Raw genomic sequence first — 56490 nt, forward strand, 5'->3', positions numbered from 1 at the left:
ATTTGCGAAAGCAGATGGGGTTTTGTTTTGGGCGGTCGAAAAGTGCGAAGAGGGCCATTGCAATGGCCTTCAATGCTAAAGTCCACGCCTCGATTTTGCTTTTCCCAAGGAAGCCGTTATGCCGGATGCGACGTCTCTCAGTGCTGGATTCATGGTGGTTCATGGCAACCGCCTGGATGAACTGCGTAGCCTGGTCGTCAGCTGGATGCGTCGCTATCCCCTGGCGCCGCTTGAAAACGAGATCGCCTTGGTACAAAGCAACGGTATCGCCCAATGGCTCAAATTGGCCTTGGCCGAAGACCCGGAAGATGACGACATGGGCGGTTGTGGTATTGCCGCAGCAATTGACGTGCAACTCCCCGGCAGTTTCATGTGGCAGCTCTACCGCATGGTCCTCGGCCGTGACGAAATCCCGCTCAAGTCTCTGCTCGACAAAGCCCCACTGACCTGGCGTCTCATGCGTCTGCTCCCGGAACTCATCGATCAACCCTACTTCGAGCCGCTGCAACGCTTCCTCACCCACGACACCGACCTACGCAAACGCTACCAACTCGCCGAGCGCCTGGCCGACCTGTTCGACCAATATCAGGTTTACCGCGCCGACTGGCTTGAGGACTGGGCCGCAGGCAGCCACCAATTACGCAACGGCCGAGGCGAGTCAAAACCCCTCGACCCTGCCAACTGCTGGCAAGCCGAACTATGGCGTGCGCTATTGCTGGATGTCGGCGCAGAGGGCATGGCCGAAAGCCGTGCCGGCGTTCACCAGCGTTTCATCGAGCGCATCAATACCCTTGAAACGTCCCCCCCAGGCCTACCTTCGCGGGTGATCGTGTTTGGGATTTCATCGCTGCCCGCCCAAGCACTGGAAGCACTCGCCGGCCTCGCGCGTTTCAGCCAAGTCTTGCTCTGTGTGCACAACCCTTGCCGTCACCACTGGTCCGACATCGTTGCCGACAAAGACTTGCTGCGTAACGAATACAAGCGCCAAGCACGCAAAGCCGGCATGCCGCTCACCATCGACCCGCAAACCCTGCACCAGCACGCCCACCCGCTGCTCGCCGCTTGGGGCAAGCAAGGCCGCGACTACATCAGCCTGCTCGACAGCTACGACGATCCCAACAGCTACCGCGCCGCATTCCGCGACGGTCGCATCGACCTGTTCAGCGACAGCGAACCCACCACGCTGCTCAACCAGCTCCAGGACGACATCCTCGAACTGCGCCCACTCAACGAAACCCGCGAACGCTGGCCCGCTGTCGACCTGGAGCGTGACACCTCAATCCGCTTCCACGTCGCCCACAGTGCCCAGCGCGAAGTGGAGATCCTCCACGACCAACTGCTCCAACGCTTCAGCGCCGACCCCGCATTGCGCCCGCGAGACATCATCGTCATGGTCCCCGACGTCGACAGCTATGCGCCGCACATCCGCGCCGTGTTCGGCCAGCTGGAACGCAACGACCCACGCTTCATCCCCTTCACCCTGACAGACCAGGGCCAACGCGGCCGCGATCCCTTGCTGATCGCCGTCGAACACCTGCTCAAACTCCCCGACAGCCGCTTCCCGGTCAGCGAAATCCTCGACCTGCTCGATGTGCCCGCCCTGCGCGAACGCTTCGCCATCAAGGAGCGCGACCTACCCACGCTGCACCGCTGGATCGAAGGCGCCGGAATTCGTTGGGGGCTTGATGCGCAGCAACGCGCAGGGCTGGGGCTGCCACAAGAACTGGAACAAAACAGCTGGCGATTCGGCCTACGTCGGATGTTGCTTGGTTACGCCGTAGGCAGCGGCGCGTCCTGCGAAGGCATCGAACCCTACGACGAAATCGGCGGCCTGGATGCCGCCCTCATCGGCCCATTGGTCGCCTTGCTCGACGCCCTCAATGACGCGCATAAAACCCTGTCCGAGTCGGCAACTCCCCAGGTCTGGGGCGAGCGCCTGCAACGCCTGATGCAACTGTTCTTCCTGCCTAGCAGCGAGCACGACGACTACTTACTGGGCCAACTCGAACAGCTGCGCGAAACCTGGCTGGAAACCTGCGAGTCCGTAGGCCTACAGGACGAGTTACCGCTCACCGTAGTCCGTGAGGCTTGGCTGGCTGGCTTGGACCAAGGCCGCCTGTCCCAACGCTTCCTCGCTGGAGCTGTCAATTTTTGTACACTGATGCCCATGCGAGCGATCCCATTCAAACTTGTCTGCCTGCTCGGCATGAACGATGGCGACTACCCGCGCGCCCAGCCGCCGCTGGACTTTGACCTGATGGGCAGCGACTACCGTCCCGGCGATCGTTCACGCCGCGAAGACGACCGTTACCTGCTGCTCGAAGCCCTGCTCTCGGCGCGCGACCAGCTTTACATCAGTTGGGTCGGCCGCAGCATCCGCGACAACAGCGAGCGCCCGGCCTCGGTGCTGATCGGCCAGTTGCGCGACCACCTCGCCAGCGGCTGGCACCACGCCCACAGCGCCGAACCGCTGCTTGAGGCAATGACCCAGGAACACCCGCTGCAACCCTTCAGCGCCCGCTACTTCCACGAAGGCGATGCGCTGTTCAGCTACGCTCGCGAATGGCAGCTGCTGCACGAAGCATCTGATGTCGAAGCCAAAGCAGAGCAATTGCCGGAGCATCACCAGGAAGAACCCCTGAGCCTCGGCCAGTTACAAGACTTCCTGCGCAACCCGGTCAAACATTTCTTCAGCCAGCGTCTGAAAGTGTTCTTCGAGGCCGCTGAAGTGCCTCTGGCCGATGAAGAACCCTTCGTTCTCGACGCCCTGCAACGCTACAGCCTCAGCGACAGTTTGTTAAACGCGGCACTGGCCGAGCCCGATCATCCTGACCAGGCTCTCAACGCCCAAGCCCTGCGCCTGCAAGGGAGTGGCCTGCTGCCCATGGTCGGTTTTGGCGAATGCCTGCGCAATGAATTGATCGAGCCGTTGCCCGACCTGCTGCAACGTTACCAACAACTGCTGGCTCTCTGGCCCACGCCACACACCGGTGCTGAACCGATCAGTTTTGAGCATCAAGGCATTCAGCTGGAAGGCTGGATCAGCGGCCTGCACCGGCGCAGTGATGGCGGATTGCTTAGCGTGACCACTATTCCCAACAGCATCGGTTCGATCAAGACTCGCAAGTGGCATCGGCTGATCCGCCCCTGGGTCAACCACGTGGTCGCGTGCGCCTGTGGCCTGTCGTTAAGTACCGGCCTGGTCGCCAGCGACGACACCCTGCTGCTGGCCCCTCTGGAGAAATCCACCGCCCAGGACATCCTGCGCAAGCTGCTCCAGGCCTGGCATCGCGGGATGCAACAGCCGCTCCCCGTGGCCGTCAAGACCGCCTTCGCCTGGCTCGGCCAAACCGACCCGGCCAAAGCCGACGCCGCAGCCAGCAAAGCCTACGAAGGTGACGGCGTGAACACCGACGGCGAGCGCCGCGAAAGCCCTGCGCTTACCCGCCAATTCCCCGACTACGCGACACTCATCGCCAGCGCCGAATTCGAAGGCTGCTGCGAAACCCTGTATCGCCCGCTGATGAACGCAGCATGGCGATCACTGACCAGCGAGGAGGCCAGCGCATGAGCAGCAAACCCTTGGCCCTGGCCTTTCCGCTCAAAGGCAGCCAACTGATCGAGGCCAGCGCCGGCACCGGCAAGACCTTCACCATTTCTGCCTTATACCTGCGTCTTGTACTGGGGCACGGTGGCGAAGAGTCCGGGTTTGGCCGCGAACTGCTGCCACCGCAAATCCTCGTCGTAACCTTTACCGACGCCGCCACCAAGGAGCTGCGCGAGCGTATCCGCATCCGCCTGGCCGAAGCCGCGCGCTACTTTCGCAACGAAATCCAGCAACCCGATGCGCTGATCGCCGACCTGCGCAACCAATACTTGCCCGAACAGTGGCCCGCCTGCGCCAACCGCCTGGACATCGCCGCGCAATGGATGGACGAAGCCGCAGTTTCGACGATCCACAGTTGGTGCCAGCGCATGCTGCGCGAGCACGCGTTCGACAGCGGCAGCCTGTTCACTCAAACCCTGGAAACCGACCACAGCGACTTGCTTGGCGAAGTCCTGCGCGATTACTGGCGACTGTTCTGCTACCCGATGCACGACGATGCGCTCAACTGGGTCCGCACCCACTGGGGTGGCCCCGCCGCGCTGATGCCGCGGGTGCGCGCATTGTTTGGCAGCGAACGCCCCAGCGGTGAAAGCCGCGACCCTGCCGAACTGATCAACGCCTGCCTGCAGGAACGCCGCGAAGCACTGATCGAGCTCAAGGCACCGTGGCAGCAATGGGCCATCGAACTGCGTGACATCTGCCTGCAAGCCGTGGCCGCCAAAGCCGTCGACGGCCGCAAGATGCAGGCGCGGTACTTCGAGCCCTGGTTCGAAAAGATCAGCGCCTGGGCCGCTGACGAAACCCTCGAACAACTCGACATCGGCACCGGCTTCACGCGCCTGAGCCCCGACGGCATGGCCGAAGCCTGGAAGGGCGAGCCGCCGCAGCACCCTGGCATCGAGGCCATGGCCGACCTCAAGGCCGCCCTCGACGCGCTGCCCACCCCCGATGCCGCGGTGCTGCAACATGCCGCCGGTTGGGTTGGCAAACGCTTCGAAGAAGAAAAGCGTCGCCGCGCCGAAATGGGCTTCGACGACATGCTCACGCGCCTCAACACCGCGCTCCAGGCCGACGGCGGCGAGCGCCTGGCCAGTGTGATCCGCGAGCAGTTCCCGGTCGCGCTGATCGACGAATTCCAGGACACCGACCCGGTGCAATACAGCATCTTCGACAGCATTTACCGCATCGAAGAAAACCACCTCGACAGCGGCCTGTTCCTGATCGGCGACCCCAAACAGGCGATCTACGCCTTCCGCGGCGCCGACATCTACACTTACCTGCGCGCACGCGAGGCCACTACCGGGCGCCATCACACCCTGGGCACTAACTTCCGCTCCAGCCACGCGATGGTCGAGGCGGTCAACCACGTGTTCCAACGTGCCGAAAGCGGCCGTGGCGCGTTTCTCTTCCGCAAGCCGGACGGTGAAAACCCGGTGCCGTTCCAGCCGGTCTTGTCCCAAGGCCGCAAGGAGCTGTTGCAGGTCAATGGCCAGACGCTGCCGGCGATGAACCTGTGGCACCTGCCCACCGACCAACCGATTTCCACTGTGGCCTATCGCCAGCAACTGGCAGGCGCCTGTGCCACGCAGATTGCTGAACTGCTCAACGGCGGGCAGCAGGGCACAGCAGGTTTCCTACAGCCAGATGGTAGTTTCAACGGGGTGCTGCCCTCAGACATCGCCATCCTCGTGCGTGATGGCAAGGAAGCCCAAGCCGTGCGCGCCGAACTGGCCGCCCGTGGCGTACGCAGCGTGTACCTGTCGGACAAGGACTCGGTCTTCGCCGCCCAGGAAGCCCATGACCTGCTGGCCTGGCTCAAGGCCTGCGCCGAGCCGGACGTCGAGCGCCCGCTGCGCGCTGCCCTGGCTTGCGTCACCTTGAACCTGTCACTGCCGGAACTGGAGCGTCTGAACCAGGACGAACTGGCGTGGGAAACCCGCGTCATGCAGTTCCGTGGCTACCGCGCGATCTGGCGTACCCAAGGCGTGCTGCCGATGCTGCGGCGCTTGCTGCATGACTTCAAATTGCCGCAAACCCTGATCGCCCGTAGCGACGGCGAACGTGTGCTGACCAATCTGCTGCACCTCAGTGAACTGCTGCAACAAGCCGCCTCGGAACTGGACGGCGAACAGGCGTTGATCCGCCACCTGGCCGAACACCTGGCATTGTCGGGGCAAGCCGGGGAAGAGCAGATCCTGCGCCTGGAAAGCGATGAGCAACTGGTCAAAGTGGTGACGATTCACAAGTCCAAGGGCCTGGAGTACGACCTGGTCTTCCTGCCGTTCATCTGCTCGGCCAAACCGGTGGACGGCACGCGCTTGCCGCTGCACTACCACGATGAAAAGGGTAAACCCCAAGTTAGCCTGCGCCCGACCGCCGAGCTCATCACCCAGGCCGACGATGAGCGCCTGGCCGAGGACCTGCGCCTGTTCTACGTAGCCCTGACTCGCGCCAAGCACGCCTGTTGGCTCGGTATCGCCGACCTCAAGCGCGGCAACAGCAGCAGCTCGGTGTTACATCTCTCGGCGCTGGGCTACTTGCTCGGCGCCGGTGCCGCGCTGGGTGAGTCCGCTGCCCTGGCGCGCTGGTTGCTGGACTTGCAGGAAGGCTGCCCCGCCGTACACTACGGCCACGTGCCCGACGCGCAAGACATCCTCTTCCACCCACCGCGCAACGAAGCCACCTTGCTTGCACCATTGCTGCCCAAACGCAAAGCGGCAGAGAACTGGTGGATCGCGTCCTACAGCGCCCTGCGCATTGGCGACAGCATGAGTGTGGCCACCCTTGAAGCCCCGGAAAGCCCGCAGGCGCAAAAGCTGTTCGATGACGAGCGCCTCGACCCGGATGCGCCGCGCGAAGTGGCGGCGTCCGGCGGTGACATTCACCGTTTCCCACGCGGTCCGAATCCGGGGACTTTTCTCCACGGCCTGTTGGAGTGGGCGGGCGAAGATGGTTTCAACGTCACCCCGCAGGCCATCGAACAAGCCGTTGGTGCGCGCTGCAACCGACGCAATTGGGAAGGCTGGATCACCACCCTCAGCGCCTGGCTGGGCCAGTTGCTGCACACCCCGCTGCCGGTGGATAACGATCAGGTCGCACTCAGCAACCTGCAGCAATACCAGATCGAAATGGAGTTCTGGTTCGCCAGCCACAAAGTCGACGTGCTCGCCCTCGACAAGCTGGTGTGCCAGGCCACCCACAACGGAGTGTCCCGGGTCGCCGCCGAACCGGTGCTGCTCAACGGCATGTTCAAGGGCTTTATCGACCTGACCTTTGAACACGACGGCCGCTATTACGTGGCCGACTACAAATCCAACTGGCTCGGCCCCGACGATTCGGCCTACACACTGGAAGCCATGGAGCAGTCGATCCTCGAGCATCGGTATGACCTGCAATACGTGCTTTACCTACTGGCCCTGCACCGCCAGCTCAAGGCACGCCTGCCCGATTATGACTACGACCGCCACGTCGGCGGTGCGCTCTACGTGTTCCTGCGCGGCGTTCAAGCCGCCAGCCGTGGCGCGTATTTCACCCGCCCGCCGCGCGAACTGATTGAAAGCCTGGACCTGTTGTTTCAGGGCAAGCCCATCCCACCCAAGGTTGAGCCCGCCTGGGAACAAGGAGTTCTGCTATGAGCCTGTCGCCATTGCCGTTGGAGGCGTTGGACCCCCTCAGCCGCGCCGCCGACCTCGTGCAACTGCTGGAGCGCTGGGTTGACCGCGGCTGGCTGCGCGCCCTGGACAAAGCCTTCGTCGGCTTCCTGCACGAACTCGATCCCCAGGCCGACCCGCTGGTGCTGCTGGCCGCTGCATTGACCAGCCACCAACTGGGCCACGGTCACGTCTGCCTGGACCTGTTCGAAACCCTCAAGGCGCCGGACTTCGCGCTGTCCTTACCGCCCGAAGGCGACCTGCAGACCGGTGCGATGTTGCTGCCGTCGCAACTGCTCGACGGCCTCGACGGTGGCCACTGGTGCCAGGCGCTGGCTGCCAGTCGCCTGGTGGCCCAGGCCGTCGACGCCAGTGAGGCCGCGCAAAGCCGCCCGCTGGTATTGGCCGGCACGCGCCTGTACCTGCGTCGTTACTGGACTTACGAGCGGCGTATCGACAGCGCCTTGCGTCGCCGCCTCGCCACCCAGGAAAGCGTCGCTGCCGACTTGCCCCAGCGTCTCAATGGCCTGTTCGACCAGCCGCCACCGGACGGCGTGATCGACTGGCAAAAACTCGCCTGTGCCTTGGCTACGCGCGGTGCATTCAGCATCGTCACCGGCGGCCCCGGCACCGGCAAGACCACCACCGTGGTGCGCCTGCTCGCACTGCTGCAAGCGCCGGCGGTAGAAGCCGGCAGCCCGTTGCGCATTCGCCTGGCCGCGCCCACCGGCAAAGCGGCGGCGCGTCTCACCGAATCCATCAGCCAGCAAGTCCAGTCGCTGACCGTGCCTGACGACGTGCGCGAAAAAATCCCGACCCAGGTCACCACGGTTCATCGCTTGCTGGGCAGCCGCCCGGGGACGCGCCATTTCCGTCATCACCTGGGCAACCCGTTGCCCCTGGATGTGCTGGTGGTGGACGAAGCCTCGATGATCGACCTGGAAATGATGGCCAACCTGCTGGACGCCTTGCCGCCCCATGCTCGGCTGGTGCTGCTGGGCGACAAGGACCAACTCGCCTCGGTGGAAGCGGGCGCCGTGCTTGGCGACTTGTGCCGCGACGCCGAAGCCGGCTGGTACAGCGCCGACACCCGCCAATGGCTGCAAGCGGTCAGCGGCGAAGACCTCAGCGCCAGCGGCCTGGAGGAAGACCGCGACGCCAGCCATCCCCTGGCCCAGCAAGTGGTGATGCTGCGCTACTCGCGGCGTTTCGGCGAAGGCAGCGGCATAGGTCAGCTCGCCCGCTGGGTCAACCAGCAAAACCCCGAGCAAGCCCGTGACCTGTTGAATGCCGGCAGCCACGCCGACCTGGCTTGCGTAAGGCTCAAAGGGGAACACGACCATGCCCTGGAACGCTTGATCCTGGACGGGCAGGGCAGTGACGGCGCCAGAGGTTATCGCTACTACCTCGACCTGCTGCGCAGTGCGCGTCCCGCCCTCGACACCCCGCGCGAAGACAATGCCTGGATCGACTGGGCACAACAGTTATTGCAGGCTTTCGACGCCTTCCAACTGCTCTGTGCCGTGCGCAAAGGCCCGTGGGGTGTAGAAGGGCTGAACCTGCGCATCACCGCCGCCTTGCGCAAAGCGCGGCTGATCGACGGCGACGAGCAATGGTACGAAGGCCGCCCGGTATTGATGACCCGCAACGATTACGGCCTGGGCCTGATGAACGGCGACATTGGCATCGCCCTCAAGCTGCCCGAAAGTGACGGCGGGCCCCAGGTGCTACGCGTCGCTTTCCCACGTAACGATGGCCAGGGTGGTGTACGGTTTGTTCTGCCCAGTCGTCTGAACGATGTGGAAACCGTGTACGCCATGACCGTGCACAAATCCCAGGGCTCGGAATTTACCCACACCGCGCTGATCCTGCCGGATGCGTTGAACCCGGTGCTGACCAAAGAACTGATCTACACCGGCATCACCCGGGCCAAGCGCTGGTTCAGCCTGATCGAACCCCGTGGCGGGGTATTTGAAGAGGCCGTGCGGCGTAAGGTCAAGCGCTTGAGCGGGCTGATGCTGGAGTTGGGGCATGTGGCGCAAAAACCTGACTGATAGGTCATTTATGGCGCTATATCGCGGGGGTTTCCGTCGCTGTGCTATCGTTGCGGCATCATTGTGACAAGTCCTGAGAGAAACGCTGCATGAACGTGGCTGTCTCGCCTACAGAGCGTCGTTTGAGCTGGAGACACATGCTGCTGACGGCGGTTCTGTGCATGCTCGCTCCCAGCGTGTTTGCCCAGGCGCCCAGCCCGGCGGATCATCGCGCCCAGGCCGTCACCCAGGTGGTACTCGGTATCCTCAGCTACGCCCGTTGGCCGGTGGAACCTGCGCAGCTGCGGCTGTGCATCGTCGGGCCCACCCAGTACACCGACGACCTGATCAAAGGCACCACCCAGGCCACCGGCCGTCCGGTGCTGGTCCAGCGCTTGCTGGCCGATCACCCCGACATCGTCAATACCTGTAACGCCGTATACATCGGCAAACTCAGCGCTGATGAACGCAGCAAGTTGTTTGCCTCGCTGATCGGCCACCCGGTGCTGAGCATCAGTGAAGGTGGTGACCAGTGCACCGTCGGCAGTCTGTTCTGCCTGCGGGTAGGGGATGAGCAGGTGTCGTTCGAAGTCAATCTCGACTCGGTGGCGCGCAGCGGCGTGCGCATTCACCCGAGTGTGCTGCAACTGTCCCGACGCAGGGCGCCAGAGCCATGACCGCGCTGAAAGAACGCCCGACCCTACGTTCGGTCATCGGCCGTGGGCACATGATCCTGGCGCTGGTGGCGGTGATTCTGGCGAGTGTGTCCTTGACCCTGCTCGGCGTGCTGGCGCTGCGTGTCTATGCCGAACACAACCTGCACCTGATCGCGCGTTCGATCAATTACACCGTGGAAGCGGCGGTGGTGTTCAACGACAGCGCGGCGGCCACCGAGGCCCTCAGTCTGATTGCCTCCACCGAAGAAGTGGCCCAGGCCGAAGTCTTCGATGCCAACGGCAAGTTGCTGGCGCAATGGGTGCGTCCGGACACCGGCATGCTTTCGCGGGTTGAGCTGGCGCTGGCGCATACCCTGCTTGAACAACCCATCAGCCAGCCGATCCTGCACCAAGGGCGCATCATCGGCAGCATCCACCTGACCGGCCACGGCGGCAGCCTGCTGCGCTTCTTGCTCAGCGGCCTGGCCGGGATTCTGATCTGCACCGCCCTCAGCGCCTGGGTCGCCCTGCACCTGGCCCAGCGCCTGTTGCGCGGCATCACCGGGCCGTTGCAAAGCCTCGCCGCCGTGGCCCACGCTGCCCGTAGCGAGCGGGATTTCGACCGCCGCGTGCCGCCGGCGCGGATTGCCGAGCTCGACAGCCTGGGCAGCGACTTCAACGCCTTGCTCGGTGAGATGCAAGCCTGGCAGAACCACCTGCAAAGCGAGAACGAAACCCTCGCGCACCTGGCCAACCACGACAGCCTGACCGGCCTGCCCAACCGCGCGTTCTTCGAAGGCCGCTTGATCCGCGCCCTGCGCAGTGCCGCCAAGGCCAAGGAACAACTGGCGGTGCTGTACCTCGACAGCGACCGCTTCAAGGAAATCAACGACAGCTTCGGCCACGCCGCCGGTGATGCGGTGCTGGTGGCCGTCGCCGACCGTGTGCGTGCGCAGCTGCGTGAGGATGACCTGGTGGCACGCCTGGGCGGTGACGAATTCGCGATCCTGCTGGCGCCCCTGCACAAACTGGAAGATGCCCAGCGCATCGCCGACAACATCATCGCCAGCATGGACCTGCCCATCTCTGTGCCGGGAGAGGCCCAGGTGTTTACCTCCCTCAGTATCGGCATCGCCCTCTACCCCGATCATGGTGCCACCCCCGGCACCCTGCTCAATGCCGCCGATGCGGCGATGTACCAGGCCAAACGCTCGTCTTCGGGCGGCCAGCAAACGGCGGAATCGGAAGCCTCCGTCGTCAACGTTCAACACAGGAGTTGACCCCTTGTTCTCGACCGCGCGCTTTATGTTTATCACCCTCCTGGTGGCGCTGCTCGCCCTCGGCGGCTGCCAGACGGCCCCACCCAAAGGCCTGACCCCGGCGCAGATTGCCGTGCTCAAGCAACAAGGCTTTGAACTCACCGACGACGGCTGGGCCTTTGGCCTGTCTGGCAAAGTGCTGTTTGGCAGCGATGTCGAAAGCCTGAACCCGCCCAGTACCGAAATCGTCGAACGCATTGGCAAGGCCCTGCTCGGCGTGGGTATCGAACGGGTGCGTGTCGACGGCCACACCGACGCCTCGGGGAAGGAAACCTACAACCAGCAACTGTCGCTGCGTCGCGCGAAAAGCGTGGCCAAGGTGCTGACCGGCGTGGGGATGAAGGAAGAGAACATCCAGTTGCGCGGGCTGGGCAGCAGCGAACCTGTAGCGCCGAATACCACGGTGGCAGGGCGTACGGAGAACCGGCGGGTATCGATCGTGGTGATCGCCGACTGAGTCGACTCACCTATTTTCAAATTGAAACACAATCAACTGTGGGAGCTGGCTTGCCTGCGATAGCGGTCTATCAGCCGTGAAGTGCCGACTGATCCACCGCAATCGCAGGCAAGCCAGCTCCCACACTCTATTTGGGGTGTGCTTTAAACCCCATCTCTCGTGTCTCCCCCATCAACAACCCCTGGTTCTGCTCCGTCACTTCCCGGATGTAGTCCCACAGCAACGTAATCCGCTTCAACTTCCTCAAGTCCTCGCGGCAATACATCCAGAACTGCCGCGTAATCGCGATCTCCTCTCCCAGCACCGGCAATAAGCGCGGGTCCTGCGCCGCCAGGAAACACGGCAGGATCGCCATCGACCGCCCCTGCTGCGCTGCCACGTACTGCGCAATCACGCTGGTGCTGCGCAAGCTGGCGCTGGCGCCGGGCACCACGTTTGCCAGGTACAACAATTCGGAGCTGAACGCCAAGTCATCCACGTAACTGATGAACGGATGCTCGGCCAGATCCGTCGGGCGTCGGATCGGCGGGTGTTGGTCGAGGTATTCCTGGGTCGCGTACAACTGCAGTTTGTAGTCGCACAGCTTGCAGCACACATAAGGCCCGTGTTCCGGGCGTTCCAGGGCGATGACGATGTCGGCTTCGCGCTTGGACAGGCTGATGAAGTGGGGCAGGGGCAGGATGTCCACCGAGATTGCCGGATACGTATCGACGAAGTGGCTCAATTGCGGCGTGACGAAAAAGCTGCCGAACCCTTCGGTACAGCCCATGCGCACATGCCCGGACAGCGCCACGCCAGAGCCGGAAACCTGCTCGCAGGCCATGTGCAGAGTGCTTTCGATCGATTCTGCATAGCCCAGCAAACGCTGGCCTTCGGGGGTGAGGACGAAGCCGTTGGTGCGGGACTTTTCGAACAGCAGGGTGCCGAGTGACACCTCCAGCGAACTGATGCGCCGCGACACCGTGGTGTAGTCCACCGCCAGGCGCTTGGCGGCGACGCTGGCCTTGCGGGTGCGGGCCACTTCGAGGAAAAACTTCAGGTCATCCCAGTTCAGGGCGCCCAGTGACGTGATGTTTTTTTGCATATTGGTCCGGCTTTTATGTGCGTTCTTATTAGAGATTTGCACATCTATACTCCAAAAACAGTCCGAACGCCTCATTCCCAAGGCGATTCACGCGCCTTGTCTCTGCATAACTACAAGATTGGAGACCCCATGAACGCTTCTGCCGATATCTCCGTACAACAGGTCAAATTGCTGATCAATGGTGAATGGGTCGAGTCCAAGACCACCCACTGGCAAGACATCGTCAACCCGGCCACCCAGCAAGTGCTGGCCAAAGTCCCGTTCGCCACGGCCGATGAAGTCAATGCCGCCATCGACGCCGCCCACCGCGCCTTCCAGACCTGGAAGCTGACGCCGATCGGCGCGCGCATGCGCATCATGCTCAAGCTGCAAGCCTTGATCCGCGAACATTCCAAGCGCATCGCCGTGGTCCTCAGCGCCGAGCAGGGCAAGACCATTGCCGATGCCGAAGGCGATATTTTCCGCGGCCTGGAAGTGGTGGAACACGCCTGTTCCATCGGCACCCTGCAGATGGGCGAATTCGCCGAGAACGTCGCCGGTGGCGTCGACACCTACACCCTGCGTCAACCGATCGGCGTGTGCGCCGGCATCACCCCGTTCAACTTCCCGGCGATGATTCCGCTGTGGATGTTCCCGATGGCAATTGCCTGCGGTAACACATTCGTCCTCAAACCGTCCGAGCAGGACCCGCTGTCGACGATGCTGCTGGTAGAACTGGCGCTGGAAGCCGGTGTGCCGGCGGGCGTGCTCAACGTGGTGCACGGCGGCAAGGACGTGGTGGATGCGCTGTGCACCCACAAAGACATCAAGGCCGTGTCCTTCGTCGGCTCGACCGCAGTCGGCACCCATGTGTACGACTTGGCGGGCAAGCACGGCAAACGCGTGCAGTCGATGATGGGCGCCAAGAACCACGCCGTGGTGCTGCCGGATGCCAACCGCGAGCACACCCTCAACGCCTTGGTCGGTGCCGGTTTCGGCGCGGCAGGCCAGCGCTGCATGGCCACCTCGGTGGTGGTGCTGGTGGGGGCGTCCAAGCAATGGCTGCCGGACCTCAAGGCGCTGGCGCAGCAACTCAAGGTCAACGCCGGCAGTGAAGCCGGCACCGACGTCGGCCCGGTGATTTCCAAGCGTGCCAAGGCGCGCATCCTGGAGCTGATCGAAAGCGGTGTGAAGGAAGGCGCCAAGCTGGAGCTGGACGGCCGTGACATCCAGGTGCCGGGCTACGAGCAAGGCAACTTTGTCGGCCCGACCCTGTTCTCCGGCGTGACCACCGACATGCAGATCTACACCCAGGAAATCTTCGGCCCGGTGCTGGTGGTGATCGAAGTTGCGACCCTCGATGAGGCCATCGCACTGGTCAACGCCAACCCGTTCGGCAATGGCACAGGCCTGTTCACTCAAAGTGGAGCGGCGGCGCGTAAGTTCCAGAGCGAAATCGATGTAGGCCAGGTCGGCATCAACATTCCGATCCCGGTGCCGGTGCCGTTCTTCAGCTTCACCGGTTCCCGTGGCTCCAAACTTGGCGACCTCGGCCCGTACGGCAAGCAAGTGGTGCAGTTCTACACCCAGACCAAGACCGTCACCAGCCGCTGGTTCGACGACGACACGGTCAACGATGGCGTCAACACCACCATCAACCTGCGCTGATTCCGGGAGACGAGCATGAAGATTGCATTTATCGGCCTGGGCAACATGGGCGCGCCCATGGCCCGCAACCTGATCAAGGCCGGCCACGCGCTGAACCTGTTCGACTTGAACCAGACGGTCCTCAAGGAGCTGGCCGAGCTGGGCGGCACTATCAGCGCCTCACCGCGTGACGCAGCCAACGGCGCCGAACTGGTGATCACCATGCTGCCGGCCGCGGCCCATGTGCGCAGCGTCTGGCTGAATGAAGACGGCGTACTCGCCGGCATCGGCAAAGGCGTACCGGCGGTGGATTGCAGCACCATCGACCCGCAAACCGCGCGTGACGTAGCCGCGGCTGCCGCCAAGCAAGGCGTGGTGATGGCGGATGCACCGGTGTCCGGCGGCACCGGCGGCGCCCAGGCCGGGACGTTGACCTTTATGGTCGGCGCCACCGCAGAACTGTTCGCCACCCTGCAACCGGTGCTGGCGCAGATGGGCCGCAACATCGTGCACTGCGGCGACGTGGGTACCGGGCAAATCGCCAAGATCTGCAACAACCTGCTGCTGGGCATCAGCATGGTCGGCGTCAGCGAAGCCATGGCGCTGGGGGATGCGCTGGGCATCGATACCCAGGTGCTGGCGGGAATCATCAACAGCTCGACCGGGCGCTGCTGGAGTTCCGATACCTACAACCCGTGGCCGGGGGTGATCGAAACGGCGCCGTCGTCCCGTGGCTATACCGGCGGGTTTGGTGCCGACCTGATGCTCAAGGATCTGGGGCTGGCGACTGAAGCGGCACGCCAGGCGCACCAACCTGTGATCCTCGGCGCGGTGGCGCAGCAGTTGTACCAATCGATGAGTCAGCGTGGGGAGGGGGGCAAGGACTTCTCGGCAATCATCAACAGCTACCGCAAACCCGAATAAGGTCAACCTGTCGTGAGCGGGGCAAGCCTGCTCACGACAGCGGTTTTGGCTTCAGCAGCAGGTCAGGCGAACACGAAGTACTTACGCACGGTCTCGACCACTTCCCAGGTGCCTTTCATCCCCGGTTCCACCACAAAGATGTCCCCGGCACGCAAGTGAATCGGCTCCAGGCCGTCTGGGGTGATGATGCAGTAGCCTTCCTGGAAGTGGCAGTATTCCCACTTCACGTATTTCACATACCACTTGCCCGGTGTGCAGATCCAGGTGCCCATGATCTTGCTGCCGTCTTCGCTGGTATAGGCGTTGAGGTTGACGGTGTGCGGGTCGCCTTCGAGCTTTTCCCATTTGCACGCGTCCAGGACCGGCAGGGGGTGAGTGTCGCGCAGTACGGTGATGGGCTTGGACATGATGTCTCCGAGGCAGGGAATTCAAAGATGAACCCTACGGCCTCGGGCGTTGCGCCAGTGGTCTGAACTCGACATCGGGATGCCCAGAAGCGCAGCAGAGTCCGATTCCTCTGACACGCTTCTGTTTACTGTGGGAGCGGGCTTGCTCGCGAATGCGGTGGGCCGGTCAACTCAGCCGTAACTGGCCGACTGCATTCGCGAGCAAGCCCGCTCCCACACGGATTACTGCGCCACAGCGACTTTCGTGTTTTTCATCCGCAAGCGATAGGCAATGTAGATCACCCCCACCCACACCGGCATTGCAAACACCGAATTGCGAATCCCCGGGATCGCCAGCATCACGCTGATGATCACCACCATGAATGCCAGGCACAGGTAGTTGGTGTACGGGAACCAGAAGGTCTTGAACGATGGGGTCACGCCTTGCTCGCCCATGGCCTTGCGGAACTTGATGTGGGTGAGGCTGATCAGCGCCCAGTTGATCATCAGCGAGGCAACCACCAGTGCAAACAGCAGCTCCAGCGCGCTGTGCGGTGCCACGTAGTTGACCACCACGCAGAGCATCGTCACCAACGCCGAGACCGCCAGGGCGCGTAGCGGCACGCCTTGCTTGTTCAGCTTCATCAGCGCTTTTGGCGCATCGCCTTGCTCGGCCAGGCCGAACAGCATACGGCTGTTGCAGTACACGCCGCTGTTGTAGACCGACAACGCTGCGGTCAGCACCACGAAGTTGAGGATGTGTGCCGCGGTGTCATTACCGATCAACGAGAAGATCTGCACAAACGGGCTGCCACTGTAGGCATCGCCCGACGCGCCGAGGGTTTGCAACAGTTGGTCCCACGGGTACAGCGACAGCAGCACGGTCAGGGCGCCGACGTAGAAAATCAGGATGCGGTACACCACCTGGTTGATCGCCTTGGGGATCACCTTGCGCGGCTCGCTGGCTTCGGCGGCGGTGATGCCCACCAGCTCCAGGCCACCGAACGAGAACATGATGAACGCCATCGACATCAACAGCCCCATGCCGCCATTCGGGAAGAACCCGCCGTGGTCCCACAGGTTGCTGATGGACGCTTGCGGGCCGCCAAGGCCGCTGAACAGCAGGTAGCAGCCGAGCAGGATCATGCCGATGATCGCCACCACCTTGATGATCGCAAACCAGAACTCGGCCTCACCGAAGAACTTCACGTTCAGGGTATTGATCAGGTTCACGGCCGCAAAGAACACCAGCGCGCTGACCCAGGTCGGAACCTCTGGCCACCAGAACTGGATGTACTTGCCCACCGCCGTCAGTTCGGCCATGCCGACCAGTACGTAGAGCACCCAGTAGTTCCAGCCCGCCAGAAAGCCCGCGTAGCCGCCCCAGTATTTGTGGGCGAAGTGGCTGAAGGAACCGGCCACCGGCTCTTCGACGATCATTTCGCCAAGCTGGCGCATCATCAGGAATGCGATGAAACCGGCGATCGCGTAACCCAGGATCATCGACGGCCCCGCTGACTTGAGCACGCCCGCCGAACCGAGGAACAGCCCCGTACCAATCGCCCCTCCCAAGGCGATCAGCTGAATATGCCGGTTCTTCAGGCCCCGCTTGAGGCCCACCGGGTTAACCATGTCATCCGCCATTCACGTTACCTTCTACTTTTTTCGCGAGGTGGTGCACATCGCACCTGCCCTTGGAACTGCTGAGGGGGCAGATATTACTCTGCGTGACCGCCGAGCGTTATCAACGCGGTCAAAAAATGTGTGAGGGGTTCAGGGCGTCGAACAAGGCTTTGGCGTAACCGGGTAGCTGTTCAAATGAGCGCGCGCTGAGCAGCAGCTGTCGGCAGGCCCATTCTTCGCGCAAGGGTTGAGCCTTGAAGCGGCGCTCCTTCGGCCAACGCTCCAGGGCCGCCTGGGGCACGATGGCGAGCCCGGCGCCGCCTGCGACCATGCGGATAACCCCATCAAAACCTTCCGCGCGGATCCGCGTTTGCAGGCGGAACCCGGCGTGCAACGCCTGTTCTTCCAGATACACCGCCAGCGCGCTGTTGGCGGCGAGGCCCACGTAGTCGTGTTGCAGGCTATCGATGAAGCTGACGTTCCGGCTGGCGAGCGGATGATCCAGCGGCATGATCAACACCAGCGGGTCGTCGCGAAACGCCAGGGTCTGTAAGCCGTGGGTGTCCACTGCGTCGGAAATGATCCCGAGGTCGGCCGTACCCTGGCGCAATGCCTGGGTGATGCGCAGGCTGGGCAATTCCTGAAGGTCGATGTCGAGGTTGGGGTGCTCACGCAGAAAGTCCGCCAGCAGTTCCGGCAGGTATTCGCTGAGGGCGGTGGTGTTGCACAGCAGGCGCACCTGGCCTTTGACGCCGTTGGCGTATTCCGCCAGGTCCTGTTGCAGGTGTTCGGCCTGTTGCAGCAACAGGCGCGCGTGACGGGCCAGAGCCTTGCCGGCGGGCGTGGGGGTGACGCCGCGGCGGCCGCGTTCGAGGAACTCGATGCCCAGTGACGCTTCCATCGCCCGGATGCGTGCACTGGCAGCGGCCAGGGATAAATGGCTGCGGGCGGCGCCGGCGGTGATATTGCCGGTGTCGAGGATGTGCAGGTAGAGGCGCAGGTCGATCAGGTCAAAGTGCATGGTGGGGGTTCTCGAGTGACTGGGCTGGCCTCTTCGCGGGCAAGCCCGCTCCCACACTTGACTGAGTTCCAGCATGAGAATGGGGTCGAATGTGGGAGCGGGCTTGCCCGCGAAAGCGTCATCAGCCTCACGCAAAACAAGAGGCTGTCTCAGTATATGGCGAATTTCCAACCCCGCCTCAACCCGCCACAATCCGGCCATGACTACTGTCCTCACGTTCTACCAAGACATCGGCCCCGCCCTGACCCTGCTGGTATTCGGCACCTTCCTGCTGGCCGGCGCCGTCAAGGGCGTGATCGGCCTGGGCCTGCCCACGGTCGCCATGGGCCTGCTCGGCCTGGCTATGCTCCCGGCGCAGGCTGCGGCGTTGCTGATCATTCCATCGACCGTTACCAACCTCTGGCAGTTGGCATTCGGCGGCCACCTGCGTGCGCTGCTCAAACGCCTGTGGCCGCTGTTGCTGCTGATCTTCCTCGGCACCGGGCTCGGCACGTTGTGGCTGGGCATGGACGGCGGCGGCTGGGTGGTGCACGCCTTGGGCGGCGCGCTGCTGGTGTATGCGTTGAGCGGATTGTGCCTGCCTACATTGAAGGTCAAGCCTGAAACTGAACGCTGGCTTGGCCCGGTGTGTGGCCTGGTCACCGGTATCATCACCTCGGCCACCGGCGTCTTCGTGATTCCGGCGGTGCCGTACCTGCAAGCCCTGGGCTTGAGCCGCGACCAACTGGTGCAGGCGCTGGGGCTGTCGTTCAGCGTATCAACCCTGGCGTTGGCCGCCGGCCTGGCCTGGCGCGGCAGCCTCGGCGGTGGCGAGATCAATGCCTCGCTGCTGGCGCTGGTGCCCGCGCTGCTGGGTATGGGGTTGGGCCAAGTGGTGCGTCAGCGCATCAGCGCGGTGCTGTTCAAGCGCGTGTTTCTTATCGGTATGGCACTGTTGGGCGGCCATCTGCTGATCAACGGTTAACAATCGCCAGGTATTCGTGCATTGCAGTCAAATGTATTTTGCCGCGCCACCGCTTATTCCGAGGGGCTGAGGTCGATAGTCTGCGTCCAGACATTTCAACTTCTGGAGACCCTCCCATGAAAAAAGTACTCCTGCTCAACGGCGGCAAAAAGTTCGCCCACTCCGATGGCCGCTACAACAACACCCTGCATGACGCCGCCGTGGCCGTGCTGGACCGTGGCGGTATCGACGTCAAGGTCACCCATATCGATGAAGGCTACGACGTGGCCGAAGAAGTCGCGAAATTCCTCTGGGCCGACGTAATCATCTACCAGATGCCCGGCTGGTGGATGGGCGCACCGTGGATCGTCAAGAAATACATCGACGAGGTCTTCACCGAAGGCCACGGCAGCCTGTACGCCAGCGATGGCCGCACCCGCTCCGACGCGTCGCAGAAATACGGCAGCGGCGGCCTGATCCAGGGCAAGCAATACATGCTGTCGCTGACCTGGAACGCACCGCAGCAAGCCTTCGACGACCCGAGCGACTTTTTCGAAGCCAAGGGCGTGGACGCGGTCTACTTCCCGTTCCACAAGGCCAACCAATTCCTTGGCATGACCGGCCTGCCGACCTTCCTCTGTGTGGACGTGATGAAACGCCCGGCCATCGACGCCGACGTGGCGCGCTACGAGCAGCATCTGGCGCAGGTGTTCAACCTCTCGGTGTAAGCTGCGGCTAACCGATTACGAGGACAGCCAGTGAAAGCCCGATCCGACGAGCTACAAATCTTCGTCAGCGTGATTGAGTGCGGCTCGATTTCCGCCGCGGCGGAGCAGGTCGGGCAGACGCCGTCGGCGGTCAGCCGCACCTTGTCGCGCCTGGAGGCCAAGCTCGACACCACGCTGATCAACCGCACCACGCGACGCATGGACCTGACCGAAGAGGGCAAGTACTTCTTCGAGCAGGCCAAGCTGATCCTGGCGCAGATGGATGAGCTGGAAGAACGCCTGTCGTCGCGCCAGAAGCACCCGGCCGGGCGCCTGCGTATCAATGCGGCCGTGCCGTTCATGCTGCACGGGATCGTGCCGTACATCGCCGAATTTCGCCGCCTGTACCCGCAGATCCAGCTGGAGCTGAACAGCGATGACTTGATCATCGACCTGCTGGAGCAAAGCACCGACATCGCGATCCGCATCGGTACGCTGGCCGACTCCACCCTGCATGCCCGCGCCTTGGGCTGCACGCCACTGCATATCCTCGCCAGCCCTGCCTATATCGAGCAGTTCGGCACGCCGACCACGGTAGCTGAGCTGGCCGACCACACCTTGCTTGGCTTCACCCAGACTGAAACCCTCAACCACTGGCCACTGCGCCATCTGGAAGGCGACCGCTGGCTGATCCAGCCGGGCATTGCCGCGTCCAGCGGTGAGACCCTGCGCCAGCTGGCGCTGGAAGGGCAGGGCATTTGCTGCCTGTCGAACTTCATGACCAGCGCCGACATCGACGCCGGGCGCCTGGTGCCGGTGCTGGAGGCGTTCAACAGCGGCTATCGCCAGCCGATTCATGCGGTGTTCTATCGCAACTCGCAGTTGGCGCTGCGCATCCAGTGTTTCCTCGACTTTATCCAGGCCAAGCTGGCGCGGTATGCCTGCTAGCGGTTGGCTTGGGACCGCGGTGCGGCCTTTCGCGGGCAAGCCCGCTCCCACACTTGACGGCATTCCAAGGTTCAAACGCGGTCAAGTGTGGGAGCTGGCTTGCCTGCGAAAGGCCCGACACGGTCCGCCAGACTAGCCCCACCCCCCGGCAATTGCGTACCATCGCCCGCCTTATTCCCGCCTTACCCTGGTACTTCATGAACCTCACCCGTCTGCGCGCCGATGCCCTGGCCGGCCTCACCACGTCTTTCGCGCTGCTGCCCGAATGCATCGCCTTTGCCCTGGTGGCCCATCTCAACCCGCTGATGGGGCTCTACGGCGCCTTTATCATCTGCACGCTCACGGCGCTGTTCGGCGGTCGTCCCGGCATGGTCTCGGGTGCGGCAGGGTCGATGGCGGTGGTGATCGTCGCGCTGGTGGTGCAACACGGCGTGGAGTACCTGCTGGCCACGGTGCTGCTGGGCGGGTTGATCATGATCGCCTTTGGCCTGTTGCGCCTGGGCAAGCTGGTGCGCATGGTGCCGCACCCGGTGATGCTGGGGTTCGTCAACGGCCTGGCGATCATCATTGCATTGGCGCAACTGGAGCATTTCAAGAGCGGTGAACACTGGCTCAACGGCACGCCGCTGTACGTGATGATCGGCCTGGTGCTGGTGACCATGGCCATCGTCTACCTGCTGCCGCGCATCACCCGCGCAGTGCCGCCGGCGCTGGTGGCGATCCTCGGCGTGGGCCTGGCGGTGTACCTGCTCGGCCTGCCGACCCGCACCCTGGGCGATATGGCCCACATCGCCGGCGGCCTGCCGACGTTTGCGCTGCCGCAGGTCCCCTGGACCCAGGAAACCCTCGGCATCATCGCGCCGTACGCGTTCCTGATGGCCATGGTCGGCCTGCTGGAAACCCTGCTCACCCTTAACCTCACCGACGAAATCACCGAGACCCGTGGCTACCCCGATCGCGAAAGCGTGGCTCTGGGCGCGGCGAATATGGTCTCGGGCGTGTTTGGCGGCATGGGGGGTTGCGCGATGATCGGGCAAACCGTGATCAACCTCAGCTCCGGCGGGCGCGGGCGTTTTTCCGGGGTGTTTGCCGGGGTGATGATCCTGTTGTTTATCCTGTTCCTGTCGCCGTTTATCGAGCGCATTCCGCTGGCGGCGCTGGTCGGGGTGATGTTCGTGGTGTCCCAGCAGACCTTCGCCTGGGCGTCCTTGCGGGTGATCAACAAGGTGCCGCTCAACGATGTGCTGGTGATCCTGGCAGTGACGGTGATCACCGTGTTCACCGACCTGGCCACCGCCGTGCTGTGCGGGATCGTGATTGCGGCGCTGAACTTCGCCTGGCAACAGGCCCGCGAGTTGTACGCCGATACGCATCTGGAGGCCGATGGCAGCAAGCTCTATCGGGTGCACGGCACCTTGTTCTTCGCCTCGACCACGCCGTTCTTGAACCAGTTCGACCCGGCGGGCGACCCCGCGCAGGTGACGCTGGATTGCCGGCACCTGAGCTTTGTCGATTATTCAGCGATTGCCGCGCTGATGACCTTGCGCGAGCGGTATGCCAAGGCCGGCAAGCACCTGCGGGTGCTGCATTTGTCGGAGCGCTGCAAGAAGCTGCTCAAGCGCGCCAAGGTGCATCACGACTGATGGTGGAACCTTGTGGCGAGGGAGCTTATTCCTACAGGGTCATGGTCCGACCAGGTTTTCCAGTTCCTGGGCGCGGGTCTGGGTCATGTCCAGTACGCAGCCGGAGCCGTTGACCTGATCGATGCTGCCTCCGGTGGCTGAGCCGGCGAAGGCGCAATTGGCATCGCGGTATTTTATCCACAGGCGCTGCACGTCTTGCAGTTGCTGTTTGCGTGCGCCTTCCTGGGCGGCGAGGGCGGTCTTGTAGGCCGCGTTCAGGCGCTTGTCCTGCACCTTGGTTTCCTTGGCGTTGCAATTGACCATGTCGGCGGTGGTGTTGGCGCCGTCCATGCATTTTTGCAACGCCGCGTTTTCGGCAGCCGAGGCCGCGCCGCACAGGACGAGGAGCAGGGCGCCGGTGGCTAGGGATGTACGAGTCATGGTCGTGTTTCCTGAGCGTGAGTGATTGCGCATTGTAGGACTCGACGACGACGCTTGAGTTTCCGACATCCTCTGATCTTCATGTAAGAACACCCCCCGAATTTTCATCCACAGCTGTCGGGCATATCCCCAGGCGACAGTGCTTGTCTGTGGGCGAAAATTACTTTCATAAAAATTGAAAACACTCATCGGTAATGATTTATGACTTTCACAACCTATTCGACGTGACCCTTTCCGAGGAGTACCGCATGGCCGCATTACCGGGCTTGGGGCTATTGGCATACGCTGCCATCGCCATCATCGCTTTGATCGTGCTGATTGCACGCTACCGACTCAACCCGTTTATCGTCATCACCCTGGTGTCAATCGGCCTGGCGCTGCTGGCCGGGATGCCGGCGGACACCATCATGGGGTCGTATGAAGCGGGCGTCGGCAAGACCCTGGGGCATATCGCCCTGGTCGTGGCGCTGGGCACCATGCTCGGCAAGATGATGGCCGAGTCCGGCGGCGCCGAGCAGGTGGCGCGTACCCTGATCAATCGGTTCGGCGAGCGCAACGCGCATTGGGCGATGGTCTGCATCGCGTTCCTGGTGGGGCTGCCGCTGTTTTTCGAGGTCGGTTTTGTGTTGCTGGTGCCGATCGCCTTTACCGTGGCGCGACGCGTGGGCGTGTCGATCCTGATGGTCGGTTTGCCGATGGTCGCCGGTTTGTCGGTGGTGCATGCCTTGGTGCCACCGCACCCGGCGGCGATGATGGCGGTGCTGGCGTATAACGCGTCGGTGGGGCAGACCGTGCTGTATGCGATTTTGATCGGTATTCCCACGGCGATCATCGCCGGCCCCGTGTACGCCAAATTCATCGTGCCGCGCATTCACCTGCCGGCGCAAAACCCGCTGGAACGCCAGTTCATCGACCGCGAGCCGCGTACCCGCCTGCCCAGTTTTGCGCTGACCATGGGCACGATCCTGTTGCCGGTGGTGCTGATGATGATCGGTGGTTGGGCCAACGTGATCTCTACGCCGGGCAGCGGTTTCAACCAGTTCCTGCTGTTTATCGGCAACTCGGTGATTGCGCTGCTGCTGGCGACCTTGGTGAGTTTCTGGACCTTGGGCATCGCCCAGGGGTTTAACCGCGAGTCGATCCTCAAGTTCACCAACGAATGCCTGGCGCCGACGGCGAGCATCACCTTGCTGGTGGGCGCGGGCGGCGGCTTGAACCGCATCCTGGTGGATGCGGGCGTGACCAATGAAATCCTGGGGCTGGCCCACGCGTTTCAGCTGTCGCCGCTGGTGATGGGCTGGCTGTTCGCGGCGTTGATGCGCATCGCCACCGGCTCGGCGACGGTCGCCATGACTACCGCTTCCGGCGTGGTGGCGCCGGTGGCCATGGGTCTGGGTTATCCACACCCGGAATTGCTGGTGTTGGCCACTGGTGCGGGTTCGGTGATCTTTTCCCACGTCAATGACGGCGGCTTCTGGCTGATCAAGGAATACTTCAATATGACGGTAATCCAGACCTTCAAGACCTGGACCGTGCTGGAGACCTTGATTTCAGTGGTCGCCTTCGGTCTCACCTATGGTCTGTCCTGCCTTCTGTAACCCGGAGATTCCATGGACATCCTCTACCAGATCCGTGCCCGCCAGGATTCCTTCAGCGCCGGTGAAGGGCGTATCGCCAGGCTGCTGCTCGACGACGTGGGGTTTGCCGCGTCGGCCAGCCTGGAAGCGTTGTCCCAGCGGGCCGAGGTCAGCACGGCCACACTGTCGCGGTTTGCGCGCAGCGTGGGCTGTCGCGATTTGCGTGACCTGCGCCTGCAATTGGCCCAGGCCAGTGGGGTGGGCAGCCGTTTTCTGGACCCGGCGGGCAAGCCTGAGCAGTCGGCGTTTCATCGGCAGATTCTTGGCGACATCGAGGCGACCTTGCGCCAGCACTTGTCGGGGTTCAACCAGGCAGGGTTTGCCGATGCGGTCAGCCTGCTGGGCAAGGCACGGATGGTCCACGCGTTTGGCATGGGCGGCCCGTCGAGCCTGTGCAGCGACGAATTGCAGGTGCGCCTGGTGCGCCTCGGCTATCCGATTGCCGCCTGCCATGACCCGGTGATGATGCGGGTCACGGCGGCAACCCTGGGCTCGGATCACGCGTTGATTGTGTGTTCCTTGACCGGCCGCACGCCTGAGCTGCTGGACGTGGTGGCACTGGCGCGCAATTACGATGCACGCGTCATCGCCATCACCTTGGCCGACTCACCCTTGGCGCAGTTGGCGGATGTCCTGCTGCCGCTGCAACCGGCCGAGACCAGTTTTATCTACAAACCGACGGCGGCGCGCTACGGCATGCTGCTGGCCATCGACCTGCTCGCCACCGAGCTGGCACTGGCCCAGCCGGACGACAACCGCGAGCGCCTGCGCCGCATCAAGCTGGCCCTCGACGAATACCGCGGCGGCCCCGACAGCCTGCCGCTTGGAGACTGATATGAAGTACGACACGCTGATTCGCCAGGCGCTGATCATCGATGGCAGCAACACCCCCGGGTACATCGCCGATGTGGGACTGTGGGAGGGGCGCATCGCGGCGATCGGTGATTTGTCGCAGGCAACGGCCACGGATCAGATCGACGCCACGGGGCGCGTGCTGGCGCCGGGGTTTATCGACGTGCACACCCACGACGACACCATGGTGATCCGCCAGCCGCAGATGCTGCCCAAGCTGAGCCAGGGGGTGACCACGGTAATTGTCGGCAACTGTGGCATCAGCGCCTCGCCAGTGAGTTTGCGCAGTGACCCACCGGACCCGATGAATTTGCTGGGCACGCGTGAGGCGTTCACTTATCCACGGTTTGCCGATTACCGTGCGGCCGTGGAAAGTGCCCATCCAGCGGTCAACGTCGCGGCGTTGATCGGCCACACGGCGTTGCGCAGCAACCATATGGACGATCTGTATCGCACCGCCACGCCGGACGAAATCACCGCCATGCGCGAGCAATTGCAAGACAGCCTCGCGGCCGGCGCCCTCGGTTTATCCACAGGCCTGGCCTACGCCAGTGCGTTTAGCGCCGAGACCGATGAAGTGCTGCAACTGAGTGAAGAACTGACGGCGTTCGGCGCGGTGTACACCACCCATTTGCGCAGTGAATTCGAGCCGGTACTGGAGGCCATGGACGAGGCGTTCCTGATCGGCCGGCACGCCAAGGTTCCGGTGATCATTTCTCACCTCAAATGTGCCGGAGCGGGTAATTGGGGGCGCAGTCCGCAGCTGTTGGCCGCGCTGGAGTCGGCGGCGAAAACCCACCCGGTGGGCTGTGATTGTTACCCCTATGCGGCGAGTTCTTCGACCCTGGATCTGAAGCAAGTCACCGACGCGTTTCGTATCACCATCACGTGGTCGACGCCGCACCCCGAGTTGGGCGGGCGTGATTTGCAGGACATCGCCGCCGAGTGGGACGTTTCGCTGATGGATGCTGCACGTCGCCTGCAACCGGCGGGGGCGGTGTACTACGGGATGGACGAGGCGGATGTGCGCCGCATCCTCGCGCATCCATTGTCCATGGTGGGCTCGGATGGGTTGCCGGAAGACCCGTTCCCCCACCCACGGTTGTGGGGCGCGTTTGCGCGGGTGCTCGGGCATTTCAGCCGGGATGTGGGGCTGTTCCCGCTGCACACGGCGGTGCACAAGATGACCGGCTTGTCGGCGGCGCGGTTTGGCTTGGCCGAGCGTGGCGAAATTCGCCAAGGGCACTGGGCCGACCTGGTGCTGTTCGACCCGTTGCGCGTGCGTGATGTGGCCGATTTCAAGGACCCGCAACGGGCGGCGCAGGGCATTGACGGGGTGTGGGTCAACGGCGTGTTGAGTTACTGCGAGGGGCAGGCGAATGGCCAACACGCCGGCCGGTTCCTGGCGCGCAATGGCGATTTGCGTTGTGGTTTTTCGTCTTTATAGTGGGGGCTTTTCATACACGGAGCGGTTGCCATGCACTTAGGAAAAGTCATCCCCATTTTGCGGATTTTCGACGAGGCCAAGGCGTTGGAGTTCTACGTCGAGTTCCTGGGGTTCAAGGTGGATTGGCAGCATCGTTTCGAGGCGAATTTTCCGCTGTATCTGCAAGTGTCACTGGGGGAATGTGTGTTGCACCTGACCGAGCATCATGGTGACGCCTCGCCGGGCGCAGCGGTGCGAATTCAGGCACAAGGCGTGGACGCCTATCAGCAGCAGTTGCAGGGCAAGGACTATCGCTATGCCAAGCCTGAGGTTGAGCCAACACCGTGGGGTTCGCGGGAGATGAGCATCAAGGACCCGTTTGGGAATCGGGTGGTGTTTGTTGAGGAAGGTGAGGGCTGAGGGGAAATCGCAGGCAATAAAAAACCGCCTTAGTAGGGCGGTTTTTTTGCAACCCCCGTTAGTGACCGGGGCTGCGGCTTCACTGGAAGCGCTGACCTGCAACGCGGATAGTAATGCCGGTTTTTGTATCACGCAAGGTTTGACGGTGGTCGGCAATATTTTTGCTAGTTGTCATATTTTTTTGTAAGCCTGACCGAAAAAAATTGCAATAAATCAGCTGCTTTTTATTGAGGGATTGTTGTGACCTGCCACACCTTTTACCAAAATGTTGGTTAGTATCACCTCCGTTCCAAGTATGTCGTTTTGTAGGTGGCTGGGTGTGCGCGCGGAATTATGGACCGCCCGCCACGGGCTAGTAATCCGTGCCGGATTCATGCGGGAGGAACCAAAGCCCGGCTGCCTCATTGGAAGCGCTGACCTGCTTCCGAAGGCTCACGTGTTCCGGTAAGTGCGCTGGAGGTAAGGCCCAACTCACGGAGGGCCGAGTATGTCTAAGTTCGCACGACGTACGTGGAACCTCGTAGTGAACTGCCTGCGTGCTTATCACGTCTGGAAGTTCCTGCGGGACAGCTTCGATGACCGTTAAGGTCTGAGAAGTGGAGCCGCCTCGGTTCAGGCCGAGGCGGCTTTTTGGTTTCCTACACCCGGAAATGGCTGACCATCTGCTGCAACTGGCTACCCAAACGCGCCAATTCAACACTCGATTTCGCCGTCTCGTCACTCGCCGTAGCCGTCTGTTCCGAGACATCACGCACGTTCACGATACTGCGGCTGATCTCTTCTGCCACGGCACTCTGCTGCTCGGCGGCGGCGGCAATCTGTTGGTTCATCGACTGGATGTTCGACACCGTGCGGGTGATGTTTTCCAGGGACACACCGGCCTTGCGCGTCAGCTCGACGCTGCTGTCGGTGAGGCTGCGGCTGTTGTTCATCACATTGGCCACTTGCTGGGTGCCGTTCTGCAAACCGGCGACCAGGCCTTCGATTTCCTCGGTGGATTTCTGTGTGCGCTGGGCCAGGCCCCGCACTTCATCGGCGACCACGGCAAACCCACGACCGGCTTCACCGGCACGCGCGGCTTCAATCGCGGCGTTGAGTGCCAGCAGGTTGGTCTGCTCGGCCACGGCCTTGATCACGTCCATCACGCTGCCGATCTTGTTGCTCTCTTGTTGCAGGTGCGCCATGGCGTCGGTGGAACGTGCCACTTCGGCGGCCAGGCGCTCGATCTGGGCGATCGCTTCACCCACCACCTTGTCGCCTTCGCGGGCTTGGCCGTCGGCGTCGGAGGCAGCTTGGGAGGCTTGTTCAGCGTTGCGCGCGACTTCCTGCACGGTGGCGGTCATTTCATGCATTGCGGTGGCAACCTGATCGGTCTCGATCTTCTGGCTGTTCACCCCGGCGCTGGTTTGTTCGGTCACGGCCGACAGTTCTTCGGCGGCGCTGGCGATTTGTGTCACACCGTCGCGGATACCGCTGATCAGCTCGCGCAGGGTCGTGCCCATGCGCTGGATGCCTTGTTGCAGCACGCCCAGTTCGTCGCGGCGGGTGACCTGGATGTTGTGGCTCAAGTCGCCGGAAGCGATGCGCTCGACCACGGCCAGGGTTTCCTGCAGTGGGCGGGTGATCTGGCGGGTGATGACCAGTGCGGCGATAACACCGACCAGCAGGGCCAGCAAGGTGCTGATCAATTGCAGGCTGCGGGCCTGGGCGCTTTCGGCGTCGCGGCGCTCAAGCTGGATGTCGTAGAGCTTGTCGCTGATGGTGACGATGTCGGCACCTTGGGTGGTCATTTCTGCGCGAGCGCTGACGATGTTGGCGTTGGCAGCCTTGTAGCTTTGTACGGCGGAGCGGTAGGCGCCGAGGGCGGTTTCAAGCGAAGCCAGTGCGGTTTGCTGTTCGGAACCAAAGACGGCGCTGAGCTTTTTCAAGCCACTGATGGCTTTTTCGATTTGTGCGGCGGCGCGGGCTTCGGTTTCGGCGTTGACGTTGCCGGTGTAGCCACGCACTTCATAACGGGCGAGCTGGAACTCTTCCTTGGCCTGGGTCAGTGCCTGGTACTGGACGAAACGCTCCGGACTGTCGGCCATCTGCTGCACGCTGGTGTCCAGGGCATTGATCTGGGCGTTGGCGATGTCGGCCTTGTCACCCATGACCTGGCGCGCGGCGTTGCCGTTACGGTAGGCCTCGCGCATTTTGTTCAAGGATTGCTGGTAGGCGGTGATGACGCTTTTCTGCTCGTTGAGCAGCTTGAGGTTATCCGGGCTCTTGAAGCTGTCCAGCAGCTTTTGTTGCTGGGCAGCGAAAGCGTCCAGGTTGGTCTGTACGGTTTGTGCCACGGCTTCGTCACCGTTGGCCAGCATGTATTGCAGGCGCACGATGCGCAGCTTGGTCAGCGAGGCATTGAGCTGGGTGATATCGCTCATCCAGTTGCTGCGGTCGATCAGGCCGCCCAGGCTGGTCCAGCCGGTCAGGGCCAGGATCGAAGTAAGGACCAGTACCAGGCCGAAGCCCAGGCCGAGTTTGAGGTTGACGCTGATGTTACCGAACCAGCTGTTCATCGAATGCTCCGCAAGAGTGATGTCTGTTTGCTGGTTGATGTTGTTGTTTGAGCCAGCCGAGGTGTAGCGGGTTATCGGCGGCAAAACCTGAATCTGAAATGCTATTTCGGCTCATCGACGCAGGGCGCCGATGAGTGGTTGCGGGAGAATTGGGTTACTGGCTCGTGGGGTTTAGCCGACGTGATTCAGGCCAACACCTCTGGGCGGAGGGGTTTTGAGCATATCGACCAGTTGCGATAAATAGAAAAAGCGCTGATGACGCTGTTCTGGCCAGCGCTCGATGAGGAACTGGCCCTTGTCGTTGATTTGAATGGGGGTGCTGACAATCTCATTGCCACGGGACATGTGCACAAGGTTGATCTCGGTGGAGGTTCGGCGCTCGACGATGAAATGCCCGGGTGTTGTGAGTCTGCTGCGGTCCGGCGGCGCCGGCACGCTTGGCACTTTTCGCCCAGGAATACCGACGTAGAGCGTGAAGTCACTGCGCAACGCCACGCCCTTACCTTCCTCGAACGATTCCCACGCCCCCTGGTGCAACGGCCTGGCCAGTTCCGGGGCGCTGTCGCGCACATGCAGGCTGACGGCATCCTGCAGCGTGGCGAGGCCCGGCACGCCCAGGTGCGTATCAGTGTGGGTGCTGCCCACGAACGCGACCCACTTGTGCGGCCCTTGGGCGAGTTGGTCGGCCTTGATCACCTCGTTGGCGAAGTAGCTGAACATTTGGAGGCGCGGCAAATCGCCATTCAGACCTTTGATGTAATAGGTGGCCGTGCAGTCCAGCGCTCGTATGCGTATCCCGTATTTATTGGCTTTCTTGACCAGGTGAGTGTAGGTGTCCGTGCCCTCGTAAAGGGGCATCTGGCCTCGGTCCAACTGCCGGAGGTAGTTCTCCAGGATCGACGGCATCTTCGAGGTGCGGTAGTAGGTTTCCAGGGCTTCCTGATGCAGATCGGTCAACAAATGCTCGAGGTACAGCGTCTTGACCCCCAGCTTTTTCAGGTGCTTGAAGTATTGGATCAGCAGGCGCTTGCTGGATTGCGCGGTATGGGCCTCGCCGATGACCAGCCCATTGCGCTGTTTGAACAGCCGTTCAAACAATACGCTCTCGTCTCTTGCGCTGGTCAGCTCGCCCAAGGCTCTGCGTTGGGGCAAGGTGAGGTCGGCGAAATGCGCTTTGGCAGTGGCGTACAGGCGCTGGCGGGTCTCGATGAAGGTGTTCATTGCCCCGGCATTCTCTGGCTGGGCGTGGGAGTAACGCGAGTCCAGGCCACGCCGCTCCAGGCGCATCTGGTCGATGTTCGCGCGCATCGGCGCCGGGATGTCGAACGCCGCGTAATGAGAGACGGTGCCCGATGCTGGCGTGAGGCTGCTCGGTGCGCGCAGTGCCCCATGGGTTGTTGCAATGGATAGGGCGTAGTCACCTCGGGACTGGGCGCTGCTGTGTGTGTCGGGCCACAGGCCGGTCGGCTCCCCAGGCGCCACGTCGTGAACGCGCAGCGCTGGCGCCTGTTGCAACTCCGCCAGCCCGGCAATGCGCTCGTAACTGCCCAGGCGGTTGGTCTCGACCAACGCCAGCCAACCTTCGTCCGGGTTGTGTTTCAGGTTGAGCTCGATAGCGGTGTGAGAGTAGAAATTGCGCAGCTTGCTGCTGCGCGGCACAAAACGCGCGCCTTCGCCCAGGGCCAGCACGTGGCCCATATGGTATGAAACTGCAGCGTCCAGGCCGTCGATGGCGATGTTCAGGCGCTGGGTTTCGAGCAGCAGCTTGCGGTACGTGAACGGCGCATCCGCTGCGAACCCCAAGGCCTCGTCCACCTGCGCCAGATGCCGCTCGATCTGTTGCAGGGCGTGGGCTTTGTTGCCGTTGAGCTGGTTGTTGAGGACTTTCAACTTGCGATGGAACAGGTCGCGGGGCAGGTTCTCGATGTACACCCGCTTGAGTCCCTGTTCCGCCAGGCCTGGCAGTTGTTCGATCAACAGCTGTTTACTGGCGATGGAGTTGTCGACGGCTCCGATAATCAAGCGCTTGTTGCGGCTGAACAGCCTCTTGAGAATGTCGCTGTGGGCTGCGTTGCTCGCCAGTGCGGGCAGTGCGCTTTTCGGCGCCGGGGCCGGTAACGCCTGGTAGAACGCGTCGGCGTCTTCGCTCAAGCGTGCGACGTTTTGTTCATAGGCCGTGCGCAGTGGTTGCGCTTCGATAAACGCGTTGCCTTGGGCAGCCGCCGCGTCCTGCCCCCGGCTTTGCATGTGTGTTTGGAAGCCTGAGTCGAGCAGGGTGCGGAAGGTCTTGGCCTGATCGGGCGCTACGTCGAAGGCCTCCAACGGGCTGCTTTCATCCGCCAGCAGCTTTTCGTATTGCTTGCGCCCACCCCCGGGGACGCTGAAGCGCACCCACTGCCCATCACTGTTCTGGCTGACCAGGCGTGCGGTCGAATGGAGCTGGCCGGTCAGCGGGTCGTGGCGATACAGCAAGTAACGGCCCAAGGCGTCGGGAGTCTGCGATACCCACAGTGGCTGCCCATCAAACAGGATGGATTGCATGCCTTCGGGGTTGATCGCATCCAGTTGCTTGAGCGGCGCACTGCCGACGGCGTGTGAACTGGTCTGGATGACGGCACGCAGAGGTTTGAAGCTGCTTTTGAGCAGTGGGCGCAAATCGAACAGCACGGCCCCCATAGCATTGGCCAGGAAGCCGACGTAGTGCTCAATCGCGGCTGCCCTGTCGTTCTGGTGATAGGCGTTGAGGGCCAGCATGGCGTCCTTGAATGCCAGCAGGCCGCCCAAGGTCAAGCTCAGCAAGGGGAATGGCATCGTTGCAATGGCCGTTACCCACTCGATACAGGTCCACAGGATGCCGGTAATCATTTGGGTGCGATTGATCGTTGTGCCGTGCACGTCATCGATGGTGCGCTGCAAGCTCATGTTGTATAGCTCGTGGCGCAGATCGAGCAGCGGCGTGACGCGGCTTATCGAGTCGTGCCGAGCCGGGCTTGGGGTGGTGCGGTCGATGTCATCCGGCAGGCCGTTGCGGGCATTCTCCAGAAACAGGTGCACTCTGCGCATCGACGGCAACGACACGCGAGAGCACCAATAGCCGGGCATGCCCTCGACTTTTTTCAGCAGGTAGTTGAACAGCTTCGCTTCGCGAAAGTTGACGCCGTCCGGAGCGTTGGGGGTGTACAGCAACACGGGATAGTCGGCGTGGCTGAACAGGTAGTTGCCCATCACCCAATCACCGTCGATAAACAAGCGGTGGACTTTGTAGGTATTGCGCGTGGTGCTGCGGGTATCCGACAAGCTGTCGATGGCCTGGTTGAGCCAGCTCAGGTCGACACTGGTGATATGCCCCTTGAGTCGGGCCTCCAGCGCGGCACTCTGCATCTGCAATTGGTGAATCGCCAGCACCGCACTGCGTCGTTCGTGATAACCGGGGCTGTCGCTGGATTGCAGGCGCTGGCGCACTTCATTGATATAGTGTTCTCCGACCCATACGCCGGTGACCGAGCGGGCAACGTTCTGTGCAGTCAGCGGGCTCAGGTCTACGCCCCTGGGGCCGCGAAAGACCGCGGATCTGGAAAACTTCTCGTCGAGAAAGCCGATGCCGTCTGCATAACCGTCGCGGTACAGGGTGGTGTAGGACAGTGGTGTTGGCGGCGCACCGAGCAATGTCCGTGGCGAGTAGGCGAAGACGCTGTCCGGGTCGACGTCATTTTTGGAGCGTCCCAGCAGTCTGTTCAGGCTGAGCCTGGCTTTATCGCGCAAATAGCTGTCGAAGCTCGGGAAATTGGCTTCGGCATCGGGTCTGGCATTGTAGGTGCGCAGGGCACCCTCGATGTTATCCGCCAGGGTGATCAGCCGGGTTCTGTCTGCCAGGGAGGCGTTACGAAACCAGGCTGGTGAGCTGAAACTGTAATCATCCAGTTGCAGCGCCAGGCGGTGTGCGGCCATCGCGTCCAGGCAATCGGCGTGGCTGCAGGGTTTGCCGAAGGTCACCTCGCGGTGTTCTTCGGCATCGGGGCGCAGGCTGATCGCCTGGATGAAGGTGCTCATTTTCGGGCGGAAGCGCAGCGGCACTTGTTGCAGTACGTAATTGCTCATCGTGTTGGGTTGATCCAGCCAACCGATGATATGGGTCTGGCATTCGCGCAGGCTGCTGAAGGCGAAGAACTGTTGTGCGCTGGGGGCGTCAGGGGTGCACAGCAATAGGCGTTTGACCTGGCCGTGAGCATCATCTTCGCGCAGCAGCCACAGGTCTCGCAGTTGAGCGCCGTGCAGCAGCACGGTTTGTGCGCAGAGCTGCGGGCGGGGATTTTCGCGCAGGTCTGCAAACAGCTGCACATCGTCCGGACTGAGGTGGCCTTGCAGTTGGGCAATGTAGGCCAAGGCGACCAGGCGCTGATCGAAAAACGTGCGGGCCGCCTGTTTGATCTGCGGCGTGCCCAGCACGGTTTTTTGTGTGTCGGCAAAGTCCAGGCGTGGTTGCAGGTCTTGCAGCAGGGGGATCAGCACTTGCGGGGTGAGTCGGGCATAAGCCATATCGAGCGGGGCGCCGGCGTAGCTCAAGGTGCTGTGTTCAAGGAAGGCTGAGCCCGGCGCACTGTCGCCGGTGTGCAGGCCGCGCAAGGCCAGTTCCACCAGTGAACGCTGCTGCTCGTAGGTGCCGACCGGCGGCACTGTGCGCCGGGTTGTGATGCGCAGCAGATCCGGGTCGAGGTCGTGGATGTCCAGTTCATCGGCCAGTTTCTCGGCCCATTGGTGCCGGGCGAGGGCCTGGGGCGTTGCCGCCGGGCCGAACAGATTCATGAACGCCTCGCGCGCCTGGTTGTAGTTGCGCAGGTGTTGGTCGAGGGTGTCGCGAAGCGGCTTGCTGGCGCTGCGGTACCAGTCGGGCAGGGCGTAGAACAGGTCGCGCTCAAGCAGTCGCTGTGCGCGAAAGTCCAGGCGCAACGTCAGGTCGGGCAACGCGGCTTGGATGGCGTTGTCGAGGTGCTCCTTGATGTGTGTGGCGTCTGCATGGCTCAGGGCGTAATTGATGTCCTGTTCACGTTTGTCGAGCAGGGCTTGGTAGACGTGTTCGAACAGCGGTTTGTCCTGGATCGGAAGTAAGGTCAGTGGCCATATATCAACGGTATCCAGGTGTTGGTAGCGCACAGGCAGGTGACGATTGAACTCAGCCCGCCCGGTGGCGAGCGCCATCGCAGATTGCAGGCCTTGGTCCAGGTCGTGCAGTGAGTCGAAGGCTTCCAGACCCCGCGCGGGCGTGAACAACAAGACCGGCCCCACGGGGTGCGCTGCTGGCAGGCTGTCGACGACGGGGTTGGCCTGGCGCGTCAGCACAAACGCACCGGCGAACGTGACGGTCTGTTCCTGGTAGGTGAAGGCCAGGGCGTACATGCCGGGGCGGAAGGTTGGCCCCAGCGAGCAGTTTTCCAGCATCCGCTGGTCGGCGGGGGACAGCAGGTTGTCACTGACGTTGAGCCGGGTTTCCAGTTCCAGCGCGTTGATGCCGGCGGTGAAGGTCAGATAAGTCTTACGGCTCTGCCCTGCGACGGCGCTGGTTTCATCCAGCGCCTTGAGGCGGCTGTTCAGGTCCGGTGGGATCACATCCTGATACAGGGCACGCGCCTGGCTCATAAACGTAGCGTTGATACGCTTGAGGTCGGTGTTGAGCTGTTGCAGCGTGGCGTACTCCGCCGGCAAGGTAACGGGGCGTTTGCTCTGGCTGCGCAGGGTGGGGTCAATCTCCAGCAAGTGGGCGTGAATCTGATCAAGCGTGGGCGCGGCATCGCGGGTATTCGGCGTACTCATTGGCACAACCCCTGAGGTGGTGAGTGGAATCACCAGCATGGGCAGCGCAGGGGCGTGTTCGGCAGTAGATAGGTATGTCGGTGCGCTCATCAAGGCACGGTGTTGTGTGCTAGTCTGCTGGCCCTTTTAGTTTTGGGTGACAAGGAACACGCGGCTTTTGTGCGGCGTTTTCAGTGTTGTCCTACAGCGGAGCACCTTCATGTCCGAAGTTAATCTGTCCACCGACGAAACCCGCGTCAGCTACGGTATTGGCCGTCAACTGGGCGACCAACTGCGCGACAACCCGCCACCGGGTGTGAGCCTGGACGCCATCCTGGCTGGCCTGACCGACGCTTTCGCCGGCAAGCCAAGCCGTGTTGATCAAGAGCAAATGGCTGCCAGCTTCAAGGTTATCCGCGAAATCATGCAAGCCGAAGCGGCTGCCAAGGCCGAAGCGGCTGCTGGCGAAGGCCTGGCTTTCCTGGCTGAGAACGCCAAGCGTGATGGCATCACCACCCTGGCTTCCGGCCTGCAATTTGAAGTGCTGACTGCCGGTGAAGGCGCCAAGCCAACCCGTGAAGACCAGGTACGTACCCACTACCACGGCACCCTGATCGACGGCACTGTGTTCGACAGCTCCTACGAGCGCGGCCAGCCTGCAGAATTCCCGGTTGGCGGCGTGATCGCCGGCTGGACCGAAGCCCTGCAACTGATGAATGCCGGCAGCAAATGGCGCCTGTACGTGCCGAGCGAACTGGCTTACGGCGCTCAAGGCGTTGGCAGCATCCCGCCGCACAGCGTTCTGGTGTTCGACGTCGAGCTGCTCGACGTTCTGTAAGACCTGCTGATTACTGCGGGAAATGGCTTGTGTGGGAGCGGGCTTGCTCGCGAAGACGGCGTGTCAGTCGCACATTTATTGACTGACCCACCGCTTTCGCGAGCAAGCCCGCTCCCACATGAAGCTCGCTTCCACAGGATGGGCTCATGGATGGAATTTGCCATTCAATTCAGTGGCCGGGCGCAACGCTCGGGCATAGCAGAACAGAAACAGATTGCGCACCACTTCCTTCAGTACCCCGGGTTCACTTGAGCTCAAGCCATTCACGTCCAGGTCGCCCTGGTCCTGCAGCTCGCTCAGCGCTTCTTCTTCCAATACCGCACAGACTTCGCCGGTTTCCCGATGCAGGATGCGCAGGTAAGGGTGTGGGCGGTCCAGCCAGGCGTCTATCAAATAAGTCATGGTCGTTCTCCTTGATGGGTTTCAATGAGAATAATTCTTATTCGTAGAATAGCAAGTGCCTATTGGCGGTTTGTGGTTTTTTCTGTGTGGTTATTGCGCGGGGTCAACCGGGAGGGCGAAACGCCATCCCGCGGCGGGCGCGGGATGGAAGTTGCAGGTTCAGACCTTGCGGACGAACTCGGACTTGAGTTTCATCGGGCCGATACCGTCGATCTTGCAATCGATGTCGTGGTCGCCATCGCACAGGCGGATGTTCTTGACCTTGGTGCCGACCTTGACCACCAGGGAGGTGCCCTTGACCTTGAGGTCCTTGATCACGGTGATGGTATCGCCGTCCTGCAGGACGTTGCCCACAGAGTCTTTCTTCACGGTTTCATCGCTAGCCGCTTCGGCCTCGCCATTGGCGGACCACTCGTGGGCGCATTCCGGGCAGATCAGCTGGGCGCCGTCTTCGTAGGTGTATTCGGAATTGCATTTCGGGCAGGGTGGCAACGTGCTCACTAAAGCTCCTTGTAGAGTCAGGGATGGCTAAAAGTCGCACATTATATAGGGTTTTAGCGGCGGGAGGGGCGGCTTGGCTCGGTCTAATGTGGGAGCTGGCTTGCCTGCGATATCGGTAGTGAATTCACTAAAGCTATCGCAGGCAAGCCAGCTCCCACATTAAACGGTGTGCAATCAGTGCGTACGGGCTACCGCAAACTCACTCAGCTCAACCAGTGCATCCCGGTATTCGCTGGCCGGCAGGGCTTCCAGGCATTGGATGGCACGGGCCACGTAGTCACGCGCCAATTGCGCGGTGTAGTCCAGCGAACCCGAGGCCTCCACGGCTTCGCGGATGCTTTCGAGGTCTTCGATCCCGCCTTTCTGGATCGCCTTGCGCACCAGGGCCGCCTGTTCCGGCGTGCCTTCGCGCATGGTGTAGATCAGCGGCAAGGTCGGTTTGCCCTCGGCCAGGTCGTCACCGACGTTCTTGCCCAGGGTCTCGGCGTCGCCACGGTAATCGAGCAGGTCGTCTACCAATTGGAAGGCCACGCCCAGGTGGTCGCCAAAGGTGCGCAGGGCTTCGGCCTGTTCGGCGGTCGCGCCACACAGCGCGGCGGCGCTATGGGTGGAGGCTTCGAAGAGCATCGCGGTTTTACCGCGAATCACTTCCATATAGGTTTCTTCGGTGGTGCTGGCGTCGCGCACCTTGGACAGCTGCAACACTTCGCCTTCAGCGATGATGCGGGTGGCCTGGGACAGAATCTTCATCACCGGCATCGAACCCAGTTCGACCATCATTTCGAACGAGCGCGAGTACAGGAAATCGCCGACCAGCACGCTGGGGGCGTTGCCCCACATGGCATTGGCGGTCTCGCGGCCACGGCGCATGCCCGACATGTCGACCACGTCGTCATGCAGCAGGGTCGCGGTGTGCAGGAATTCGATAGTCGCCGCCAGCAAACGCAAGTCGTCGCCTTCGCGACCCAGGGCCTTGCCACACAGCAACACTAATAAAGGACGCAGGCGTTTGCCGCCCGCCGACGTAATATAGTCGCCAATTTTGGAGACCAGCGGCACTTTGGACGTGAGCTGTTTCTTGATGATGCCGTCGACGGCGCTAAAATCGTCCGCGACCGCGCGGTAGAAAGCTTGGGGTTGCATCAGCTACAGTCGCTCCAGAAGGGTTGCGCGGCATGCTAGGACCCTGACCCCGCAGTGTCAAGGCGCGATAGACGGCCCCTTGCAAGGCTTCTATAGCTTGCGTACAATCGCGCACCCTGAACTTCCTGGGCAGCACCTGCCTTACGCAATTGCATTCGGGACGTCCATCCCATGCAGCCATGCCAGCCAATACCTCTTCTTATAAAGAGCTGGGTGAGCAGGATTATCGGAGAAATACCATGTCGTACGCAGTAATTGTTACTGGTGGCAAGCAATACAAAGTCGCCCCAGGTGAATACCTGAAGATCGAAAAACTGGAAGTCGCTACCGGCGAATCCGTTACCTTTGATCGCGTTCTGTTGGTCGCCAATGGCGATGACGTGAACATCGGCGCTCCAGTTGTTGCTGGCGCTACCGTTGTGGCTGAAGTGATCTCCCAAGGTCGTCACGATAAAGTCCGCATCATCAAGTTCCGTCGTCGTAAGCACCACATGAAGCGTATGGGCCACCGCCAGTGGTACACCGAGATCAAAATCACCGGTATTCAGGCTTAATTTCAGCCTAATTCCTCACTAGGAGAATTGACTCATGGCACACAAAAAAGCTGGTGGTAGTACCCGTAACGGTCGCGACTCAGAAGCCAAACGCCTTGGCGTGAAGATGTATGGCGGCCAGAAAATCATTCCGGGCAACATCATCGTGCGTCAGCGCGGCACCCAATTCCACGCCGGTTACGGTGTAGGCATGGGTAAAGATCACACCCTCTTCGCGAAAATCGAAGGCGTGATCAAGTTTGAAGTAAAAGGCGCGTTCAACCGCCGTTACGTGAGCGTTGTCGCAGCTTAATTGCGAGATCGCTGGAAAAGCCCTGTCTTGCGACGGGGCTTTTTCGTTTGTGGAGTGAGTCTCTTGCAAAGCTGTTTGTAATGGGCGATAGCAGCAGGATATGCGGTCGTTGCTTGAGGTCGCTGCGCTCATTTTTGCAAGAGTCTTATGTCTTGGTTTCTTAAGCTCGTCCGTGCGGCGAGAGGCGTTTTGTTATGAAGTTCGTTGATGAAGTTTCCATCCGAGTAAAAGCAGGCGACGGCGGTAACGGTTGCATGAGTTTCCGTCGCGAAAAATTCATCGAAAACGGTGGTCCAAACGGCGGTGACGGCGGTGACGGCGGTTCCATCTACATGATGGCCGACGAAAACCTCAACACCCTGGTCGACTACCGTTACACCCGGCACTTCGATGCCGAGCGTGGCTCCAATGGCGGCAGCACCGACTGCACCGGTAAAAAAGGCGAAGACCTGGTGCTGCGCGTACCCGTCGGCACCACGATTATCGACTCCGCTACCCAGGAAGTGATCGGCGACCTGACCAAGGCCGGCCAGAAGCTGATGGTTGTGCAGGGCGGCTGGCACGGTCTGGGTAACACCCGATTCAAGTCCAGTACCAACCGTGCGCCACGCCAGACCACGCCAGGCAAGCCGGGCGAGCAGCGTGACCTCAAGCTGGAAATGAAAGTACTGGCCGACGTAGGCCTGTTGGGCCTGCCGAACGCGGGTAAAAGTACCTTCATCCGCTCGGTCTCGGCCGCCAAGCCGAAAGTCGCCGACTACCCGTTCACCACCCTGGTGCCAAACCTGGGCGTGGTCAGTGTCGACCGCTGGAAAAGCTTCGTGATCGCCGACATTCCCGGCCTGATCGAAGGCGCTTCCGACGGCGCCGGCCTGGGCATTCGCTTCCTCAAGCACTTGTCCCGCACCCGTTTGCTGCTGCACCTCGTGGACATGGCGCCGTTGGATGAAACCAGCGCAGCGGACGCCGCTGAAGTGATCGTCAGCGAACTGACCAAGTTCAGCCCGGCCCTGGCCGAGCGTGATCGCTGGTTGGTCCTGAACAAGTGCGACCAGATCCTCGAAGAAGAGCACGAAGAGCGCGTCAAGGAAATCGTCGACCGCCTGGAGTGGGAAGGCCCGGTCTACGTGATCTCGGCCATCGCCAAAGAAGGCACCGAGCGCCTGACCCGCGACATCATGCGCTACCTCGAAGACCGCGCCGACCGCCTGGCGGCCGACCCGGTGTTCAAGGCCGAACTGGCTGAACTCGACCAGCAGATCGAAGACGAAGCTCGTGCCCAGTTGCAGGCGCTGGACGACCAGCGTGCCCTGCGCCGCAGCGGCGTGAAGTCGGTCCATGACATCGGTGACGACGATTGGGACGAAGAAGACGTGGATGATGAAGACGGTCCTGAAATCATTTACGTGCGCGACTGATTCGTTGCAGTAAACTTAAGCGCCGCTCAATTGAGCGGCGTTTTGGTATCTGGGTATACGTAGTCACGAATAACGTTATGGGTTGCGCTGGGTCGCGCAGCCCTCTATCTAAGGTTGAAGATGATGCGGAGCAAAGTGACAGGTGCGCAGCGCTGGGTCGTAAAGATCGGAAGTGCGCTGCTGACGGCGGATGGCAAGGGGCTCGATCGTGCAGCCATGAGCGTCTGGGTCGAGCAAATGGTGGCCTTGCATGAGGCTGGCGTTGAGTTGGTGCTGGTGTCGTCCGGGGCGGTTGCCGCCGGGATGAGCCGCCTCGGCTGGACCGCGCGACCCAGCGCGATGCACGAACTGCAAGCCGCCGCCGCCATCGGCCAGATGGGCCTGGTACAAGCCTGGGAATCCAGCTTCGCCGAGCACGGCCGCCACACGGCGCAGATCCTGCTGACCCACGACGACCTGTCCGACCGCAAGCGCTACCTCAACGCCCGCAGCACCCTGCGTGCGCTGGTAGAGCTGAAAGTCATCCCGGTGATCAACGAAAACGACACCGTGGTCACCGACGAAATCCGCTTCGGCGACAACGACACCCTGGCCGCGCTGGTGGCCAACCTGGTGGAAGCCGACCTGCTGGTGATCCTCACCGACCGCGACGGCATGTTTGACGCCGACCCGCGCAACAACCCCGATGCGCAACTGATCTACGAAGCCCGCGCCGATGACCCTGCGCTGGACGCCGTGGCCGGCAGCGTCGGCGGTGCCCTGGGCCGTGGCGGCATGCAGACCAAGCTGCGCGCTGCACGCCTGGCTGCGCGTTCCGGTGCCCACACCATCATCGTCGGCGGGCGCATCGAGCGTGTGCTCGACCGCCTCAAGGCTGGCGAGCGGATCGGCACGCTGCTGTCGCCGGAGCGGGGTATGCTCGCGGCGCGCAAACAATGGTTGGCCGGTCATCTGCAAACCCGTGGCACCCTGGTGCTGGACGATGGCGCTGTATCTGCGCTGTCCCAAGGCAACAAAAGCTTGCTGCCGGTCGGCGTCAAGCTGGTGCAGGGCAGCTTCCGCCGTGGCGAGATGGTGGTGTGTGTGGCCCCGGACGGTCGTGAAATCGCCCGCGGCCTGGCCAACTACAGCGCCCTGGAGGCGCAGAAAATCATTGGGCAGTCGTCTGACGCGATTGTGGGCCTGTTGGGTTATATGGCGGAGCCGGAACTGGTGCACCGCGACAACCTGATCCTGGTTTAAACAAAGGGAGTATTCGATGCGCGTAATGAAGGGATTGCTCGGCCTGCTATTGGCCATGCCACTGTTGGCGTCTGCCGAAGAAGTTGGCCAGGTGTCGACGGTATTCAAGTTTGTCGGCCCCAACGACCGGATCGTCGTCGAAGCCTTCGATGACCCCAAGGTCGACGGTGTGACGTGCTACCTGTCGCGCGCCAAGACCGGCGGCGTCAAAGGCGGCCTGGGCCTGGCCGAAGACCGTGCCGAAGCCTCGATCGCCTGCCGCCAGGTGGGGCCGATCCGCTTCAAGGGCGAGCTCAAGGATGGCGACGAAGTATTCAAGGAGCGTACGTCGCTGGTGTTCAAGACCATGCAGGTGGTGCGCTTCCTCGACAAGAAGCGCAACACCCTGGTTTACCTGGTGTACAGCGACCGCCTGATCGAAGGCAGCCCGCAGAACGCCGTGACGGCGATTCCGATCCTGCCGTGGCCGACCGCTCAGTAATCCGCAGGCGGGTTTTGTCATCGGCGTCTATGATTGCAGGCTTGCGGGTTGTAATCTCGACGAGCCGCTTTGCTAAGAACATGGGATATCTGGAGTTCGTCATGAGTGCTTTCCACGACCTGAAACTCAAAGCTTTGGACGGACAAGAGCTGCCACTGGCACCCTTCAAGGGGCAAGTGGTGCTGGTGGTCAATGTGGCCTCCAAGTGTGGCTTGACCCCGCAATATGCGGCTCTGGAAAACCTCTACCAGCAATACAAGGGCAAGGGGTTTGTCGTGTTGGGCTTGCCCTGCAATCAGTTTGCAGGCCAGGAGCCGGGCAGCGAAGAGGAGATCCGCGAGTTCTGCAGCCTGAACTACGGTGTGACCTTCCCGCTGGGCGGCAAGCTTGACGTCAACGGCCCGGACCGTCACCAGCTCTACCGCTTGCTGGCGGGCGAGGGCGCGGAGTTTCCCGGGGATATAACCTGGAACTTCGAGAAATTCCTGCTGGGCAAGGATGGGCGGGTGCTTGCACGCTTCTCTCCGCGTACCGCACCGGATGATCCCACCATCGTCCAAGCCATCGAAAAAGCCTTGAATTAACTCGGCCCGGCCTGTGGAGAGGGAGCAAGCTCTCTCGCCACAGGTCAGTCGCCGTTCGCTTTTATCCTTTAATCATTCAGATCAATAGTGCTGTTCAGGTCTGTGTGGGGCCAATATTATCCACGTCATAAACCCGCCTTACGTGGAGCATCCCCATGCCTGTCCAAGCCTTGTTCAAACCCTTCCAGCTCGGTGCTCTGCAACTGTCGACCCGTGTAGTCATGGCGCCGATGACCCGTTCGTTCTCGCCGGGCGGCGTACCCAACGCCCAAGTCATCGAGTACTACCGCCGCCGCGCCGCTGCCGGTGTGGGCCTGATCATCACCGAAGGCACGGTGGTCGGCCACCCAGCGTCCAACGGCTATCCCAACGTCCCGCATTTTTACGGTGAGGCCGCTCTGGCTGGCTGGAAAAAAGTGGTCGACGCCGTGCATGCCGAGGGCGGCAAGATCGTCCCGCAGCTGTGGCATGTGGGCAGTGTGCGGCGCATCGGCACCGAGCCGGATGCCAGTGTGCCGGCCTACGGCCCAATGGAAAAACTCAAGGACGGCAATGTCGTTGTCCATGGCATGACCCGGCAAGACATCCAAGACGTGATCAATGCCTTTGCCCAAGCCGCCAAGGATGCCCAACGCATCGGCATGGACGGTGTGGAGATCCACGGCGCCCACGGTTACTTGGTCGACCAGTTCTTCTGGGAAGGCAGCAACCAGCGCACCGACGAATACGGTGGCAGCTTGGCCAACCGTTCGCGTTTTGCCATCGAGTTGATCCAGGCCACCCGCGCCGCGGTTGGCGCGGACTTTCCGATCATCTTCCGTTTCTCCCAGTGGAAACAGCAGGACTACACCGCACGCCTGGTGCAAACCCCCGAGGCGCTGGGTGAGTTCCTGCAGCCGTTGGCTGACGCTGGTGTGGACATTTTCCACTGCTCCACTCGCCGCTTCTGGGAGCCGGAATTCGAAGGTTCCGACCTCAACCTGGCCGGTTGGACACGCCAGCTCACCGGCAAGCCGACCATCACCGTAGGCAGTGTTGGCCTGGACGGCGAGTTCCTGCAATTCATGGTCAACACCGACAAGGTCGCGCAGCCGGCCAGCCTGGAGAAGCTGCTGGAACGCCTCAACAATGAGGAATTCGACCTGGTTGCCGTGGGCCGTGCGTTGCTGGTGGACCCGGATTGGGCGGTGAAGGTGCGCGAAGGTCGCGAGGGCGACATTCTGCCGTTCAGTCGCGAGGCGTTGACCACATTGGTCTGATCAAGCCATTCGGCGTTGGAGAGGGGCCGGGTATGTCGATACCCGGCCCTTTTATTTCAGCGGTTGCTCAAACGATGGTGTGGTTGTACCGGCCGCCGCTCTGCATAGGGCGTCCGGTAACCGTCATCGTGGTCGGGCTGCCTCGGTGTAGGCCTTGACGAGGTTTGCCGGAAGTCCCAGCCGGGTTGTGAGTAGTCGCGATCCGGCTGTGGCCGGTACTGAGGGTTCCAGCCTGGCCGGGTGTACTGGTAGTCGGGCTGTGGCTGGTACGGAGGGTTCCAGCCTGGCCGAGTGTGCTGGCAGTCGGGCTGTGGCTGGTACGGAGGGTTCCAGCCTGGCCGGGTGTACTGGTGGTCCGGCTGTGGCTGGTACGGAAGGTTCCAGCCTGGCCGGGTGTATGGCTGATCCGACTGTGGCCGGTGTGGTGGGTTCCAGCCCGGCTGGGTGTGTTGGTTATCCGGCCGGGGTGGGCGCGGGCGATACCACGGTTGCTGAAGATGGGTCTCGGGCCTTTGCGAGGGATTGCCCGTATCCGCCGGAGCGCTGAAGTGCCAATTACCGTGAGCCGCTGCTCCGTTGATGTGTGTCGACATAAAAAACTCTTTCAGATTATGGGGTGCCCACCTTCACCAGGCAGGTGCGTCATGGGTGGCCATAATCGGAGTGGCGTTCCCGAAATATCCTGTTTGGTGGCGGGGATTCAGACAATGCCTATTGCCTATTCCGAATCGCGGCCCCATAAGCCGTCGGCTGTGGGCGCCGGGTGGGGAAGTGGATGACTTAAACTGTCGCCGGATCAGCGGGTGGAGGGTAACGGCGGAGCGACAAACTCTCCCTTGCACACACCCCGTAACTGGTGCTCGAACTGCTCGATGATCGCCGGCCAACCCTGGCGGCTGGCATGTTGGCGTGCGTTCAGGCGCGCCCTGCGCAAACTCTCGCGCTCTTCGAGCAGCCAGCAGGCCGCATCGCAAAACGCCTCCTCATCCCCCGGCATCGCCAGTACGCCGTTATAGCCATGGCGGATATGCTGGGTCGCAGCCGCCTGGTCATACGCCACCACGCCCAACCCGGAAGCCATGGCTTCCAGCACCACGTTGCCGAAGGTTTCGGTGAGGCTGGGAAACAGGAACAGATCGCCCGACGCGTAATGCCGCGCCAGTTCTTCGCCGCGTTGCGTGCCGCAGAACACGGCGTCGGGCAGGTCATGTTCCAGCAGTGAGCGTTGCGGCCCGTCGCCGACGATGATCAATTTCAGCCTGCGCTGTGGATATGTGCTGCGCAGGGACTCGAAACAGCGCTTGAGTACACCCAGGTTTTTCTCCTGGGCCAAACGTCCTACGTGCAAAACTGCAATGTCGTCATTGCCCAGGCCCCAGCTCTCACGCAGTACGTTGTCGCGCTTGGCCGGATGGAACAATTGGCTGTCGACGCCCCGCGACAACATGCCCAGCCGCTCGAAGTGGCGGCGTTCCAACTCCAGGCGCTGGCTGGCACTGGGCACCAGGGTCAAGGTCGAGCGGTTATGGAACCAGCGCAGATAATGGGTGACTACCCGGCTCAGCATGCTTAACCCATATTGGTTCGAGTACTGCTGGAAGTTGGTGTGAAAGCCACTGACCACGCTGATCCCCAGGCGCCGGGCAGCGCGCAGCGCGGATAAGCCCAGCGGGCCCTCGGTGGCGATGTACAGCACATCCGGACGCTGGCGGGTCCAGCGGCGCAGCAATTTGTGCATCGACGACTGGCCCCATTGCAGGCCCGGGTAGCCCGGTAGCGGCCAGCCACGGCACAGCAGCAATTCGTCGTCGCTGGGACGGCTCTGGTCAGCGTTCTGGCGTGGACGCACCAGTTCGACCTGATGGCCGCGCGCGCGCAGACCTTCGCACAGGCGGCCAAGGGTATTGGCCACCCCGTTGATTTCGGGCGGGAAGGTTTCGGTGATCAGAGTGATGTGAAGCGAGGCTGTCGTCATGGCCCACAGTGTCACTGTGGGCCGTGTCGTCATTGTGTCATTGGGATGATGGATTTATGACGTGGTCACGTTCTGTCGCGCCATCGCTTCGGCGCCCTGCTCACGCACCCAGAACAAGGTCGCCCCGGCCACTGCCGCCGGCATCATCAACAGGTTGACCACCGGCACCAGCAACACCAGGTAAACGATGCTGCCGAAGCTCATGCTCTGCCAGCGTTTCTGGCGCAGCCAGGCGAGCATCTCGTTCCAGCCCAGCTTGTGGTTGTCGGCCGGGTAGTCGATGTACTGGATCGCCATCATCCACACCCCGAACAGTAGCCACAACGGCGCGGCGATCAGGTTGACCACCGGAATGAACGACAGGATAAACAAGCCGATGGCCCGTGGCAGGAAGTAACCCAGTTTGCGCATTTCCCGGGCCAGTGTGCGCGGCACCATGGCGATCAACTCACCCCAACTGAACGCCGGGAAATCGTCGGTGCCACGCACCACCACTTCGACTTTCTCCGAAAGAAAACCGTTGAACGGCGCTGCGATGATATTGGCCAGCATGGTGAAGGTGAAAAACACCATCAGCACCACCAACACCACAAACAGCGGCCATAGCAAGTAGTTGAGGAAGCTCAGCCAGTTCGGCAGCGTCGGCATCAGGTGGTCGACCCACAGGCTGAACTGATGGCCGGCGAAATAGATCAAGCCGACGAACAACACCAGGTTGATCGCCAGTGGCAGCAGCACAAACAGGCGCAGGCCAGGGCTCAAGACCAGCTTGAGGCCTTCACGCAGGTATTGCGGGCCGGAAAGGGCAGGGGCGGGCATGGATAACTCCGAGCAAAGGGGCGAACGCGCCGACCTTACCGGCTTTGTATCACGGGCGAAAGCGGCGACATCAGCCGTAACAAACCCGTCGATCAGCCGGGTCGACTGCATAGGGACCGTCTATGAGCTGGATTGTTAATGCGTATTTCCTTAATCTTGCCCCCCTCTATACGCTGCACCCATTATTTTCAGGGCCTGCGAGTTAAAGCCTTCCCCAAGTGCTTCGTGGTCCCTTTTTTATTCCAGCCGCCTTGTGGTCCGGGCGGTCGACAGGAGTGAGTCATGTCTGATACCCGTCATTCGCGAGTGATTATTCTCGGTTCCGGCCCTGCCGGTTACAGCGCTGCCGTCTACGCTGCCCGGGCCAACCTCAAGCCGCTGCTGATCACCGGCATGCAGGCGGGCGGTCAATTGACCACCACCACCGAAGTCGACAACTGGCCGGGCGACGTCCACGGCCTGACCGGCCCGGCGCTGATGGAACGCATGAAAGAACACGCCGAGCGTTTCGAAACCGAGATCGTGTTTGACCATATCAACCAGGTCGACTTCTCCAAGAAGCCTTACAGCCTGACCGGCGACAGCGGCGTCTACACCTGTGACGCGCTGATCATCGCGACTGGCGCCAGTGCCCGTTACCTGGGCCTGCCATCGGAAGAAGCGTTCATGGGCAAGGGCGTTTCCGCCTGCGCGACCTGCGACGGTTTCTTCTACCGCAACAAGCCGGTCGCTGTGGTCGGTGGCGGCAACACTGCCGTGGAAGAAGCGCTGTACCTGGCCAACATCGCCAGCACCGTGACCCTGGTTCACCGCCGCGAGACGTTCCGCGCCGAGAAGATCCTGATCGACAAGCTGCACGCCCGTGTGGCTGAAGGCAAGATCATCCTCAAGCTCAATGCCACCCTGGACGAAGTCCTGGGCGACAACATGGGCGTGACCGGCGCCCGCCTGAAAAACAACGACGGCAGCTTCGACGAGCTGAAAGTCGACGGCGTATTCATCGCCATCGGCCACACGCCGAACACATCGTTGTTCGAAGGCGTGCTGGAAGCCAAAGACGGTTATCTGGTCGTACAGGGCGGCCGTGAAGGCAATGCGACTGCGACCAACCTTGAAGGCATCTTCGCTGCTGGCGACGTAGCCGACCATGTGTATCGCCAGGCCATCACCTCGGCCGGCGCTGGTTGCATGGCGGCACTGGATGCCGAGCGTTACCTGGATGGTTTGGGTAACGCTTCGCTCTAAACCGTAGCAATAAAAAACCGGCTGAGAGGCCGGTTTTTTTACACCCACGATTTAACTGACACCAAAGCACAAATGTGGGAGCGGGCTTGCCCGCGAATGCTGAGTGTCAGTCACTGAATTAGGCGACTGACCCAACGCTTTCGCGGGCAAGCCCGCTCCCACAGTTTGATTGGTGTCTGACTCAGGATCTGCGGGTCAGGGGCTGCGCCGTGAACGTCACACCCGCCAAGCCGTGTGCGATAAGTGCACGGATGTTGCCATGGTCACTGCCCTCAGGCGTCGCCACCACCGAACGGTAGTGCTCGCCAAACGCCAGCAGCGCTTGCTGATCGCTCAAGCCTTCCAGCACAGCCAGGCCCAGGGTCTTGCAGGAGCCTTCGTTCTGCCCGGCAGCGTTTTCCACATCACCATTGGTAAAGGCTTGCGGCTGGTAGTCATAACCTGCGGCAATAAACGCCAAGGTGTCGGCAAACGCATGTTCGCCGCTGTTGAGGCTGGCGCGCAGGGTGTTCAAATCAGTCATGGGTTTTTCCTTTGGCGAACGCCGCCTGTTGATCGGCGCTGGCTTCTTTCTGGTATTGGGCTTTCCACTCGGCGTACGGCATGCCGTACACCACTTCTCGGGCATCATCGAGGCTCAGCTCGATGTGGCGCTCATCGGCCTCGGCCTTGTACCACTTGGACAAGCAGTTGCGGCAGAAGCCTGCGAGGTTCATCAGGTCGATGTTCTGCACATCCTTGCGGCTGTCCAGGTGTGCCACCAGCCGGCGGAAGGCGGCGGCTTCGAGTTCGAGGCGTTGTTGGTCGTTCATAGGGCTCACGCAGGTTCAGGGTTGGCGGCTGGCTGCCAGGGTAATCGACACCGATTCGGCAAAGCGCAGCGCATGGGGCTTGTCCACTTCGACTTCGGCGTACAGCACTGTTTCATTGCTCATCACCAGATCCAGCAGTTCCTGGGTCAGGCGCTCCAGCAGGGCAAAACGGTTGCCTTCCACATGGGCAATGATCGCCTTGGTGATGGTGCGATAGTTCAGCGCATGGTCGATGTCATTGTCGCGCACGGCCTCTTGGGCGGCATACAGGATGGTCAGGTTGATCAGCACATCCTGCTTGTTGAGGATTTCGTCCTCGTTGATGCCGATGTAGGTGCGCAGGCACAGGTCCTTGACCCGGATGCGCGCCATGCCTGGTTGAAGTTGTGGCATTGCTACTTGCTCCGTCCGATCAGTTGCAGGAACTCCATGCGCGTGGTGTTCGACTCGCGGAACGCGCCGAGCATCACCGAGGTGTTCATGGTTGAATTCTGTTTCTCCACACCGCGCATCATCATGCACATGTGCTTGGCCTCGATCACCACCGCCACGCCGGCGGCCTGGGTCACGTCCTGGATCGCATCAGCGATTTGCCGCGTGAGGTTTTCCTGGATCTGCAGGCGCCGTGCGTACATGTCGACGATGCGCGCCAGCTTCGACAGGCCGAGGACCTTGCCGGTCGGAATATAGGCCACGTGGGCCTTGCCGATGAAGGGCAGCAGGTGGTGCTCGCATAGCGAGTACAGCTCGATGTCCTTGAGGATCACCATCTCGTCATTGTCGGAAGTAAACAGCGCGCCGTTGACGATGTCGTCCAGGTTCTGCTCGTAGCCGTGGCACAGGTACTGCATTGCCTTGGCCGCGCGCTTGGGGGTGTCGAGCAAACCTTCACGCTCCGGGTCTTCGCCCAGGCCTTTGAGGATCTCGCGGTAGTGTTGGGGCAGGGATAAGGTCATACAACATCCTCACAAACGGCTTACTTGATATGCCGCCCGCCGTTGACGGTCAGGGTGGTACCAGTGACATAGGGGTTGTCCAGCAGGTAACGCACGCTCTGGTAGATCACCTCGGGCCCGGGTTCGATGCCCAGTGCGGACTTGGCCAGCACCTGGGTGCGATAAGCGGCGTCGTCGCCTTCGTTGAATATCACCATCGCGGGCGCTACGCCGTTGACCTTGATCAGCGGCGCGAACTGCGCGGCAAACGACAGCGTGAGGCTGTCGAGCCCGGCCTTGGTGGCGCAATAGGCGATGTGCTGGCGGCTGCCCTTGCGCACCACGTCATCGCTGATGTGCACGATGTCGGCGGGTGTCGAGCGTTGCAGCAAAGCTGAACAATGCAGGTTGATCAGGTAAGGCGCAAGCATGTGCACGCTGAACATGTCGGTAAAGGCACGGCTTTCGTCATCGGGACTCTCTGCGATCCAGGCCGAGGCGTTGTGGATGATCGCACGCAGGCTTTGGGTGTGGGTGTTCAGCTCGGCGATAAACGCCAGGATGCCGGCTTCGCTGGAGAAGTCGGCAAACACACCGATCGCACCACGTTCGCGCAGGGCCTGCACGCCGGGACGTTCGCTGCGGTAGCTGAAAATCACCGGATGGCCGTCGTCCAGCAGGCGCTGGGCGCAATGCAGGCCGACACGCTGGCCGGCGCCGGTGATCAGGATCGGGGCGTGTGTTGCAGTCATGGAGGGCTCGCTTCGCTGGCAGGTTCAAATCATACCAGCGAGCGGCCCCCCCTGTACTCACGCGGCGGCTTCGGTGGCCTTGCGTGGTGTGGGCGCAGGGTGCAGCCAGTTGGCCAGCAGGTGGGTCGACAGTGGAATGAACAGATAAACCATCAGCGGCGTGAGTGCCAGGGTGCTGACCAGCACGCGCGGCACCAACTCCAGCTCATTGAGCAGCGGGCCCAGTACAAAGTTGAAGATCAGTGACACCGGGAAAAACGCCAGCCAGATCGCCACGGCCTGCTTCCAGCGCGGCGGCCGTGCCCCCACGGCACCAAACCAACCGTCGATGCCGCTCACGCGATGCTCGGACGGGTCGGCAAACAGCTCGCTGCCACGGCCCAGCCAGGCACTGCGGGACGCGGAAAACTCCCAGGCATGCAGGGTCTTTTCATCGGCGAAGCGGAAGATGATCTGGAATTCGTCGTCATTGGGCGGCGGTGCGAGCACGCCTGAACCCAGGTAACCGGGGAAGTCGGTGGCCAATTGCTCGCCTTCGCGCAGCCAGGCCATCAGTTCTTCGTAGCGACCTTTGGCCACGCGACGCGCAACCATCAGGGTGACTGGGGAGGTAGACATTATGTATCTCCAAATAAACGGGTGCGCTGGACCGGGTAGGTGGCGCACGAACATAGCGGCGGGGTAGTGCCGCTATGTAAAAACAGGCAAGGATTATTCCTGTTTTACAGAAATACGCCAGTGACATTGGTCTAAAGAGGGTGGACCTTGAAAAAGACAGCTCTAAAGGCGTTAAATGGCTGCCCCAATTACCATTGGTTTTTTGGTCTCAAATGCCCGAAATTACTGCTCCCCTTGATAGCATTTCACATCTGGATTCGACCGATTCCGAGGCGTTTTTTCCGATTCGTGAAGTGTCGAGATTGACAGGCATAAATCCAGTGACGCTGCGTGCATGGGAGCGGCGTTATGGCCTTATACAGCCGACGCGCACCGAAAGCGGGCACCGGCTCTACTCCAAGGCCGATATTGAGACGGTCAATCGCATTCTTGATTGGATCGAGCGCGGCGTGGCCGTAAGCAAGGTCGGCAAGATCCTGGCGCGCGATGACCAGCAGGCGCAAGCCGTGCGTGCCGAGCACGACACGCCCGAGGGCGCCGAGTGGGCTCAATGGCAGGCGCGGTTGAGGCTGGCCGTGAGTGCTTTCGATGATCGCCAGTTGGAGCATGTGTACGGCCAGATTTTTGCGACCTACCCCCAGAGCATCGTGTTCCAGGACATCCTGATGCCCCTGTGGAGCGAGCTGCTGCGCCATCAAGGCCGATTCGGCCAGGCCAGTGAGTGGCTGTTCTTCGACGCATTCCTGCGGGTACAGGCGTTGGCGCGTCTGCATGTGGCGTGCGCGTCGTCGGCCCCCCGGGTGCTGTTGGCGGCCATGCCCGGCGAATGCCGCAAGTTGGAATTGCTGGTGGCCGGGCTGTTGATGACGCGCGACGACCTGGCGGTGAAGGTGCTGGGCATGGGCCAGCCATTTGATGAGCTGACACTGGTCTGTGAAAAGACCCGTCCCCAGGCCCTGATCGTCTATTCCAACCGTTCCCACCGTTATGACCTGCCGGGGCGCCTGAGCCGCCTGGCGCTGACCCTGGATTGCCCGTTGTTCCTGGCGGGGGTCGCGTCGGACCTGGCCGAGAAGGACCTCGCCGGTTCTTCCATCGGCTGCCTGGGCAATGAAGGACGCCTGATGCAGCGTCGCTTGCAGCAGTTTCTCAGTGGGCAGCTGGATACCTGAGATCAGGCGTGTACGTGCGGGTGGACCAGGCGGTGTTGATGCAGGATGAATTGGCGCAGGCGCTCGATCTCATCCGCATCGCTCTGGCTCAGGCGGTAGGCGAACAAACCGCGTGCGGTTACCCGTTCCAACGTGCCGCGTAGCGCAATGCGTTCGTAACCGGAAGGGCTGAACCACAGCGCAAAGGTCTTGGGCGCCTTGACCCGGCCGCGGATCTCGACCAGCACACCCTTGAATGACACTTCGTGCACCCACAGCGCGCCCGGCGTGCCTTTGATGTTCTCCAGTGCCACCGGTGTCTCGAGGGCCAGGCGCCATGGACGGATCATCGGCCCGTCTTCGAAAATGCTCGGCACCCCCAGACGCAGATGCACCGCATGAAACTCATCCTCCACCAGATGCAGGGGGAAGGTGAGTTGCTGGTTGTCGAACTGTGCCTGGATGGTGACGTGATCGTGGGCTGCCAGGCGTGTGAGCAAATCGCGGATCTGCGCGCCGCCGTTGACGGTCAGGCTCGATGAAGCATCCCGCAGGTTTAGCTGGGGGGTGTGCTGCATGTTCTGAATGAAATCCAGTTCATCCTGGGTCAGAAGTGCGTCGCGTCGCATCGATCATTGCTCAATGAGGGGGTACTAAAATGCCATTATCCGCTCTACAGACCGCATTATCTAAATTTTGTTAGATCCGCTCGTCATCTTTAGCGCGGCCAGCTCTGCCTTGACCTGGGCCAGTTCGGCTTCCAACTGGGCGACGCGCTGCTGGGCCTTGACCTGCAAGGTCACATCTTTTTGCACACCGACAAAATAAGTCTGCTTGTCGGCCTCGTTGTACACCGTCGACAACGACAATTCGTTCCAGAAGTGACTGCCGTCCTGACGATAGTTGCGCAGGATTTCCCGGCACGAACCGCCACTGTCCAGCGCCTCGCGAATCGCCATCAGCGCCGGCTGGTCGCGGTCACCTGACTGCAGGAAGCGACAATCCTGGTACAGGATGTCATCCAGGTGGTAGCCGGTCAGCTTCTCGAATGCCGGGTTGACGTAGATTATCGGCTTGTCCTTGCCTTCGCGCTCGGCGACGACAATCCCGTCGTTGGAAGCGTTGACAACCATTTGCATCAGCTTTGCGTTGATCATTGAGCGGTCCATGGCTTGTTTTGGGAGCTTTGAGTTTATGGCAACGGTTGAATGTTTCACCGGGCCCGCTGAAATATTTGTGACAACTGCTAATATCCCAGCCTTTCACTCAACTACAGGATCAGATTGATGAAAGTCGCCATCCTTTCCGGCTCGGTCTACGGCACGGCTGAAGAAGTCGCCCGCCACGCCGCCGGTATCCTCAACGCCGCCGGTTTTGAAGCCTGGTACAACCCGCGCGCCACCCTGGCGGACGTACAGGCTTTCGCGCCCGAAGCGTTTCTGGCGGTGACGTCCACCACCGGCATGGGTGAGCTGCCCGACAACCTGCAACCCCTGTATTCGGCCCTGCGTGACCAACTGCCCGCCACCTTGCGCGGTCTGCCCGGTGCGGTGATCGGCCTGGGCGACGCCAGCTACGGCGACACCTTCTGCGGCGGCGGCGAGCAAATGCGTGAACTGTTCGGTGAACTGGGCGTGCGCGAAGTGCTGCCGATGTTGCGCCTGGACGCCAGCGAAAGCGTCACCCCCGAGGCCGACGCCGAGCCCTGGTTGGCCGAGCTGGTCACTGCACTGCGCGGCTGACCGGATACTCGCGCAACAATGCCAGCCAGGCCTGGGCGGCTCTCGACAGATAGGCGCCCTCACGCCAGATGAATGCAATGTCCCAGCGCAGGAAGTCCGGCGCCTTGAGCGTCAGGCGCACCACGCCCGGTCGCACCAGCCCACGGGCGACCACGCTGGGCAGCAGCACCACGCCTTGACCGGCCGCGACCAAGGCCACGAGAAAATCCGCCTGGCCACTGCGGCCGATTTCCTTCGGGGTAAAACCCACTTGCTTGCACGCCTGCATCAGCAGGTCGTTCAGCACAAAACTGCGCTGGTACATCAGGAATGGCGTGTCCGCCAATTCCTCCAGGCGCACCTGGGCGTTTTCCGCCAGCGGGTGATCCATCGGCAGCAGGGCGTCCAAAGGCTCGTCGCAAAAGGCTTGCCAGGCGAAGGCCGGGTCGTTGGGCATCAGGCTGCCACCGACATCCAGCTCACCGTTGAGGATCGCCTGTTCGATAGTGCGGCTGCCGCCCTCCAGCAACTGGATAGTGACGTTGGGGTAACGCTTGCGATACTCGGCAAACAGCCCGGCGAACAACGTATCCCCCGCCAGCAGCGGCAAGCCCAGGCGCAGCTCGCCGCGGGCCAGTTGCTGCATGTCGTCCAGCTCACTGAGCAACTCGCTTTGCAGGCGCAGCATCGCCTCGGCGCGCTGTAATACCACGGCGCCGGTGGCGGTCAGGCGCACGTGCGAGCCGGTGCGCTCAAGCAACGGTGTGCCAAGGCTGTGCTCCAATTGCGCCACCTGTTTGCTCACGGCGGATTGGCTGATGTGCAAGGTTTTACCGGCTTGGGTAAAACCGCCCCGGTGGATGACTTCGACAAAGCTGCGCAGCTGTTTGAATTCCATGCTCTCAATTCCGGTTTGGAATAGTTGACAGTCTAACAATTCGCTGTGGGTATGGGGTTGGCCTCTTTAAAATGGGCGCTTGCGAGGACCCAAAGCCCATGAAACGTTTCACCCGTCTGTCTATTGAATTGGTTGTGTTGTTGGCCATCTACTTTCTCGGCTGCCAACTGGCCGTGTGGTTCGCCTGGCCTATCCCTGGTGGTGTCGTCGGTCTGGGCCTGCTCCTGGCAACGTTCGCCAGCGGCCTGGTCAAGCCCGCCGCCCTGCAACTGGGCGCTGGCGTGTTGATGGCCGAGATGCTGCTGTTCTTTATTCCGGCCTTGATGAGTTTGCTGGACTACGGCGGCCTGCTGCGCAACGAGGGCTGGCGCATCCTGCTGGTGATCGGCGTGAGCACCTTGGCGGTGATGTTGGTGACGGCGTTCACCGTTGAGATCGTCTGCCGCTGGAGGCTGCGCCATGAAGCTTGAACTGATGCCGGTGTTCTGGCTCGCCCTGACCCTGGGCGCGTACATCTTCAGCCGCTGGATCTACCGGCGCACCGGGCGCTATCTGTTGTCGCCGCTGATTCTGGTGCCGGTGCTCTTGCTGGCGGTGGCGGTGCCGATGCACACCGCCTACGCCGAATACGCCGCCGATACCCACTGGCTGATGCTGGTGCTGGGGCCGGTCACCGTGGCATTCGCCGTGCCGATCTGGCAACAGCGCCGCCTGTTGGCGCGGCACTGGTCGGCGTTGCTGCTGGGAATGGTCGCCGGCAGCGTGGCCTCCATCGGCACTTCGTTCGGCCTGGCCAAAGCGCTGGCGCTGGACAGCGCGGTGACAATGTCCCTGGTGCCGCGCTCCATCACCACACCGTTTGCCATGCCGGTGTCGTCCGACTTGGGCGGCGTGCCGGAACTCACCGCCGTGTTCGTGATGTTCACCGGCGTATTCGGTGCGATGCTCGGTGGCGTGTTGCTCAAGTGGCTGCCGCTGCGCACGCCCTTGGCGCGTGGCGCATTGTTTGGTGTGGGGGGCCATGGCGCCGGGGTCAGCCGGGCACATGAAGTGGGCGGTGAAGAAGGCTCGGTCGCCGGTTTGGTGATGGTATTGACCGGGCTGCTCAACCTGTTTGCCGCGC

Annotated in this window: 50 protein-coding genes and 1 pseudogene (1 of these 51 only partly in view); 29 read left to right on the forward strand and 22 right to left on the reverse strand. The window is 61.8% G+C overall.

The features are described from left to right. The first annotated feature begins 118 nt into the window (after window positions 1-118). The 6 genes from recC to LIY36_RS22700 all read left to right on the forward strand — a co-directional run bounded on the left by recC (window position 119) and on the right by LIY36_RS22700 (window position 11722). A complete protein-coding gene (gene recC / locus LIY36_RS22675; protein WP_226457240.1) occupies window positions 119-3571 on the forward strand; it encodes an exodeoxyribonuclease V subunit gamma in 3453 nt (1150 codons plus the stop codon). Beyond that, window positions 3568-7242 carry an exodeoxyribonuclease V subunit beta gene (gene recB, locus LIY36_RS22680; protein ID WP_226457241.1) on the forward strand — a complete coding sequence of 1225 codons (3675 nt, stop codon included), beginning with the start codon at window positions 3568-3570 and terminating at the stop codon, window positions 7240-7242. The genes recC and recB overlap by 4 nt, the downstream gene beginning before the upstream one ends. Next, window positions 7239-9311, forward strand: a complete 2073-nt coding sequence (gene recD, locus LIY36_RS22685; RefSeq protein WP_226457242.1) for an exodeoxyribonuclease V subunit alpha — start codon at window positions 7239-7241, stop codon at window positions 9309-9311. The genes recB and recD overlap by 4 nt, the downstream gene beginning before the upstream one ends. A gap of 89 nt (window positions 9312-9400) precedes the next feature. Beyond that, window positions 9401-9967 carry a YfiR family protein gene (locus LIY36_RS22690; RefSeq protein ID WP_226457243.1) on the forward strand — a complete coding sequence of 189 codons (567 nt, stop codon included), beginning with the start codon at window positions 9401-9403 and terminating at the stop codon, window positions 9965-9967. Further along, entirely contained in the window at window positions 9964-11226 is a 1263-nt protein-coding gene (locus tag LIY36_RS22695) for a diguanylate cyclase domain-containing protein (RefSeq protein ID WP_192300630.1), read from the forward strand. Before LIY36_RS22690 ends, LIY36_RS22695 begins: the two co-directional genes overlap by 4 nt. A 4-nt stretch (window positions 11227-11230) precedes the next feature. Then, window positions 11231-11722 carry an OmpA family protein gene (locus tag LIY36_RS22700; protein ID WP_226457244.1) on the forward strand — a complete coding sequence of 164 codons (492 nt, stop codon included), beginning with the start codon at window positions 11231-11233 and terminating at the stop codon, window positions 11720-11722. A gap of 127 nt (window positions 11723-11849) precedes the next feature. Here LIY36_RS22700 and LIY36_RS22705 read toward each other — a convergent pair whose 3' ends face one another. Beyond that, entirely contained in the window at window positions 11850-12806 is a 957-nt protein-coding gene (locus tag LIY36_RS22705; protein ID WP_226457245.1) for a LysR family transcriptional regulator, read from the reverse strand. Between the two features lie 129 nt (window positions 12807-12935). On the opposite strand from LIY36_RS22705, the gene LIY36_RS22710 reads away from it, so the two are divergent. Then, complete coding sequence (locus tag LIY36_RS22710; protein ID WP_226457246.1) at window positions 12936-14453, forward strand: CoA-acylating methylmalonate-semialdehyde dehydrogenase; 1518 nt, start codon at window positions 12936-12938, stop codon at window positions 14451-14453. Between the two features lie 15 nt (window positions 14454-14468). Further along, window positions 14469-15356 (forward strand): 3-hydroxyisobutyrate dehydrogenase, encoded by an 888-nt coding sequence (gene mmsB / locus LIY36_RS22715; protein ID WP_226457247.1) that lies wholly within the window; start codon window positions 14469-14471, stop codon window positions 15354-15356. A 62-nt stretch (window positions 15357-15418) separates the two neighbouring features. Here the strand turns inward: mmsB and LIY36_RS22720 are convergent, their stop codons facing one another. The 3 genes from LIY36_RS22720 to LIY36_RS22730 all read right to left on the reverse strand — a co-directional run bounded on the left by LIY36_RS22720 (window position 15419) and on the right by LIY36_RS22730 (window position 18386). After that, window positions 15419-15763: a cupin domain-containing protein gene (locus LIY36_RS22720; RefSeq protein ID WP_226457248.1), complete on the reverse strand. Its 345-nt coding sequence runs from the start codon at window positions 15761-15763 to the stop codon at window positions 15419-15421. 222 nt (window positions 15764-15985) lie between these two features. After that, entirely contained in the window at window positions 15986-17386 is a 1401-nt protein-coding gene (locus LIY36_RS22725; protein WP_192300624.1) for an amino acid permease, read from the reverse strand. 109 nt (window positions 17387-17495) lie between these two features. Continuing rightward, window positions 17496-18386 (reverse strand): LysR substrate-binding domain-containing protein, encoded by an 891-nt coding sequence (locus LIY36_RS22730; RefSeq protein ID WP_226457249.1) that lies wholly within the window; start codon window positions 18384-18386, stop codon window positions 17496-17498. 199 nt (window positions 18387-18585) lie between these two features. Here LIY36_RS22730 and LIY36_RS22735 point away from each other — a divergent pair, with 199 nt between their 5' ends. The 4 genes from LIY36_RS22735 (at window position 18586) to LIY36_RS22750 (ending at window position 22627) form a co-directional block, all read left to right on the forward strand. Next, window positions 18586-19350, forward strand: coding sequence for a sulfite exporter TauE/SafE family protein (locus tag LIY36_RS22735; protein ID WP_226457250.1), 765 nt, complete (start codon window positions 18586-18588; stop codon window positions 19348-19350). Window positions 19351-19466: 116 nt separating this feature from the next. Beyond that, window positions 19467-20057 (forward strand): NAD(P)H-dependent oxidoreductase, encoded by a 591-nt coding sequence (locus LIY36_RS22740; protein ID WP_192300621.1) that lies wholly within the window; start codon window positions 19467-19469, stop codon window positions 20055-20057. 30 nt (window positions 20058-20087) lie between these two features. Continuing rightward, on the forward strand, window positions 20088-20984 hold the full coding sequence (locus LIY36_RS22745) for a LysR substrate-binding domain-containing protein (RefSeq protein WP_226457251.1): 897 nt from the start codon (window positions 20088-20090) through the stop codon (window positions 20982-20984). Between the two features lie 197 nt (window positions 20985-21181). Beyond that, window positions 21182-22627 (forward strand): SulP family inorganic anion transporter, encoded by a 1446-nt coding sequence (locus LIY36_RS22750; protein WP_226457252.1) that lies wholly within the window; start codon window positions 21182-21184, stop codon window positions 22625-22627. A 39-nt stretch (window positions 22628-22666) separates the two neighbouring features. Here LIY36_RS22750 and LIY36_RS22755 read toward each other — a convergent pair whose 3' ends face one another. Further along, a complete protein-coding gene (locus LIY36_RS22755; protein ID WP_192300618.1) occupies window positions 22667-23047 on the reverse strand; it encodes a lysozyme inhibitor LprI family protein in 381 nt (126 codons plus the stop codon). Window positions 23048-23241: 194 nt separating this feature from the next. On the opposite strand from LIY36_RS22755, the gene LIY36_RS22760 reads away from it, so the two are divergent. Genes LIY36_RS22760 through LIY36_RS22775 form a run of 4 tightly spaced genes read left to right on the forward strand, consistent with a single transcriptional unit; the run spans window position 23242 to window position 27382 of the window. Beyond that, entirely contained in the window at window positions 23242-24645 is a 1404-nt protein-coding gene (locus tag LIY36_RS22760) for a GntT/GntP/DsdX family permease (protein WP_192300617.1), read from the forward strand. A gap of 12 nt (window positions 24646-24657) precedes the next feature. Beyond that, complete coding sequence (locus LIY36_RS22765; protein WP_192300616.1) at window positions 24658-25518, forward strand: MurR/RpiR family transcriptional regulator; 861 nt, start codon at window positions 24658-24660, stop codon at window positions 25516-25518. A 1-nt stretch (window position 25519) separates the two neighbouring features. Beyond that, on the forward strand, window positions 25520-26983 hold the full coding sequence (locus LIY36_RS22770; RefSeq protein WP_226457253.1) for an N-acyl-D-amino-acid deacylase family protein: 1464 nt from the start codon (window positions 25520-25522) through the stop codon (window positions 26981-26983). Between the two features lie 30 nt (window positions 26984-27013). Next, entirely contained in the window at window positions 27014-27382 is a 369-nt protein-coding gene (locus LIY36_RS22775; RefSeq protein ID WP_192300614.1) for a glyoxalase superfamily protein, read from the forward strand. Window positions 27383-28020: 638 nt separating this feature from the next. Here LIY36_RS22775 and LIY36_RS27950 read toward each other — a convergent pair. From LIY36_RS27950 to LIY36_RS22785, 3 genes and pseudogenes are all read right to left on the reverse strand, one after another. Beyond that, the gene (locus tag LIY36_RS27950; protein WP_429480038.1) at window positions 28021-28884 is read right to left on the reverse strand and encodes a methyl-accepting chemotaxis protein; all 864 of its coding nucleotides are present in this window, start codon (window positions 28882-28884) and stop codon (window positions 28021-28023) included. Next, window positions 28876-29940 (reverse strand): annotated as a pseudogene (locus LIY36_RS27955) (methyl-accepting chemotaxis protein); the annotation flags it as partial. The pseudogene LIY36_RS27955 and the gene LIY36_RS27950, both read right to left, overlap by 9 nt. A gap of 171 nt (window positions 29941-30111) precedes the next feature. After that, on the reverse strand, window positions 30112-35748 hold the full coding sequence (locus LIY36_RS22785; protein WP_226457255.1) for a membrane-targeted effector domain-containing toxin: 5637 nt from the start codon (window positions 35746-35748) through the stop codon (window positions 30112-30114). Between the two features lie 199 nt (window positions 35749-35947). On the opposite strand from LIY36_RS22785, the gene LIY36_RS22790 reads away from it, so the two are divergent. Then, window positions 35948-36565: an FKBP-type peptidyl-prolyl cis-trans isomerase gene (locus LIY36_RS22790; RefSeq protein WP_192300611.1), complete on the forward strand. Its 618-nt coding sequence runs from the start codon at window positions 35948-35950 to the stop codon at window positions 36563-36565. Between the two features lie 144 nt (window positions 36566-36709). Here the strand turns inward: LIY36_RS22790 and LIY36_RS22795 are convergent, their stop codons facing one another. The 3 genes from LIY36_RS22795 to LIY36_RS22805 form a co-directional block, all read right to left on the reverse strand. Beyond that, on the reverse strand, window positions 36710-36967 hold the full coding sequence (locus tag LIY36_RS22795) for a PA4570 family protein (RefSeq protein WP_056858344.1): 258 nt from the start codon (window positions 36965-36967) through the stop codon (window positions 36710-36712). 159 nt (window positions 36968-37126) lie between these two features. Continuing rightward, window positions 37127-37468: a zinc ribbon domain-containing protein YjdM gene (locus tag LIY36_RS22800; RefSeq protein WP_027617845.1), complete on the reverse strand. Its 342-nt coding sequence runs from the start codon at window positions 37466-37468 to the stop codon at window positions 37127-37129. Window positions 37469-37642: 174 nt separating this feature from the next. After that, a complete protein-coding gene (locus tag LIY36_RS22805) occupies window positions 37643-38611 on the reverse strand; it encodes a polyprenyl synthetase family protein (protein ID WP_192300610.1) in 969 nt (322 codons plus the stop codon). 239 nt (window positions 38612-38850) lie between these two features. On the opposite strand from LIY36_RS22805, the gene rplU reads away from it, so the two are divergent. The 7 genes from rplU (at window position 38851) to LIY36_RS22840 (ending at window position 44441) form a co-directional block, all read left to right on the forward strand. Beyond that, window positions 38851-39165, forward strand: coding sequence for a 50S ribosomal protein L21 (gene rplU / locus LIY36_RS22810; RefSeq protein WP_007950961.1), 315 nt, complete (start codon window positions 38851-38853; stop codon window positions 39163-39165). 34 nt (window positions 39166-39199) lie between these two features. Then, window positions 39200-39457 (forward strand): 50S ribosomal protein L27, encoded by a 258-nt coding sequence (gene rpmA / locus LIY36_RS22815; RefSeq protein WP_003176049.1) that lies wholly within the window; start codon window positions 39200-39202, stop codon window positions 39455-39457. Window positions 39458-39651: 194 nt separating this feature from the next. Continuing rightward, window positions 39652-40875, forward strand: a complete 1224-nt coding sequence (cgtA, locus tag LIY36_RS22820; RefSeq protein ID WP_003230855.1) for an Obg family GTPase CgtA — start codon at window positions 39652-39654, stop codon at window positions 40873-40875. Window positions 40876-40998: 123 nt separating this feature from the next. After that, window positions 40999-42117 (forward strand): glutamate 5-kinase, encoded by a 1119-nt coding sequence (proB, locus tag LIY36_RS22825; RefSeq protein ID WP_003176047.1) that lies wholly within the window; start codon window positions 40999-41001, stop codon window positions 42115-42117. A 16-nt stretch (window positions 42118-42133) separates the two neighbouring features. Then, a complete protein-coding gene (locus LIY36_RS22830; RefSeq protein ID WP_034100556.1) occupies window positions 42134-42598 on the forward strand; it encodes a CreA family protein in 465 nt (154 codons plus the stop codon). Window positions 42599-42699: 101 nt separating this feature from the next. Then, entirely contained in the window at window positions 42700-43182 is a 483-nt protein-coding gene (locus tag LIY36_RS22835) for a glutathione peroxidase (protein WP_226457256.1), read from the forward strand. Between the two features lie 149 nt (window positions 43183-43331). Beyond that, window positions 43332-44441, forward strand: coding sequence for an NADH:flavin oxidoreductase (locus LIY36_RS22840; protein ID WP_226457300.1), 1110 nt, complete (start codon window positions 43332-43334; stop codon window positions 44439-44441). A 796-nt stretch (window positions 44442-45237) separates the two neighbouring features. Here the strand turns inward: LIY36_RS22840 and LIY36_RS22845 are convergent. Then, complete coding sequence (locus LIY36_RS22845) at window positions 45238-46416, reverse strand: glycosyltransferase family 4 protein (protein WP_226457257.1); 1179 nt, start codon at window positions 46414-46416, stop codon at window positions 45238-45240. A gap of 54 nt (window positions 46417-46470) precedes the next feature. Beyond that, window positions 46471-47235, reverse strand: coding sequence for a sulfate transporter CysZ (cysZ, locus tag LIY36_RS22850; protein WP_226457258.1), 765 nt, complete (start codon window positions 47233-47235; stop codon window positions 46471-46473). A gap of 282 nt (window positions 47236-47517) precedes the next feature. Here cysZ and trxB point away from each other — a divergent pair, with 282 nt between their 5' ends. Continuing rightward, the gene (gene trxB / locus LIY36_RS22855) at window positions 47518-48480 is read left to right on the forward strand and encodes a thioredoxin-disulfide reductase (protein ID WP_192300606.1); all 963 of its coding nucleotides are present in this window, start codon (window positions 47518-47520) and stop codon (window positions 48478-48480) included. A 181-nt stretch (window positions 48481-48661) separates the two neighbouring features. Here the strand turns inward: trxB and LIY36_RS22860 are convergent, their stop codons facing one another. Genes LIY36_RS22860 through LIY36_RS22885 form a run of 6 tightly spaced genes read right to left on the reverse strand, consistent with a single transcriptional unit; the run spans window position 48662 to window position 51597 of the window. Next, entirely contained in the window at window positions 48662-49003 is a 342-nt protein-coding gene (locus LIY36_RS22860; RefSeq protein WP_192300605.1) for a HopJ type III effector protein, read from the reverse strand. Continuing rightward, entirely contained in the window at window positions 48996-49292 is a 297-nt protein-coding gene (locus LIY36_RS22865) for a DUF1244 domain-containing protein (protein ID WP_226457259.1), read from the reverse strand. The genes LIY36_RS22860 and LIY36_RS22865 overlap by 8 nt, the downstream gene beginning before the upstream one ends. Before the next feature lie 15 nt (window positions 49293-49307). After that, a complete protein-coding gene (gene folX, locus LIY36_RS22870; protein WP_226457260.1) occupies window positions 49308-49685 on the reverse strand; it encodes a dihydroneopterin triphosphate 2'-epimerase in 378 nt (125 codons plus the stop codon). A 2-nt stretch (window positions 49686-49687) separates the two neighbouring features. Next, on the reverse strand, window positions 49688-50248 hold the full coding sequence (folE, locus tag LIY36_RS22875) for a GTP cyclohydrolase I FolE (RefSeq protein ID WP_226457261.1): 561 nt from the start codon (window positions 50246-50248) through the stop codon (window positions 49688-49690). A gap of 20 nt (window positions 50249-50268) precedes the next feature. Then, the gene (folM, locus tag LIY36_RS22880; RefSeq protein ID WP_226457262.1) at window positions 50269-50979 is read right to left on the reverse strand and encodes a dihydromonapterin reductase; all 711 of its coding nucleotides are present in this window, start codon (window positions 50977-50979) and stop codon (window positions 50269-50271) included. Window positions 50980-51036: 57 nt separating this feature from the next. Further along, the gene (locus LIY36_RS22885; protein WP_192300600.1) at window positions 51037-51597 is read right to left on the reverse strand and encodes an antibiotic biosynthesis monooxygenase; all 561 of its coding nucleotides are present in this window, start codon (window positions 51595-51597) and stop codon (window positions 51037-51039) included. A 212-nt stretch (window positions 51598-51809) separates the two neighbouring features. On the opposite strand from LIY36_RS22885, the gene LIY36_RS22890 reads away from it, so the two are divergent. Beyond that, window positions 51810-52769: a MerR family transcriptional regulator gene (locus tag LIY36_RS22890; protein WP_226457263.1), complete on the forward strand. Its 960-nt coding sequence runs from the start codon at window positions 51810-51812 to the stop codon at window positions 52767-52769. 2 nt (window positions 52770-52771) lie between these two features. On the opposite strand, the gene LIY36_RS22895 is transcribed toward LIY36_RS22890, so the two are convergent. Beyond that, window positions 52772-53377, reverse strand: coding sequence for a hypothetical protein (locus LIY36_RS22895; RefSeq protein WP_226457264.1), 606 nt, complete (start codon window positions 53375-53377; stop codon window positions 52772-52774). Window positions 53378-53437: 60 nt separating this feature from the next. Next, entirely contained in the window at window positions 53438-53905 is a 468-nt protein-coding gene (locus LIY36_RS22900) for a PAS domain-containing protein (protein WP_226457265.1), read from the reverse strand. A 129-nt stretch (window positions 53906-54034) separates the two neighbouring features. On the opposite strand from LIY36_RS22900, the gene LIY36_RS22905 reads away from it, so the two are divergent. After that, complete coding sequence (locus tag LIY36_RS22905; protein WP_226457266.1) at window positions 54035-54490, forward strand: flavodoxin; 456 nt, start codon at window positions 54035-54037, stop codon at window positions 54488-54490. Here the strand turns inward: LIY36_RS22905 and LIY36_RS22910 are convergent. Beyond that, complete coding sequence (locus LIY36_RS22910; RefSeq protein ID WP_226457267.1) at window positions 54471-55367, reverse strand: LysR family transcriptional regulator; 897 nt, start codon at window positions 55365-55367, stop codon at window positions 54471-54473. The genes LIY36_RS22905 and LIY36_RS22910 overlap by 20 nt on opposite strands. Before the next feature lie 98 nt (window positions 55368-55465). Between LIY36_RS22910 and LIY36_RS22915 the strand changes: the two genes are divergently transcribed. Both LIY36_RS22915 and LIY36_RS22920 read left to right on the forward strand, forming a co-directional pair. Next, window positions 55466-55837: a CidA/LrgA family protein gene (locus LIY36_RS22915; RefSeq protein WP_192300594.1), complete on the forward strand. Its 372-nt coding sequence runs from the start codon at window positions 55466-55468 to the stop codon at window positions 55835-55837. Continuing rightward, a protein-coding gene (locus LIY36_RS22920; RefSeq protein WP_226457268.1) for an LrgB family protein crosses the window boundary here: on the forward strand, window positions 55827-56490 show its 5' portion. The gene runs 23 nt beyond the window's last position; the window shows 664 of its 687 coding nt (coding positions 1-664); its start codon is at window positions 55827-55829; its stop codon lies beyond the right edge, outside the window. Before LIY36_RS22915 ends, LIY36_RS22920 begins: the two co-directional genes overlap by 11 nt.

Source organism: Pseudomonas sp. AF03-9, assembly GCF_020515815.1.
Taxonomy (GTDB): Bacteria; Pseudomonadota; Gammaproteobacteria; order Pseudomonadales; family Pseudomonadaceae; genus Aquipseudomonas.

Excerpts from the sequence above, each read along its gene's own strand:
- LIY36_RS22730 (WP_226457249.1), bottom strand. The coding sequence starts at position 18,386 with ATGCACTTTGACCTGATCGACCTGCGCCTCTACCTGCACATCCTCGAC.
- LIY36_RS22765 (WP_192300616.1), top strand. The coding sequence starts at position 24,658 with ATGGACATCCTCTACCAGATCCGTGCCCGCCAGGATTCCTTCAGCGCC.
- LIY36_RS22695 (WP_192300630.1), top strand. The coding sequence starts at position 9,964 with ATGACCGCGCTGAAAGAACGCCCGACCCTACGTTCGGTCATCGGCCGT.
- LIY36_RS22755 (WP_192300618.1), bottom strand. The coding sequence starts at position 23,047 with ATGACTCGTACATCCCTAGCCACCGGCGCCCTGCTCCTCGTCCTGTGC.
- LIY36_RS22900 (WP_226457265.1), bottom strand. The coding sequence starts at position 53,905 with ATGATCAACGCAAAGCTGATGCAAATGGTTGTCAACGCTTCCAACGAC.
- LIY36_RS22750 (WP_226457252.1), top strand. The coding sequence starts at position 21,182 with ATGAACCTCACCCGTCTGCGCGCCGATGCCCTGGCCGGCCTCACCACG.
- cysZ (WP_226457258.1), bottom strand. The coding sequence starts at position 47,235 with ATGCCCGCCCCTGCCCTTTCCGGCCCGCAATACCTGCGTGAAGGCCTC.
- LIY36_RS22910 (WP_226457267.1), bottom strand. The coding sequence starts at position 55,367 with ATGGAATTCAAACAGCTGCGCAGCTTTGTCGAAGTCATCCACCGGGGC.
- recD (WP_226457242.1), top strand. The coding sequence starts at position 7,239 with ATGAGCCTGTCGCCATTGCCGTTGGAGGCGTTGGACCCCCTCAGCCGC.
- LIY36_RS22690 (WP_226457243.1), top strand. The coding sequence starts at position 9,401 with ATGAACGTGGCTGTCTCGCCTACAGAGCGTCGTTTGAGCTGGAGACAC.
- LIY36_RS22710 (WP_226457246.1), top strand. The coding sequence starts at position 12,936 with ATGAACGCTTCTGCCGATATCTCCGTACAACAGGTCAAATTGCTGATC.
- recC (WP_226457240.1), top strand. The coding sequence starts at position 119 with ATGCCGGATGCGACGTCTCTCAGTGCTGGATTCATGGTGGTTCATGGC.
- LIY36_RS22905 (WP_226457266.1), top strand. The coding sequence starts at position 54,035 with ATGAAAGTCGCCATCCTTTCCGGCTCGGTCTACGGCACGGCTGAAGAA.
- trxB (WP_192300606.1), top strand. The coding sequence starts at position 47,518 with ATGTCTGATACCCGTCATTCGCGAGTGATTATTCTCGGTTCCGGCCCT.
- LIY36_RS22860 (WP_192300605.1), bottom strand. The coding sequence starts at position 49,003 with ATGACTGATTTGAACACCCTGCGCGCCAGCCTCAACAGCGGCGAACAT.
- LIY36_RS27950 (WP_429480038.1), bottom strand. The coding sequence starts at position 28,884 with ATGGGCACGACCCTGCGCGAGCTGATCAGCGGTATCCGCGACGGTGTG.
- LIY36_RS22885 (WP_192300600.1), bottom strand. The coding sequence starts at position 51,597 with ATGTCTACCTCCCCAGTCACCCTGATGGTTGCGCGTCGCGTGGCCAAA.
- LIY36_RS22915 (WP_192300594.1), top strand. The coding sequence starts at position 55,466 with ATGAAACGTTTCACCCGTCTGTCTATTGAATTGGTTGTGTTGTTGGCC.
- LIY36_RS22835 (WP_226457256.1), top strand. The coding sequence starts at position 42,700 with ATGAGTGCTTTCCACGACCTGAAACTCAAAGCTTTGGACGGACAAGAG.
- LIY36_RS22740 (WP_192300621.1), top strand. The coding sequence starts at position 19,467 with ATGAAAAAAGTACTCCTGCTCAACGGCGGCAAAAAGTTCGCCCACTCC.
- cgtA (WP_003230855.1), top strand. The coding sequence starts at position 39,652 with ATGAAGTTCGTTGATGAAGTTTCCATCCGAGTAAAAGCAGGCGACGGC.
- LIY36_RS22890 (WP_226457263.1), top strand. The coding sequence starts at position 51,810 with ATGCCCGAAATTACTGCTCCCCTTGATAGCATTTCACATCTGGATTCG.
- LIY36_RS22895 (WP_226457264.1), bottom strand. The coding sequence starts at position 53,377 with ATGCGACGCGACGCACTTCTGACCCAGGATGAACTGGATTTCATTCAG.
- LIY36_RS22805 (WP_192300610.1), bottom strand. The coding sequence starts at position 38,611 with ATGCAACCCCAAGCTTTCTACCGCGCGGTCGCGGACGATTTTAGCGCC.
- LIY36_RS22865 (WP_226457259.1), bottom strand. The coding sequence starts at position 49,292 with ATGAACGACCAACAACGCCTCGAACTCGAAGCCGCCGCCTTCCGCCGG.
- recB (WP_226457241.1), top strand. The coding sequence starts at position 3,568 with ATGAGCAGCAAACCCTTGGCCCTGGCCTTTCCGCTCAAAGGCAGCCAA.
- LIY36_RS22770 (WP_226457253.1), top strand. The coding sequence starts at position 25,520 with ATGAAGTACGACACGCTGATTCGCCAGGCGCTGATCATCGATGGCAGC.
- folM (WP_226457262.1), bottom strand. The coding sequence starts at position 50,979 with ATGACTGCAACACACGCCCCGATCCTGATCACCGGCGCCGGCCAGCGT.
- mmsB (WP_226457247.1), top strand. The coding sequence starts at position 14,469 with ATGAAGATTGCATTTATCGGCCTGGGCAACATGGGCGCGCCCATGGCC.
- LIY36_RS22735 (WP_226457250.1), top strand. The coding sequence starts at position 18,586 with ATGACTACTGTCCTCACGTTCTACCAAGACATCGGCCCCGCCCTGACC.
- LIY36_RS22720 (WP_226457248.1), bottom strand. The coding sequence starts at position 15,763 with ATGTCCAAGCCCATCACCGTACTGCGCGACACTCACCCCCTGCCGGTC.
- LIY36_RS22830 (WP_034100556.1), top strand. The coding sequence starts at position 42,134 with ATGCGCGTAATGAAGGGATTGCTCGGCCTGCTATTGGCCATGCCACTG.
- LIY36_RS22775 (WP_192300614.1), top strand. The coding sequence starts at position 27,014 with ATGCACTTAGGAAAAGTCATCCCCATTTTGCGGATTTTCGACGAGGCC.
- folE (WP_226457261.1), bottom strand. The coding sequence starts at position 50,248 with ATGACCTTATCCCTGCCCCAACACTACCGCGAGATCCTCAAAGGCCTG.
- proB (WP_003176047.1), top strand. The coding sequence starts at position 40,999 with ATGCGGAGCAAAGTGACAGGTGCGCAGCGCTGGGTCGTAAAGATCGGA.
- LIY36_RS22845 (WP_226457257.1), bottom strand. The coding sequence starts at position 46,416 with ATGACGACAGCCTCGCTTCACATCACTCTGATCACCGAAACCTTCCCG.
- LIY36_RS22725 (WP_192300624.1), bottom strand. The coding sequence starts at position 17,386 with ATGGCGGATGACATGGTTAACCCGGTGGGCCTCAAGCGGGGCCTGAAG.
- LIY36_RS22790 (WP_192300611.1), top strand. The coding sequence starts at position 35,948 with ATGTCCGAAGTTAATCTGTCCACCGACGAAACCCGCGTCAGCTACGGT.
- LIY36_RS22760 (WP_192300617.1), top strand. The coding sequence starts at position 23,242 with ATGATTTATGACTTTCACAACCTATTCGACGTGACCCTTTCCGAGGAG.
- rplU (WP_007950961.1), top strand. The coding sequence starts at position 38,851 with ATGTCGTACGCAGTAATTGTTACTGGTGGCAAGCAATACAAAGTCGCC.
- folX (WP_226457260.1), bottom strand. The coding sequence starts at position 49,685 with ATGCCACAACTTCAACCAGGCATGGCGCGCATCCGGGTCAAGGACCTG.
- LIY36_RS22705 (WP_226457245.1), bottom strand. The coding sequence starts at position 12,806 with ATGCAAAAAAACATCACGTCACTGGGCGCCCTGAACTGGGATGACCTG.
- LIY36_RS22785 (WP_226457255.1), bottom strand. The coding sequence starts at position 35,748 with ATGAGTACGCCGAATACCCGCGATGCCGCGCCCACGCTTGATCAGATT.
- rpmA (WP_003176049.1), top strand. The coding sequence starts at position 39,200 with ATGGCACACAAAAAAGCTGGTGGTAGTACCCGTAACGGTCGCGACTCA.
- LIY36_RS22795 (WP_056858344.1), bottom strand. The coding sequence starts at position 36,967 with ATGACTTATTTGATAGACGCCTGGCTGGACCGCCCACACCCTTACCTG.